This window comes from Streptosporangium sp. NPDC001681, assembly GCF_040298085.1.
Taxonomy (GTDB): domain Bacteria; phylum Actinomycetota; class Actinomycetes; order Streptosporangiales; family Streptosporangiaceae; genus Streptosporangium.
In genome coordinates this window covers 1-43,102 of the sequence record NZ_JBEOZN010000087.1, presented here as the reverse complement: position 1 = coordinate 43,102, position 43,102 = coordinate 1, and the positions used below count along the sequence as shown (strand labels likewise).

Annotated in this window: 37 protein-coding genes; 20 read left to right on the top strand and 17 right to left on the bottom strand. The window is 71.0% G+C overall.

Translation table 11 applies throughout. From position 1 onward, the window contains the following. The first annotated feature begins 298 nt into the window (after positions 1-298). From ABT130_RS31900 to ABT130_RS31885, 4 genes are all read left to right on the top strand, one after another. On the top strand, positions 299-1,612 hold the full coding sequence (locus tag ABT130_RS31900) for a sensor histidine kinase (RefSeq protein WP_350961647.1): 1,314 nt from the start codon (positions 299-301) through the stop codon (positions 1,610-1,612). A 49-nt stretch (positions 1,613-1,661) separates the two neighbouring features. After that, a complete protein-coding gene (locus tag ABT130_RS31895) occupies positions 1,662-2,318 on the top strand; it encodes a response regulator (RefSeq protein WP_350919539.1) in 657 nt (218 codons plus the stop codon). A 285-nt stretch (positions 2,319-2,603) separates the two neighbouring features. Continuing rightward, complete coding sequence (locus ABT130_RS31890) at positions 2,604-3,344, top strand: alpha/beta hydrolase (RefSeq protein WP_350961644.1); 741 nt, start codon at positions 2,604-2,606, stop codon at positions 3,342-3,344. Continuing rightward, on the top strand, positions 3,337-4,521 hold the full coding sequence (locus ABT130_RS31885) for an acyltransferase family protein (RefSeq protein ID WP_350961642.1): 1,185 nt from the start codon (positions 3,337-3,339) through the stop codon (positions 4,519-4,521). Before ABT130_RS31890 ends, ABT130_RS31885 begins: the two co-directional genes overlap by 8 nt. 70 nt (positions 4,522-4,591) lie before the next feature. On the opposite strand, the gene ABT130_RS31880 is transcribed toward ABT130_RS31885, so the two are convergent. Genes ABT130_RS31880 through ABT130_RS31860 form a run of 5 tightly spaced genes read right to left on the bottom strand, consistent with a single transcriptional unit; the run spans position 4,592 to position 9,843 of the window. Beyond that, entirely contained in the window at positions 4,592-5,479 is an 888-nt protein-coding gene (locus tag ABT130_RS31880; protein WP_350961655.1) for an STM4011 family radical SAM protein, read from the bottom strand. Between the two features lie 56 nt (positions 5,480-5,535). Continuing rightward, positions 5,536-6,924 (bottom strand): STM4012 family radical SAM protein, encoded by a 1,389-nt coding sequence (locus tag ABT130_RS31875; RefSeq protein WP_350961639.1) that lies wholly within the window; start codon positions 6,922-6,924, stop codon positions 5,536-5,538. Positions 6,925-6,941: 17 nt separating this feature from the next. Beyond that, entirely contained in the window at positions 6,942-7,757 is an 816-nt protein-coding gene (locus ABT130_RS31870) for an STM4013/SEN3800 family hydrolase (protein ID WP_451934940.1), read from the bottom strand. A gap of 23 nt (positions 7,758-7,780) precedes the next feature. After that, on the bottom strand, positions 7,781-8,896 hold the full coding sequence (locus ABT130_RS31865) for an STM4014 family protein (RefSeq protein WP_350961636.1): 1,116 nt from the start codon (positions 8,894-8,896) through the stop codon (positions 7,781-7,783). After that, entirely contained in the window at positions 8,893-9,843 is a 951-nt protein-coding gene (locus ABT130_RS31860) for an STM4015 family protein (RefSeq protein ID WP_350961633.1), read from the bottom strand. The genes ABT130_RS31865 and ABT130_RS31860 overlap by 4 nt, the downstream gene beginning before the upstream one ends. Before the next feature lie 115 nt (positions 9,844-9,958). On the opposite strand from ABT130_RS31860, the gene ABT130_RS31855 reads away from it, so the two are divergent. After that, positions 9,959-11,386, top strand: a complete 1,428-nt coding sequence (locus tag ABT130_RS31855; protein ID WP_350919554.1) for an MFS transporter — start codon at positions 9,959-9,961, stop codon at positions 11,384-11,386. Positions 11,387-11,392: 6 nt separating this feature from the next. Here the strand turns inward: ABT130_RS31855 and ABT130_RS31850 are convergent, their stop codons facing one another. After that, the gene (locus ABT130_RS31850; protein ID WP_350919557.1) at positions 11,393-12,622 is read right to left on the bottom strand and encodes a cytochrome P450; all 1,230 of its coding nucleotides are present in this window, start codon (positions 12,620-12,622) and stop codon (positions 11,393-11,395) included. 95 nt (positions 12,623-12,717) lie between these two features. Between ABT130_RS31850 and ABT130_RS31845 the strand changes: the two genes are divergently transcribed. Beyond that, positions 12,718-14,127 (top strand): FG-GAP repeat protein, encoded by a 1,410-nt coding sequence (locus tag ABT130_RS31845; RefSeq protein WP_350961630.1) that lies wholly within the window; start codon positions 12,718-12,720, stop codon positions 14,125-14,127. Positions 14,128-14,166: 39 nt separating this feature from the next. Continuing rightward, the gene (locus tag ABT130_RS31840; protein WP_350961627.1) at positions 14,167-15,381 is read left to right on the top strand and encodes an ROK family transcriptional regulator; all 1,215 of its coding nucleotides are present in this window, start codon (positions 14,167-14,169) and stop codon (positions 15,379-15,381) included. 104 nt (positions 15,382-15,485) lie between these two features. Here ABT130_RS31840 and ABT130_RS31835 read toward each other — a convergent pair whose 3' ends face one another. From ABT130_RS31835 to ABT130_RS31820, 4 genes are all read right to left on the bottom strand, one after another. Beyond that, entirely contained in the window at positions 15,486-16,016 is a 531-nt protein-coding gene (locus ABT130_RS31835; protein WP_350961625.1) for a hypothetical protein, read from the bottom strand. A 43-nt stretch (positions 16,017-16,059) separates the two neighbouring features. Next, complete coding sequence (locus ABT130_RS31830) at positions 16,060-17,625, bottom strand: alkaline phosphatase D family protein (protein ID WP_350961622.1); 1,566 nt, start codon at positions 17,623-17,625, stop codon at positions 16,060-16,062. A gap of 225 nt (positions 17,626-17,850) precedes the next feature. Continuing rightward, on the bottom strand, positions 17,851-18,684 hold the full coding sequence (locus ABT130_RS31825; protein WP_350919572.1) for a hypothetical protein: 834 nt from the start codon (positions 18,682-18,684) through the stop codon (positions 17,851-17,853). 444 nt (positions 18,685-19,128) lie between these two features. After that, the gene (locus ABT130_RS31820) at positions 19,129-19,722 is read right to left on the bottom strand and encodes a TetR/AcrR family transcriptional regulator (protein ID WP_350919575.1); all 594 of its coding nucleotides are present in this window, start codon (positions 19,720-19,722) and stop codon (positions 19,129-19,131) included. A 354-nt stretch (positions 19,723-20,076) separates the two neighbouring features. Between ABT130_RS31820 and ABT130_RS31815 the strand changes: the two genes are divergently transcribed. Further along, positions 20,077-22,470, top strand: a complete 2,394-nt coding sequence (locus tag ABT130_RS31815; protein ID WP_350961620.1) for a beta-glucosidase family protein — start codon at positions 20,077-20,079, stop codon at positions 22,468-22,470. A 124-nt stretch (positions 22,471-22,594) separates the two neighbouring features. On the opposite strand, the gene ABT130_RS31810 is transcribed toward ABT130_RS31815, so the two are convergent. Next, positions 22,595-23,665, bottom strand: coding sequence for a LacI family DNA-binding transcriptional regulator (locus ABT130_RS31810; protein WP_350961618.1), 1,071 nt, complete (start codon positions 23,663-23,665; stop codon positions 22,595-22,597). Between the two features lie 160 nt (positions 23,666-23,825). Here ABT130_RS31810 and ABT130_RS31805 point away from each other — a divergent pair, with 160 nt between their 5' ends. The 7 genes from ABT130_RS31805 to ABT130_RS31775 are packed head-to-tail and all read left to right on the top strand — an operon-like array spanning position 23,826 to position 32,124. Beyond that, positions 23,826-25,445: an ABC transporter substrate-binding protein gene (locus ABT130_RS31805; protein WP_350961615.1), complete on the top strand. Its 1,620-nt coding sequence runs from the start codon at positions 23,826-23,828 to the stop codon at positions 25,443-25,445. Between the two features lie 8 nt (positions 25,446-25,453). Next, positions 25,454-26,404 carry an ABC transporter permease gene (locus ABT130_RS31800; protein WP_350961612.1) on the top strand — a complete coding sequence of 317 codons (951 nt, stop codon included), beginning with the start codon at positions 25,454-25,456 and terminating at the stop codon, positions 26,402-26,404. Further along, positions 26,401-27,264, top strand: coding sequence for an ABC transporter permease (locus ABT130_RS31795; protein ID WP_350961609.1), 864 nt, complete (start codon positions 26,401-26,403; stop codon positions 27,262-27,264). The genes ABT130_RS31800 and ABT130_RS31795 overlap by 4 nt, the downstream gene beginning before the upstream one ends. Beyond that, positions 27,264-28,232 carry an ABC transporter ATP-binding protein gene (locus ABT130_RS31790; RefSeq protein ID WP_350961607.1) on the top strand — a complete coding sequence of 323 codons (969 nt, stop codon included), beginning with the start codon at positions 27,264-27,266 and terminating at the stop codon, positions 28,230-28,232. Before ABT130_RS31795 ends, ABT130_RS31790 begins: the two co-directional genes overlap by 1 nt. Beyond that, positions 28,225-29,052 (top strand): ABC transporter ATP-binding protein, encoded by an 828-nt coding sequence (locus ABT130_RS31785; protein WP_350961604.1) that lies wholly within the window; start codon positions 28,225-28,227, stop codon positions 29,050-29,052. Before ABT130_RS31790 ends, ABT130_RS31785 begins: the two co-directional genes overlap by 8 nt. Further along, positions 29,049-30,464, top strand: coding sequence for an amidase (locus ABT130_RS31780; protein WP_350961601.1), 1,416 nt, complete (start codon positions 29,049-29,051; stop codon positions 30,462-30,464). Before ABT130_RS31785 ends, ABT130_RS31780 begins: the two co-directional genes overlap by 4 nt. A 31-nt stretch (positions 30,465-30,495) precedes the next feature. After that, entirely contained in the window at positions 30,496-32,124 is a 1,629-nt protein-coding gene (locus ABT130_RS31775) for an amidohydrolase (RefSeq protein WP_350961598.1), read from the top strand. A 325-nt stretch (positions 32,125-32,449) separates the two neighbouring features. On the opposite strand, the gene ABT130_RS31770 is transcribed toward ABT130_RS31775, so the two are convergent. Further along, positions 32,450-33,142 carry an alpha/beta fold hydrolase gene (locus ABT130_RS31770; RefSeq protein ID WP_350961596.1) on the bottom strand — a complete coding sequence of 231 codons (693 nt, stop codon included), beginning with the start codon at positions 33,140-33,142 and terminating at the stop codon, positions 32,450-32,452. Positions 33,143-33,327: 185 nt separating this feature from the next. On the opposite strand from ABT130_RS31770, the gene ABT130_RS31765 reads away from it, so the two are divergent. After that, on the top strand, positions 33,328-34,332 hold the full coding sequence (locus tag ABT130_RS31765) for a LacI family DNA-binding transcriptional regulator (protein WP_350961593.1): 1,005 nt from the start codon (positions 33,328-33,330) through the stop codon (positions 34,330-34,332). Between the two features lie 43 nt (positions 34,333-34,375). Continuing rightward, positions 34,376-34,882: a carbohydrate-binding module family 20 domain-containing protein gene (locus ABT130_RS31760; protein WP_350961590.1), complete on the top strand. Its 507-nt coding sequence runs from the start codon at positions 34,376-34,378 to the stop codon at positions 34,880-34,882. A gap of 66 nt (positions 34,883-34,948) precedes the next feature. On the opposite strand, the gene ABT130_RS31755 is transcribed toward ABT130_RS31760, so the two are convergent. Both ABT130_RS31755 and ABT130_RS31750 read right to left on the bottom strand, forming a co-directional pair. After that, positions 34,949-36,964 (bottom strand): sensor histidine kinase, encoded by a 2,016-nt coding sequence (locus tag ABT130_RS31755; RefSeq protein ID WP_350961588.1) that lies wholly within the window; start codon positions 36,962-36,964, stop codon positions 34,949-34,951. Between the two features lie 925 nt (positions 36,965-37,889). Further along, positions 37,890-39,932 carry a cellulose binding domain-containing protein gene (locus ABT130_RS31750; RefSeq protein WP_350961586.1) on the bottom strand — a complete coding sequence of 681 codons (2,043 nt, stop codon included), beginning with the start codon at positions 39,930-39,932 and terminating at the stop codon, positions 37,890-37,892. 319 nt (positions 39,933-40,251) lie between these two features. On the opposite strand from ABT130_RS31750, the gene arfB reads away from it, so the two are divergent. Next, on the top strand, positions 40,252-40,674 hold the full coding sequence (gene arfB / locus ABT130_RS31745) for an alternative ribosome rescue aminoacyl-tRNA hydrolase ArfB (RefSeq protein WP_350961584.1): 423 nt from the start codon (positions 40,252-40,254) through the stop codon (positions 40,672-40,674). A 56-nt stretch (positions 40,675-40,730) separates the two neighbouring features. Here the strand turns inward: arfB and ABT130_RS31740 are convergent, their stop codons facing one another. Next, entirely contained in the window at positions 40,731-41,009 is a 279-nt protein-coding gene (locus tag ABT130_RS31740; RefSeq protein ID WP_350961649.1) for an ATP-binding protein, read from the bottom strand. An 82-nt stretch (positions 41,010-41,091) separates the two neighbouring features. Between ABT130_RS31740 and ABT130_RS31735 the strand changes: the two genes are divergently transcribed. Together ABT130_RS31735 and ABT130_RS31730 are read left to right on the top strand one after the other, a co-directional pair. Further along, positions 41,092-41,319, top strand: a complete 228-nt coding sequence (locus ABT130_RS31735) for a DUF397 domain-containing protein (RefSeq protein WP_350919624.1) — start codon at positions 41,092-41,094, stop codon at positions 41,317-41,319. Between the two features lie 174 nt (positions 41,320-41,493). Continuing rightward, positions 41,494-41,937, top strand: coding sequence for an NUDIX hydrolase (locus ABT130_RS31730; protein WP_350919627.1), 444 nt, complete (start codon positions 41,494-41,496; stop codon positions 41,935-41,937). A gap of 36 nt (positions 41,938-41,973) precedes the next feature. Here ABT130_RS31730 and ABT130_RS31725 read toward each other — a convergent pair whose 3' ends face one another. Both ABT130_RS31725 and ABT130_RS31720 read right to left on the bottom strand, forming a co-directional pair. Further along, positions 41,974-42,501: a hypothetical protein gene (locus ABT130_RS31725; protein WP_350919630.1), complete on the bottom strand. Its 528-nt coding sequence runs from the start codon at positions 42,499-42,501 to the stop codon at positions 41,974-41,976. A gap of 82 nt (positions 42,502-42,583) precedes the next feature. Then, on the bottom strand, positions 42,584-43,102 hold a 519-nt coding region (locus ABT130_RS31720; RefSeq protein ID WP_350961581.1), incomplete at its 5' end, for an RNA-guided endonuclease InsQ/TnpB family protein.

Here is a 43,102-nt window from a genome sequence, read left to right as displayed (position 1 = left end):
CAGGAGGAACAGCAGGGTCACGGCCGACGCGGCCAGGGCTGGAGGCCAGCCGTACCGGCGCAGGAGACGGGTTACCGGCCAGGTCAGCGTGGTGACGGCGCGGTGACGCCCGAGGAGGCCGCGGAGATGGTCTCCGGCTTCGTGCTGCGCGGCCTGGGCACGACCTGAGCCCACCGGATGGTGCGGGTTCCGTCACGGTGGACGTCCCGGCCGTGCCCCGCGGCCCGGAGGCGGGTGACACTGAAGATCACCCCCTGGTGGGACGCGGACCACGGCCGCGCCGCCTAGGCTGATCCGGGTGATCCCCAGCTCCGCGCGGCAGGCCCTCGCACGGCACGCGCGGCCGGTACGGGAGGCCGCCGCGCGACTGGCCCATCCCCTCGTCGAGGCGCTGGTGACCGGGGCGGCCGATCCGGCCGGCCGCCTCCGGTCACGCCGCCTCCGCCCCCGCATGCCGAGGGCGCTGGGGCTGCTGCCGTTCCGGACGATCGACCTGGTCCTGCTGGCCGACTTGGCGCTGACCTTCATACTGTTCAAAGCCTGCCTCTCCATGCTCCAGGAGGTGGCGGTCCGGGTGAACTCCCCGCTCGATCCGGACTGGCTCATGCTCACGGCCCTGGCCTTCTCCCTGCCACTCGCGCTCCGTAGCCGGTGGCCACTGGCCGCCTGGCGGGCGGCGGCCGTGCTGATCCCCCTGGGTACGGTCGTCTCACGGCAGTTGATCGACCCCCCGTACAACATGAACACCGCGATCATGTACGCGCTCGTGGTCTACGCGGTCGCGGTCCGCTCGGAGCGGCACATCACCGTGGGCGTGTGGCTCGTCTCGGTCCTCGTCGCCTGGATGATCTACCCCGGTTCGCTGACCGTCGTCACCGGCATTGTCACGGCGACCGTCCTGTTCGGCCACAACGTGCGTGCCCGGCGGCTGGCCATCGGCCTGCTGGCCCAGGAGGAGCAGCGCAGCCGGCAGGCCCTGGCCGGACAGGCCGTGCTGGAGGAGAGGGCCAGGATCGCCAGGGAACTGCACGACGTCGTCGCCCACCACATGTCGGTGATCGCCATCCAGGCGGAGGCCGTTCCGCTGCGGGCGGCCGGAGACGCGGAGCGCCTGGAGGAAGGACTGAGAGAGATCCGCGCGCTGTCGCTCGCGGCCATGACCGAGATGCGCCGCGTACTGGGCGTGCTGAGGGAGGACGACGGGCACGCGGACATCGCGCCGCAGCCGGGCCTCGGCCGCCTGGAGGAACTCGTCGACACCGCGCGCTCCGCAGGGCTCACCGTGACGCTCAAGGTGGGCGGTGACCTGACGGGGCTGCCCACGGCGGTGAGCCTGTCCGCCTACCGGATCGCCCAGGAGTCACTCAGCAACGCCATGCGGCACGCACCCGGTTCGGCCGTCTCGATGAGGATCGCCCGGTACGGCGCCGAGCTGCACGTCCAGGTGACGAACGACGCCGGGCACCGTTCCCCCGGGGAACCCCGGCGCATGGGGCACGGCCTGATCGGGATGCGGGAACGGGTGTCCATGCTCGGCGGAAGCCTGTGGGCCGGGCCGGTCGGGGCGGGCTTCGCGGTCACCGCCATACTGCCGATCACGGGGAACGCTTGACCTCCTGCCCCGGGCCGAAGCCCGGGGTCTCCACGCTCAAGGAGATTCGATGACGATCCGGGTGCTCATAGCCGATGACCAGGGCATGGTACGGACCGGCTTCACCGTTTTCCTGAGCTCGCAGCCGGACATCGAGGTCGTGGGCGAGGCCGCCGACGGGCGCGAGGCCGTGGCCCGGACGGCCGAACTGCGGCCCGACGTCGTGCTGATGGACGTGCGGATGCCGGTCATGGACGGCCTCGCGGCGACGCGGGAGATCATGGAATCCACCGGTCCCACCCCGAGGATCCTGATTCTGACCACGTTCGACCTCGACGACTACGTCTACGAGGCGCTGCGGGCCGGGGCGAGCGGGTTCCTGCTCAAGGACGCCTCGGCGCAGCAGCTGGCCGAGGCGGTACGGGTGCTGGCGGCCGGGGAGGCGCTGCTGGCGCCCTCGGTGACCCGGCGGCTGATCGCGGAGTTCGCCCGCGTCGGCCCGCGCCGCCCGCGTGGGCGCCTGGACGACATCACCGAGCGCGAGACCGAGGTGCTCGCGCTCATCGCGCGGGGCAGGTCCAACCAGGAGATCGCCGAGGAGCTGATCCTGTCGGAGCAGACCGTCAAGACCCACGTGGGCCGGATCCTCACGAAGCTGAACCTGCGCGACCGCGCCCAGGCGATCGTCCACGCCTACGAGACGGGCCTGGTCCGCCCAGGCGAATGAATCCGCGGCGCTTCGGGGCCTCCGGAGTCGTCTTCCCCCCGCCCGCCGGACACCGCACCGGACGACGAACGGTTCGCGTGGAGACGCGACCGGTCACCGGACACTCGCGCCCCGGCCGGGTTCTCACCTCCGGCCTGAGGGTCCTGGTGGCGCCGGCCTCGCTCGCCGGGTGAGCCCGCATCACCCCCGAGAGGGATCGCGAAGACACCTCCCCGGGGTGACGCGATCGACGGGCCGCGGTTCCTAGCCTCCTGTCCAATCCCGCAGGCCGGACAGGAGGCTCGCATGTTCCGCCGCACGCTCGTCGTGGCCGTCGCCACGGCGCTCGCCTACATGACGGTCCCGCCGCCCGTGGGCGACCGGGTGGTCCGGGTCTACGGCGATCTCGCCGCGGCCGAGTACGTCGCGGTCATCGTCCCCGGGGCCGACACCACGGCCGCCACCTTCGACGGCGGCAGGGCCAAGCGGTACAACACGCCGGGGGGAGGGGCGCGGGCGGTGCTGGCCGAGGCCCGGGCGCTGGATCCGGGGGCGAGGCTGGCGGTGGTCGCCTGGCTTGGCTATGACAGCCCGGCGATGCTCAGCCTTCGCGTGATGACCGACGGGGCCGCCGAGCGGGGCGCGGTGGAGTTGCGGCGCTACGTCATCGGAGCCCTGGAAGGCAAGCGGGTCAGCCTGCTGTGCCACAGCTACGGCTCGGTGGTGTGCGCCGGGGCCGTACCCGCCTCCGGCGTCGCCGACACGGCCGTCTTCGGCAGCCCGGGACTGGGCGTCTCCTCGGCTGCCGAGCTGGGCGGCACCCGTCTGTGGGTGGGCAGCGGCGCCCTCGACTGGATGCGCGAGGTGCCCAAACTCCGGATCGGCCCGTTCGGCTTCGGCCCCGATCCCGCCGCCCCGGCCTTCGGCGCCCACCCGTTCGGGACCGAAGCCGCCGGGCACGACGACTATCTCAAGCCGGGCAGCGAGTCGCTGCGCAACCTGACCCTGATCGCCCTCGGCCGAGGCGGCGAGGTGTCCGGTGGCTAGCCTCACGGCCGGGATCGAGGCGGCCACCCCGGTCGGCCGGGACAGGGGGGTGGACGCGCTGCGGGCGCTGGCGATCCTGGGCGTGGTGCTGGGGCACTGGCTGGTGACGGCGTGGGCGCCGGGCCCGGCGGGGGCGGTGTACATGGCCAGCCCGCTCAGCCACCTGCCGGCGTTGACACCGCTGTCCTGGGTGTTCCAGACACTGGCGGTGTTCTTCTTCGTCGGCGGCTACGCGGCGGCGCGCGGCCTCCGCCCGGCGGCCCTCAGGCCGGACTCCGCGGCCCCCACCGCATCGCGCGCTCCAGCGGGGGTTGCCCGCGAGGCGTATCCGGCGGGGGCGTGGGTGCGGGCCAGGATAGGGAGGCTGCTGGGACCGGTGGTACCGCTCGCCCTGGTCTGGACGGGAATCGCAACGGGGATGGCGCTGCGCGGGGCACCGGTGGGGCTGATCAGGTCGATGGTGCTCCCGGCGGTGGGGCCGCTGTGGTTCCTGGCCGTCTTCGCCGCGCTGACCGCGGCCACTCCCCTGCTCCTGCGGGCGCATCCGGCTGTCACGGCCGCCGTGGCGTTCGCGGTGGTGCTCGGGGTGGACCTGGCCAGGTTCTGGCTCGGCGGTCCCGCCTGGCTGGGATGGGCGAACCTGGCGGCCGGCTGGCTGGTGCCGTACGCGCTGGGGATCGCCTGGGCGAACGGCCTGCTCGGCTCGCGCCGGGTGGCGGTGGGTCTGCTGGCCGGTGGGGCGATCGGGGCGGCGCTGCTGGTCACCGGGTTCGGGTATCCGGCGAGCATGGTGGGGGTGACCGGGGCCGCGGTCTCCAATCTGGCGCCGCCCACCCTGGCGGCGGTCTGCTTCGGGCTCGCCCAGGTGGGGGCGGCACTGCTGGCGCGCGCTCCGCTGGCCCGGTTGATGCGGCGTCCCCGGCTGTGGGCGACGGTCGCGCTGGCCAACCTGTCGGCGATGACGCTCTTCCTGTGGCACCAGAGCGCGCCGGCCGTGATCGCCGTCGCCGCCCTGCGCCTCGGCGACGTCCCCGGCCTGCTGGCCGTGCCGGACGAGCCGGTCTGGCTGCTGCACCGGCTGGCCTGGTTTCCGGTGTTCGTGGCGGTTCTCGCACTCGCCTGGCTGCCGGGAGTCATCCGGAGGCGGCTTGATGACAGGGGGGCGGCATCTGCCTGACGAGGCGGCACGGCTCTTGCGCCGCCATTTTTCAGTCGCGGAACATCCTGTGACCGTTCGTCATCCGACCTCAGCGGGCGGGGATGCGTTCCAGGACTCCCCCGGCGAAGACGTCGTAGAGGCCGGTCGCCTCCAGGTGCACGTAGCCGATGTGGCAGTCGCAGATCGCCGCCGGGCACGCCATGGCCTTCGGCCTGAACGTGCCCTCGTAGAGGTTTCCGAGCACGGCCGGGACGAAGTGGCAGCGCCGCACGGTGCCGTCGCCGTCGACGGAGATCACGCTGTCGCCGGTACGGCAGGGCAGGCCGGCGCTCCGGTGCGGTGTCCGGCTGTGCTGGAAGAGCGGATCTATCGCCGTCCAGTCGGCGGCCTCGTCATCGGTGTAGGCGGTGCCCTCCGCCGCGTTCACCCAGACGTAGACCTCCGCGGGCAGGTCGGCCCGGATGCGGCGGGCATGGCCGAGGTGCTCGGGCAGCCCGACCACGCCGACGCTGAAACGGACCCCGCGCGCGACCAGGTCGCGGCAGCGGGCGAGAAAGCGCTCGTGGGTGACCTGGCCGGGATGGTAGGTCGCCCAGAGGGCGAGCGTGTCCAGGTCGGCCTCGGCCAGCCAGCCGGACCGGCAGCTGAGGTTGGTCTGGATGGCGACCCGCCGCACGTGCGGAAGGTGGCTCAGCTCGACCATCGCCCGGCGGTACCACGAGCGGACCAGGCCCTCGCCCCACGGGGTGAACAGCACCGAGACCGGATGCTCCCGTCCCGCCACCCAGGCGGTGAACCGCTCCAGCGCCGCCCGGTCCCGGCTCAGCTGCTCCGGGCTGTCGCGCCGTTTGGCGAACGGGCAGTAGGGGCAGTCGTAGTCGCAGCTCGCCAGCGGCCCCCGGTAGAGGATCGTCAGGTGATCGAGACCCTCGCCGCCGGCGCTCGGATCACTTGATCCACCGGGCCTGCCCGGCAGGAGCGGCAGGTGGCGGATTCCGGAGGCGGGGGCGCCGGGTGAGTCGGCCAAGCCTGTCACCGTTCCTCGTATCGGGCCATCAGCGCGCGGACCCTGCCGGAGAACAGCGCGGGACCGATCGCGTCGGAGCGGGCCAGCCCCTCGGCGGTGAGCCGGAGCCACCCGGGGCGCGCCCCTTCGCCGCCCGGCGGCGGCGCGTCACGCTCCAGCAGGCCCCCAGCCGTCAGGCGCTCCAGCTCCTCGCCGAAGTGGGCCTCGGCCCCGGCTCCGAAGCGGGCACGGTACGCGGCGGGATCGAGCCCGTCGGCCTGGAGCAGCGACTGGATGAGGTGGCGACGGCGCCGGTCCTCCTCGTCCAGCCGGAAACCCACATTGGCGACCGCGAACTCCTCGGAAGCCAGGTGCACGTAGTCGTCGATGATCGCGCGCACCTGGCCGGCGCCGACCGCGTACTCGTGGGAGTAGTGCAGATGAGAGGTGTAGGAGCGGGCACCGCAGCCGAGGCCGACCATGCCGTCGCTCTGGCAGCTGTACTCGGCGGGGCTCGACCGCCCCGGCAGCCGGAACATCCGCATCGAGATCTGCTCGTACCCGGCGGCGAGCAGGTGGTCGCGACCCTGACGGTAGAGGGTGAGCCGGTGGTCGTCCCAGTCGCGGGCGCGACGGCCCAGACCGGTGAGCGGGCGGACGTACAGGGGGTAGAGGTAGATCTCCTCGGGCTTCCAGGCGAGCGCGGCGTCCAGCGAGTAACGCCAGGACGCCTCCGTCTGCCCGTCGATGCCGTAGATCAGGTCGAGGTTGAGCGTCTCGAACCCGGCCTCGCGGATCCGGCCGAGCGCCGTCTCGACCTCCTGCCGCCGCTGCGGCCTGACCGCCGCGCGGGCCTCGGCGTCCACGAAGCTCTGCACGCCGATCGAGACGCGGGTCGTGCCCCGCTCGGCGAGGACCGCGAGCCGGTCGGCCGTCGCGGTCGCCGGGGAGGTCTCCACGGCCATCGGGACGGCCCGCAGGTCGATGCCCATGATCTGCTCGGCGAGGTCGAACATCCTGGTGAGCTCGGCGGCCTTGAGATAGGTCGGCGTGCCGCCACCGACGGCCGCCGCCACGAAGCGGGGGCCGTTCAGGGCGCCCCGTACGGCGCTCGCCTGGCGTTCCAGCGCGCCGAGATAGGCGTCGACGAGCTCCTCGGGGGCGCCGGTGCGGGTGAACAGGTTGCAGAATCCGCAGCGCATCTCGCAGAACGGGATGTGCAGGTAGAGGAAGAGGTGGTCGACGGGCTCCCTGGCCCACACCTCCGCCAGTGGCGGACGTGGATCGAGCGGCCGGTAGGCGGTCTTGTGCGGGTAGGCGTAGACGTACCCCTGATACGGCCCCGCCTCGGGTGAGGCGGCGTCCGGCGGCGGCGGTGCGGGTGCGCCCCGCTCGCCGTCCACCACTTCTGGCATCCGGCCAGGACTCGGAGTCAACGCCACTCCCCCCGCTCCATCGTGAACTCACCGTAGGGCACGGTCCAGACGACCTCGTGACCGATCCGGTGCCCGACGTATCCATCCTCACCGTAGGCGGTGCCGTGATCGGAACAGACGATCGCGAACCCAGGGCGCCGTTCGCTCATCAGCGCGAACAGCCTGCCGATGTGCCGGTCGACGTATTCGAGCGCGGCGGCGTGGCTCCGCCGGCTGTCACCGTGCTCGCGAGTGGCGCCCGGCAGGTGGAACCAGTTCGGCTGGTGCAGGGCCGACACGTTGACGAACAGGAACACCGGACCGTCCACCCCCGTGACCACCCGCTCGGCGCATGCGATCTGCGCTTCGAACGAGGTCCGCGAGGTGACCCCGAACCCCGGCTCCCAGTGGCTCTCGGCGAACATCGCCGGCAGCGCGGACCCGAGCGGGGTCAGCTTGTTGAAGAACCCCACCCCGCCGACGCAGACCGTGTGGTATCCCGCCCCGGCCAGCCCGCCGGGCAGATCGGGCGCATCGAACACCCAGGTGCCCGGGGCCGTGGTCTCGCTCCCGGGGAACGTGGCGGCGAACGGGCGGGGATGCGGTCCCGGCTCGATCGGGGTGGGCAGGAAACCGGCGAGGATCGCGGCGTGCGCGGCGTAGGTGAAGCTTCCCGGACTGTGCCGCCGCTCCCACCGGCCGCCCGGCAGTGCCCTGCTGAGATTCGGCAGCCGACCCGCCGCCAGCAGTTCCTCCGCCACGTCGTACCGAAGCGTGTCGAGCGTTACCAGCAGCAGGTCGTGGCTGCCCACGATCTCGTTCATGTCACGCATCGGCCCCGCCTTCGCCCCCGAGGTCACGGCACCGCCCGGGTCGCGGTTCTCCCCGCCCCCTGCGGCGAGTGCCGGGCGAGGATCGCGCGGACCTGGGCACCGTAGGTGTCGAGGCCCTCCGCGCCGCTACCGGGCAGGCCCTCCAGCCGGGGCAGCAGGTCGCCGAACGCGTTGACCTCGGCCACCGCGAGATCGTGCCAGTCGGCCCCGACCATCAGGTCGACCCCGGCGGCCGGACTCCCGGGAAAGCAGGCCGCCGCCCGCGCGCAGACCTCCAGGGCCCGCTCCCATCCCTCGGCGCCGAGTCCGGCCCTGACCTCGCCGAGGTCGCCGCGCAGACCGCCGAGGTGCAGGTTAGTTATGGGCCCCCGGCTCGTGCGGACGACCGCGTGGGTGGGCGTGCCGTCCACGACGACCACCCTCAGATCTATCGCGCGCCCGCCGAGGCTCGCCTTGGGAAACCATCGCTCGACGTGCAGCCCGTCTCCGGCCAGCGCCTCGACGATCGCCGCCAGGTCGGACTCGTCCTCGTAGCACCTGACCCGCAGGGAGTTGCGCAGCCCCCCGGAGGTCAGCTCCGCCGAGGTCACCGCCCTGACCCGGTCTCCCGACGCGTGCAGGGCGACGACCCCCGAGGCCGACGAGCCATGGGCAGGTTTGACGAACACCCGCCCCCAGCGGGCCTCGCCCATCCGCTCGCGCAACTCGGCATAGCCGCGGATCGGTCCGGGAAGCGCGGGCGGCACCAGCACCCCGGCCGCCGACAGCCTGGCGTGGCAGCGTCGTTTGTCGAACATCACCGAGATGTCCTCGACGTCGGCGAGCAGCACGGCCCCCGGAGCCCGGCCGACGGCCTCGCGAACCCGCGCCGCCCCGGCGACGAACGCGGCGTGCCAGCGGGCCCCACCGCCGACCCGGGACGGCTCGCCGCCTCCGCGCAACAGCTCGTCCGTCTCCGCGTCCTCCCCCGGCGAGTCGATCCGTACCAGCGTCTCCGGCTCGATCCGGATCTCCGCGCCGCGCAGCACGGACGTCCACGGCAGGACCGCGGGCTCGCGCAGTCCCTGCCGGACGCAGGCGTCGGCGAACATGGCCACCCGCCGCTCCCCCGGCGTGCCGACGACGGCGAGCGCGGTCATTCGGAGACCGCGACGTAATACCAGTCGTCGTCGGGCTTCTCCTGTTCGGACAGGTCGAGCTCGACGCCGGAGAACGCCGCCCTGAGGCGCTCGACCATGGCGTCGCTCAGGAAGTGGTGGTGCAGGTCCAGCCGCCTGAGGTGGGCCGGCGACCGGCCGGCGAGCAGCGCCTCGGCGCCCGCGTCGGTGAGCGTGCCCATCGACAGCGCGAGCGACTCCAGCCGGGCCAGCACCGGGGCCGAGACGACGGCCGCCGCGATCTCGTCCTGGATCTCGCTGTCCTGCAGACCGAGATGCCTGAGCGCGGGCAGCCGCTCGCCGGACAGGATGGCCTCCAGGTCCGCCACGGTGGTGTCGCCGCCGTAGTTCTCCGACCCGAGCCAGAGCTCCAGATATTCGAGCGCGGGAAAATCGCTCGCACCGACCGCCCTGGCCACGGCCGGAGGCAGGCCGCCGGTCTCGAACCGGAGGATTTTGAGGTTGTCATGCCGGAGGGGCCGCAGCTTCAGCTCGGTGCCGCCGCGCACCTCCAGTCGCTCCAGCAACGGGAACGCCTCCAGCAGCGGGGTGACGTCGCTCTGCACGATCCAGGAGATCTCGCACTCCTCCGAGGGCATCGCGCCGAAGAAGAGCGATCGCAGCTTGGGAAGGCGCGCCGCGTGCTCGGCCAGCAGCCGGATGGGGCCCGAGGCGTCGACCTCGTAGGCCTCACCCCAGCCACCGACGATGATCGCCCTGACCTCGGTGGTGTCGACGGTCTCGACGAAGCGCGCGAAGTGCTCCTCGAAGGTCTCCTTGGCGTCGTAGACGTGGACCGAGAGACGCCACGCCGCCTCACCCGCCGCGGGCATGGGCGCCCCCGGCGGGCGCAGGCTCACGATGGGCAGGCCCGCGTACTCCCCACGGTAGAGACCGTCGACGTCGTCGTTGAACTCGCTGTAGTCCATCGGAAGCTCCCGTCAGGCGTGACACGACAGAACCTGTCCTACCAGAGATGCACGACACTTTAAGAATCATGTGCGCAGGTCAGAAAGACATGAAAGCTCGGCGATGATGGACGGCATGGACAACGGTCACATCCGTCTCAATTCCGCGGTGGGACGCTGGGTTCTGCTCACCACGGTGCTCGGTTCCGGCATCGCCCTGCTGGACGGCACGGTGGTCAACGTGGCGCTGCCCGCCCTCGGCGCCGATCTCGGCGCCGACATGGCCGGGCTGCAGTGGACCGTCAACGCCTACACCCTCACCCTGGCGGGTCTGATCCTGCTGGGCGGCTCGCTCGGTGACCGGTACGGCAGGCGCAGGATCTTCCTGATCGGCGTCGTCTGGTTCGCCCTCGCCTCCGCCCTGTGCGGCCTGGCGCCCAACGTGCAGACGCTGATCGCGGCCCGCGCGCTGCAGGGCATCGGCGGGGCGCTGCTTACCCCCGGCTCCCTGGCCATCATCCAGTCGTCCTTCGACCGCGAGGACCGTCCCAGGGCGATCGGGGCGTGGTCGGGTCTGGGCGGGGTGGCCTCGGCCATCGGCCCGCTGCTCGGCGGGTGGCTGGTGGAGACGGCCGGCTGGCGCTGGGTGTTCCTGATCAACCTGCCGCTGTCGGCGCTCGTCGTGCTGGTCGCCCTGCGGCATGTCCCGGAGAGCAGGAACGCCGAGGCCGCCGGCCGGTTCGACGTGCTCGGCGCGGCGCTGGCGGCGCTGGCGCTGGCCGGGGTCACCTACGGCCTGATCGGACTGGAGGTCGTCCCGGTCGTGGCAGGCGTGTCGCTGGGCGCCGCGTTCGTCTGGCTGGAGATCAGGCGCTCGCCCAGGGCGCTCGTACCGGTCGAGGTCTTCGCGTCAAGGGTGTTCACCGCGGTCAACGTCGTCACGTTCGTCATGTACGCCGCGATGGGCGTGGTGTTCTTCCTGCTGGTGGTCCAGTTGCAGGTGTCGGCGGGCTTCTCCCCGCTGCTGGCCGGGTCCGCGATGATCCCGGTGACGATCCTGATGCTGCTGCTGTCGTCGCGCGCGGGCGAGCTGGCCAGGCGCGTCGGGCCCCGGCTGCCGATGACGGCCGGCATCCTGGTCTGCGCGGGAGCCCTGCTGCTGATGTCGCGGATCGGCCCCGGCTCGTCGTACGTGGTGGACGTGCTGCCCGTGACGACCCTGTTCGGCCTGGGTCTGTCGGCGGCGGTCGCGCCGCTCACCGCGACCGTGCTGGCCAGCGCCGACGAGCGGCACGCGGGGGTGGCCAGCGGCGTCAACAACGCCGTCGCCAGGACCGGCGGGCTGCTCGCGGTGGCCGCGATCCCCCCGCTGGCCGGGCTGACCGGTGACGCCTTCGACTCCCCCGCGATCTTCACCACCGGATTCCACACGACCATGCTGGTCAGCGCGTCGATGATGGGCCTCGCGGCGCTGCTCACCTTCCTCACCGTCCGGGGGAACGTGCTGATCCGCTCGGAGCCGAAGACCGGCTGCCCGGTGACGGCTCCCCAGCCCGGCAGGTGACCGCCCTCAGAAGGTGAACGCCTGGCTGCGGACGCTGTTGTCGAAGTTGGACACCAGCAGCTCCGGCTCGCCGACCGAGCGGACCTCGGGCAGCCGGGTGAACAGCTCGCGGAACATCGCCCTGATCTCCTGCCTGGCGAGGTTGGCCCCCAGGCAGAAGTGCGGCCCCGGACCGCCGAAGCCCACGTGGGGCTTGGTGTCCCGGGTGATGTCGAACCGGTCGGCGTCCGGGAAGACCGTCTCGTCGCGGTTGGCCGAGCCGTAGAAGAGCACCACCTTGTCTCCCGCCTTCAGCTGCAGGCCGCGCAGGTCGTAGTCCTCGGTGACGGTGCGGCGGAACTGCATGATGGGGGAGACGTAACGGACCATCTCCTCGATGGCGCCGCCGATGTGGGCGTCGAAGTCGTCCACCAGCAGGCGCCGCTGCTCGGGGTTGTCGGTCAGCAGCTTGATACCGTGCGCCATGGTGTTGCGGGCCGTCTCGTTGCCCGCCACGAGCAGGAGCGTGAAGAACGACCCCAGCTCCCTGTCGGTCAGCCTCTCACCGTCGACGTTGGCGGTGACCAGCGCGGAGACCAGGTCGTTGCCCGGTGCCCCCGAGCGCTCCCTGCCCAGGTTGATCACCAGGCGCTGCAGGGCGAGCAGCGCGAGCGTGTTCTGGGCGGCCATCCTGACCGTGTGCGCCAGGCTGGGCCGCACGCCGGAGTAGGCGGTGGAGATGTCGACGTGCTGGTGGACCCTGGCCCGCACGTCGTCGGGGACGCCCATCATGTCGCAGATGACGTGGATGGGCAGTTTGGCGGCCACCTGCGTGACGAAGTCGCCGGGTCCCGAGGCCGTCACGTCGTCGACGATCCGCGCGCACGCGGCGTCGATGTCGCCCTGCAGGTTGCTCAGCATCTTCGGGCTGAACGCGCGGGAGACGATGCGGCGGAGCCGGGCGTGCCGGGGGTCGTCCATGTTGACCATGGACTCGCCGAACACGTGCTTGACCCAGCCGGGCGGCTCGGGGCTGGTCACGCCGGGCTCGCTGGAGAACACCTTGGCGTTGCGGCTGGCCTCCACCACGTCGGCGTGCCTGACCAGCGCGTAGAAACCCTTGCCCGAGCGGAGCAACGGCACCCGCTTCTCCTCGAAGAACACCGGCCGGTCGAGATCCCGAAGCCGCGCGAACGCCTCATGCCGCTCCTTGAGCGGCCGCCGCCAGAATCCCAGGTCGGCCAGGTCGATTTCCATGGTTCCAATCCTGGCATGTTCTTTACCCGTACCGGCCACGTGAATTTCATATCCTTGTGGGCCGCGTGTCCGAATTATCGGAAACCATTACGGCTATGAGAGCCGTGTTTCTCGTCTCCATTGCCTTCACCTCCCTTCTGGTCTCCATCTCCCCCTCCATGGCGAGCGCCTGCTCCGGCGTACCCTCCGACTTCGACGGCGACGGACGGGCCGATCTCGCGGTCGCCGCGCCCTACACCCGCTCCGGCGGCCACGCCCGCGCGGGGGCGGTCACCGTCCTGTACGACATGCGCACCGCCCGGAGGCTGACCCAGGACGACCCCGGCGTGCCCGGCGAGAGCGAGACCGGGGACGCGTTCGGCTCGGCGCTGGCGACCGGTGACTTCGACGGCGACCGCTGCGCCGACCTGGCCGTGGGCGTCTCCGAGAAGAACCGCTCCCGGCCGGGAGCCGACGGCGACGGAGTGGTGCTGCTGTTCCACGGCTCGCCGGACGGCCTGCGGCCCGGCCGGGTGATCGACGCCGGCGATCTGGGCCGCGAGCGCGACTCCGGCCGGTTCGGGGCCGCGCTCGCGGCGGGGGACCTGGACGGAGACGGGGACGACGAGCTGGTGATCGGCGCCCCGGGGCTGGGTGGCGGCGCGGTCGGGGTGTACGGGTTCAGCGGACGCGAGCCGTACATGATCACGCAGCGGACCGGATGGGTGGGACAGCCCGAGAAGGAGACCGACCAGTTCGGCGCGGTGCTCGCCACCGGGGACTTCGACGGCGACGGACGGGCCGAGGTCGCCGTGGGCGCGCCCGCGGACACGGTCCTGAAGAACGGCCAGGGCTCGGTCACCGTGCTCGACGTCCGGCGGCGGAAGGCGACCTTGCTCACCCAGGACAGCCCGGGGATCAGCGGCCGCGCCGAGGCCTGGGACTTCTTCGGCGAGGCCCTGGCATCCGGTGACTTCAACGCCGACGGCCACGCCGACCTGGCGATCGGCGTACCGGGCGAGGGCCTGACCGAGAACCAGCGGGCGATGGACTACGGCGACGGCACGGTGCACGTCGTCTACGGCTCCCGCGCCGGGCTGCGCACCGCGGTCTCGGAAACCTGGTCGCAGCGCTCCCTGAAGGGGGAACCGCGCTACTTCGACCGCTTCGGCGCCGCCCTCGCCGCCGGAGACCTCAACGGTGACGGCGACGACGAGCTGGCGATCGGGGTGCCGGGTGAGAACGCCGTCCAGGTGCTCGCGGGTACCCGCTCCGGCGGGCTCACCAAGAACGACAACCTGCTGATCACCGGCGAGGGCGGCGACTTCGGCGGGGCTCTGGCCATGGTCGCGGGCCGCGGCCTGGTCATCGCCGCCCCGCGCGACGGCAGGCTCACCCTGCTGCGCGGGACCGTGCGGAAGGGCCCCTACCCCGGCATCCGCCCGTCGACGGCGAGGACGCTGGCCACCGCCGCCAAGGGCACCCTATTCGGTTACGCCCTCACAAACTCGTCCTCACCCCGGTAGACGACCGTTTTCTTCGGCTCGCTACCTAAGATGATGGTCATGTTCGACGCACAGCACAGGACCGTCCGCGACCTACGCCGAGGCAACCGGGCGATAGTGCTGCGCGCCCTCTACTTCGAGGGACCCGCCAGCCGCCAGGAGCTCAGTGAGACCATCGGGCTCAGCCCCGCCACCGTGAGCAACGTGACGGGAGATCTGCTGGCGAGCGGGACCATCGTCGAGGCGGGCCTGGCCGACTCCGACGGAGGCAGGCCGCGCGTGTTGCTACGGGTCAACACCACCCACGGCTACGCCATCGGCGTCGACGTCGGCGAGACGCACGTGCACGTCGAACTCTTCGACCTGGACATGAACCGCCAGGCCAAGGCCGAGTACGCGCTCCGCCCGACCCGGCACGACGTCGATCTGGTCGTCCGCCACATCATCGAGGGCATCGACGTGGTCCTGAACGAGAGCGGCGTGCCCGCCGAGCGGGTGCTCGGCGTGGGGGTGGGCGTTCCCGGCGTCGTCGAGACGGGGCCCGACGCCTTGATCCACGCCCCGACCTTCGGATGGGACGCGGTCCCCCTCGGCAGGCTCCTGCGGGCGGGCACCGACCTGCCGCTCTTCGTGGACAACGGCGCCAAGTCGATGGGGCAGGCCGAGCTGTGGTTCGGCGTCGGGCGCAGGGCCAGGCACGCCGTGGTGGTACTGATCGGCTCGGGAGTCGGGGCGAGCATCATCACCGACGGAACCACGTACCTGGGGGCCAACAGCAGCGCCGGCGAGTGGGGCCATACGAAGATCATGGTCGGCGGGCACCGGTGCCGCTGCGGCGGAGAGGGCTGCCTGGAGGCGTACGTGGGGGCCAGGGGCATTCTGGAACGTGCCGGGGTCTGGACGGAGAGCGTCGACGAGCAGGCCGCGCTGGCCGAACTGGTGGCCGGCGGTTCCCCCGTCATCGACGAGACCGTCACCTATCTGGGCATCGGCCTGGCCAACCTGATCAACCTGTTCAACCCTGAGCGGATCATCATCGGCGGCTGGGCCGGCGTGCTGCTCGGTGAGCACCTGCTGACGAGGATCAGGAAGGTCGCCGCGGACAACTGCCTGGCGCAGCCGTACAAGACGGTCTCCATCGGTCTGGGCCGCCTCGGCGTCGACTCCGTCGCGCTGGGCGCGGCCACCCTCGTGATCGAGAACTTCCTGCAGGCCGGCACGACCTCGAAGCCGAACGGCGCTCCCAGGCGTCCCCGGAACCGCGCCGGGATCTGACCGTTCGTTCCGGCTCGTTCCGCAGCAGGACGGGAAGGGCCCGTCCCATGCGGCGGGCCGTGCGGCCGGGACACCGGAGAGCCGGGCCGCACGCCCCCGGGAGGCTAACGGATACGCGTGCTGACCTTGACCGGGCGGGAAATCTCCTTGCGGAGCTTACCGATGTCGGCCTTCGCGTCGGCGGTGACGATCACACCGAACCTGACCGTGGCGACGCCCCGGCGCGAGCCCGCCCAGGCGCGGATCCGCACCGTCGTAGAGTCGCCCTTGTCGAGGGAGGTGATCCAGCAGGAAAGGTCACGGCGCTTGACCGAGCACTTGACGCTGCGCGGCTTGGAGATCACCTTGATCTTGCGGAACCGGTTGGGGAAGTCCCCGATGAGTGCCACGTAGTGCTGGCCACTGGCCTTCCTGTTACTGACCTTGACCGTGTAGACGAGAGATCCACCCCGGCGGACGTGCTTGGGGAAGGAGATCACATACCTGAAGTCGGTGGGCGCCGCGGCGGTGGGTGACACGGCGGGTGCGGTGGGTAGCGCGGACCTGGCGGCCGAGGCGGGGGGCTGGACGAGGAGGGTGCCACCCAGCGCCATGGCGAGAGCCACGGCGCCGAGTCTCGTGGTGAGGGGACTCATAAGCCGCATCATCCAACAACTCTTCAGGAATTCCTCTGGTGCTTTAGGTCAGTACCGCCTGTCCTGCCGGAATGGTGAACCGGGCACCGGTCTTCGCCGGAGCGCCGCGCCTGCTGATGTAGTCGAGCGTGCGGAAGTCGGCGTGCAACTCCTGTGGTGTGACCCGGCAGACGATGTAACCGCGCCGCTGGTCGAGGTAGGAGATGTGCGGGTTCTCGGCGATCGTCGCGGCGACCCGGCTCTCGTCGCGGTAACCGTCGCCGTCGCTGGCGATCGAGGAGGTGACGAGTTCCACCGCGATCCGGGGCGAGTCCGGGTCGTCGAAGTCGAGCCTCAGGTCCGCCGCGTGGTGCATGTGCGCGTCTCCGGTCAGCACCACCGGGTTGGCCGCGCCCGTGTCCCGGAATCCGGTCAGCAGGCGGGTGCGCTCGGCGGCGTAGCCGTCCCAGGAGTCCATGTTGACCTCGGTGCCCGGCCCGACCCTGGAGTCACGCTGGGCCATCAGGATCTGCTGGCCGACCAGGTTCCAGCGGGCGCCGGAGCTCGCGAGACCGTCGAGCAGCCAGCTCCGCTGGTCCTCACCGAGCAGGGTGCGCCCGGTGGCCAGCCTGTCGTCACAGCCGGACCTGAGCCCGTCCTCGCAGGCCTGGTCGTCGCGGAACTGCCGGGTGTCGAGCAGGTGAAAACGGGCCAGCGGCCCCCAGTCCACCCGGCGGTGGACCCGCATCGCCGCCCCGCCGGGCACGCTCGTCCGGCGCAGCGGCATGTTCTCGTAGTACGCCTGGAAGGCGTTGGCCCTGCGCCGGGCGAACGCCGGGTCCCCGGAGCTGGAGACCTCTCCCGCCCAGTTGTTCTCGATCTCATGGTCGTCGAAGGTCACCAGCCACGGCGCGACCGCGTGCGCCGCCTGCAGGTCGGCGTCGCTCTTGTACTGCGCGTGCCGCATCCGGTAGTCGGCCAGCGTGGCGCAGGTGCCCGCGGTGTGCTGCCGTACGCTCCCGGCGAGGGCCGTGTACCCCCGTGGCGCGTACTCGTACATGTAGTCGCCCAGGTGGACGACCAACTCGGGATCCTGCTCGGCCAGCCTCCGGTACGCCGTGTAGAAACCGTGCTCGTAGTGGGCGCAGGCGGCGATGGCGAAGGTCAGCGGGGACGATGAAGACACAGCGGACACTGCGGACACCGCGGACGGGGCGGTGCGGGTGCGGCCGGTCGGCGACAGGTGGCCCTCGGCCCGGAAACGGTAGAAGTACTCCCGGCCTGGCTCCAGGTGGTCCACCTCGACGTGGACGCTGTGCGCCCGCTGCCGGCGCGCGGTCTCGGTGCCCGCGCGGACCACCTTGGCGAACCGCTCGTCGGTGGCGAGCTGCCATTCGACGTCCACGTCCCTGGCCGGCATCCCGCCCCGGCCGTCCGGGCCGAGCGGGTCGAGGGCGAGCCTGGTCCACAGCACGACGCCGTCCGCCGACGGGTCGCCGGAGGCGATGCCGAGCCTGAACGGGTCGCCGGCGAGGGTCCGGGCCGGGCCGTGCCCGGCCCCGGTGAGCAACAGGCCGCCCGCACCGGCGGCGGCGGAAAGAAACACTCTGCGTGACAGCTTCTGCTCCACGCCCCCAGTGCAACCGCCCCACCTTTCCCCGCCATGGCCTGAGCATCAAGGCAGGATGAACAGCCGTTGCACAGGCAAGTGCCTTACCCAGGGTGACTGAACACCGACCGACCGGCGGGCGACATCGAGGCGAAGGGTCGGCTTCCCCGCGGTGGCCGCGCCCGAACCCCGGAGTGACGGTTCAGAAGGCGACGGCCTCTGCGGCGGTGAACCCGAGCGGGCGGGTCACCCCAGGTAGGGCTTGAGGTGGGGGGTGAGGGCGCCGCAACCCAGGTATTTTTCCACGGTGTGGAAGTCGAGCCAGTCGAGGTTGACCAGCGCCTCCTGATCGACGCCGGTGAAGCAGGTCCGCAGCCCCGGCGGGATCGCCGCGATGTCGTCCTTGTCGGCGATGTTCACCCACCGCCTGACCTTGGGAGGCCGGCCGCCCCAGCCGTTGACCGGTGCGGGCACCAGGCGCTCGAAGATCACATTGCGCATGCCGAGCGGGCTGCCCAGAGTGATCAGCAGGTCGACCTCCAGGTCGGGGTTGGCCCAGAGCGTCTCGTAGGTCACCACGCTGCCCAGCGAGTGCGCGATCACCACCCTGGGCCGGTTCCGCCTGATCACCTCGGCCACGGCCGCCCTCGACTTCTCGCGCGCCTCGCTCCCGGCCACCATGTAGGCGGCGACCTCGGGGCAGAAGAACCTGGCGAAGTCGACGGCGTTACCCTGCAACCGGTCCAGCAGCCAGCCGGTCATCCGGTGCAGGGCGCCGGTCAGCCCCTCCCCCACCGAGTCGAGCTGCTTGGCCCAGGCGACGAAGACCTCCTGGGCACCGACGTTCATGCTCCGCACCGCGCGCCTGGAGTCGTCCTTGCTCTCACCCAGCAGGTGGGCGTAGTAGGCGATCTCGGTGATGTAGCGCTCCTTGGCGTGCGGCTTGCCGCCGGTCAGGCCCTTGTGCAGGTAGCGGTCCCACTTGTCGCGCATCGCGACCGCCGCGCCGCTGACCGAGTTACCCGCGTCGCGGTAGTAGCGGTACTTACCGATACCGTGCACCCCGACGATCGTGTCCATCCGCCCCCGCCTTCTGTGTTGGATGCCCGGTTTTCACGGGTGTCGATGGCATACGCCCCGAGCAACTGTGGCGGAAGCGAGCCCCGCGCCACAAGACCACGGCGGCACCGGCGAAAACCGTCAACGGGCTCATGGTCCGTGGATCGCGCATGACGCGTCGCTGTGCGCGGATCGATCCCGCGGGCAGCGGCGGCGGGCGTGGCCGACACCGACTTCGCGGCCGATGTTCTCTACCTGCTGCTTCGCGGCTTCTGTTTCGCCGGCACCGAGGACCCCGGACTGCGGACGGACGAACGGGTCGGTGCGGCCGTCTCCCGGCTGACCGATCGGCCCGGAGTCGCGTCCGGAGAGCACGGGCGGAGCGCCTGTCGCCGCACTCGCCGTATCGACCACTGCGGGGGCGGCGGCCTTCGCGGCGAGCGCGAGCCGAGCCGTATGGGGTGGCTATTCGGAGACCGGGTGGCGGGCTTTCAGGAGGGAGAGGAAGGCGCGGAACAGCCCCGGCATGTCGATCTCGTCGGGGGCGAGCAGCCACTGGAGCTGGAGTCCGTCCATCACCGCGAACATCAGCGGCGCGGCCTGCTCGGGGGTGAGGCCGGCGGGCAACTCGTCGCCGAGTTCGGCGCGGATCACCTCGGCCATCCAGGCGCGGGAGGTTCCGTAGCGCTCCTTGAAGAAATCTCTGGCCGGGTGGTCCTCGATCACGCTCTCCGCGGAGAGCACGGTGAAGGACTGCACGATGCCGCGGCGCTGTGCGTTGTACTCGACCAGCGCGGCCACGGTGTCCAGCGTGATCGCTCCCCCCTCACCGGGCAGCACGAGCACGTCGAGGTTGCGCTCGTCGCGCAACTGCAGAACCTCGGCGAGCAGCCGATCCTTGCTCGGGAAGTAATGCAGCACCCCCTGCTGGCTGAGGCCCACCCGCTCGGCGATCGATGCGATCGACGCCCCCGTGTAGCCGCGTTCGGCGAACACGTCGAGCGCGGCCAGCAGGATCTCCTCCCGCCGGCTCTCGCGTGATCCTCGGCGTCGCACCATGCGTCAACTCCTCTCGTCGCGCCGAGCCTAACGTGATCAATAAGAATAACAATTACATATCATGACCTACCGACTATTCGGTAATTGCGGGCATACTCCCGAGGGAAAGCGCGTACAGCGAGGCTCAAGGAGATCACGTGGCCGGACCCCTCGTCGTCGGCCCAGGGAGGCCCGGCGTTCTCCTGGCCGCCGCACGCGCTGGTTTCGCGCGCCGCCTCGCCCTCGCCGGCCCCGGTTCCCCGGCGACGCTCCGCGCGACCGCCGGAGGAACCGGCCCGCACTCTTCCTCTTCGCCTCGATCCGCGTGATCGTGGGCACAGTTCTGGTCACCCGCATCAAGGAGGTTCGCTGACCGTGTCGGGAATCGAGCACGACGACATCGTGGAACAGGCGCTGAGCAAACTCGACCTGGACACCAAGGCACGCATCCTGGCCGGTCAGGACATGTGGAGCCTGCCTGCGGCGCCCGGCGCCGGCCTCGATGCGATCGTCATGTCGGACGGGCCGATCGGCGTCCGAGGCGCCAGGTGGACGGCCGACGACCCGTCCATCGCCCTGCCGAGCCCGACCGCCCTGGCCGCGACCTGGGATGTGGCGCTGGCCCGCCGCGTCGGCAACCTGCTGGCCCAGGAGGCCCGCCGCAAGGGCGTTCACGTGCTGCTGGCACCGACCGTCAACCTGCACCGCTCCCCCCTCGGCGGCCGGCACTTCGAGTGCTACTCCGAGGACCCGATGCTGAGCGGCGAGATCGCCGCCGCTTACGTCACCGGAGTGCAGGAGGGCGGGGTCGCCGCCATGGTCAAGCACTTCGTGGCCAACGACTTCGAGACCGAGCGGATGACCGCCAACGTCCTGGTCGGCGAGCGCGCCCTGCGCGAGCTCTACCTGGCCCCCTTCGAGCTCGTGGTGAAGAAGGCGGGGCCGTTCGGCGTCATGGCGGCCTACAACAGCGTCAACGGGCCCACCATGACAGAACATGACGAGCTGCAGAACAAGGTCCTGCGCGACGAGTGGGGTTTCGACGGCGTCATCGTCTCCGACTGGACGGCCGCCCGCGACACGATCCGCGCCGCGCTCGGCGGGCTCGACATCGCCATGCCAGGCCCCGGCACCGTGTACGGCCCGGCGCTCGCGGCGGCCGTACGCGCCGGAGAACTGGACGAGGAGGTCGTGGACGAGCACGCACGCCGGGTGCTGATCCTGGCCCGCCGGGTGGGCGCCCTGGAGGGCGCGTCCCGCGCCGAACCCCTTCCGGCCGTCGACGGGGAGGCGCTGGCCCGTGAGGTCGCGGCGGCGTCGTTCACGCTGGTGCGCAACGACGGCGTCCTGCCGTTCGGCCCGGACACGAGCGTGGCCCTCATCGGAGGAGCGGCGAAGGAGGCCCGCGTGATGGGCGGGGGCAGCGCGCAGGTCTTCCCCTCCCATGTCGTGTCACCGTACGACGGGCTCGCGTCCGCGGGGATCCGGATGACCTACGCCCGCGGGGCCGACCCCAGCGGCAGGTTCAACCCGGCGCGCTTCCCGCTGCGCGCGGTCTGCCGGGCGGAGGACAGGCGGGTGCTCGGCGATTTCCCGCTGTCCGAGGGGGTGATCCAGTGGCTCGGCGAGATGCCGGAAGGCGTGGCCTTCCAAGAGCTGCGCAGCGTCGAGATCACCGGCACGTTCACTCCCGCGGTCGGCGGCGTGCACCGGCTCTCGATCGAGGGGGTCGGCCGCTTCCGGCTCGTCGTCGGCGGGCAGGCCCGCTTCGACGGGACGATGGTCCCGGAGGGCGATGACCCGATCGCGTTGTTCATGATGCCGCCGCGCACCGTCGTCGACGTGGAGCTGCGCGCCGGGGAGCCGGTCGACGTCCGCCTCGAGCACCCGCTGCCCCGGTCCGGCCTGCTGTCGTTCCCCTTCGTCGGCGCCACGCTCGGTCATCGAGAGCCGTCGCCCGGTTCGGACGAGCTGATCGAGGAGGCCGTACGGGTCGCCTCGGCGGCGGACGTCGCCGTGGTCGTCGTGGCCACGACCAAGGAGGTGGAGAGCGAGGGCTTCGACCGCACGTCGCTGAAGCTGCCCGGCCGCCAGGACGAGCTGGTGTCCCGGGTGGCCGCCGCCAACCCGCGGACGGTCGTCGTGGTCAACGCCGGCTCCCCTGTGGAGATGCCGTGGCGGGAAGAGGTCGCGGCCATCCTGCTCACCTGGTTCCCCGGCCAGGAGGGGGGCCACGCGCTGGCCGACGTGGTGCTCGGCCGTACGGAGCCGGGCGGCCGCCTGCCGACCACCTGGCCCGGCGTGCTCGAGGAGTGTCCGGTCATCGACGTCACCCCCGTCGACGGTGTGCTGCGGTACGAGGAGGGTGTCTTCGTCGGCTACCGCGCCTGGGAGCGGGCGGGGACGGCTCCCGCCTACGGGTTCGGAGCCGGTCTCGGATACACGACCTGGCACTACGAGTCCGCCGGGTACGCCGACGGGACGCTCACCGTCCGGGTGTGCAACACCGGCGACCGTCCCGGCCGCGAGGTGGTGCAGGTCTACCTGGCACCCGCGGTGCCCGACGAGTCCCGGCCCGCCCGCTGGCTGGTCGGGTTCGCCGTCGCCGAGGCCGGCCCCGGCGAGACCGCCGAGGTGTCCGTCGAGATCCCGCGCCGCGCGGCCGAGGTCTGGAGCGAGCACGGATGGCGCCTGGTCTCCGGGGACTACGTACTCCAGACCGGGCATTCACTCGACGACATCCGCCTCACCACCGCCATAACCCTGTAGGAGACTCCCGCGTACGCGGTGGCGGCCCGCTGGGGCGTTCAGGGCCCCAGCCGTTTCGGCGAGCTCTTCGAGGCCGGGCCCGGCGTCCCACCCCGCGGGTTCCGAGACCGATTCCGCCTGAGCGTCACCCAGGAGTGAGCGGGGACACCGCCGGCCGCCGGCTGGGAAAGACCGAAGACGCGCGGATCTGGAAGTCGGCCGAGAAGAGGCGGCCGTGGTCACCCTCGCGCCCTTCGATGCGGTCGACGAGCAGTTCCACCGCCGCCTGGGCGGTCTCGCCGGGCAGGAAGCTGAGCGTGCTGATCGGCGGGTCGGTGTAGGCGGCCGCCGGATCCTCCGTGGTGCAGACGAGCAGCAGGTCGTCGGGGACGGAGCGGCCGAGCCTGCGGATCGTGTCCAGCAGGAGTGGCGAGCTGACCTCGACCAGGGTGAACAGCGCGTCCGGCGGGACCGGGGCGGCGAGCAGTTCCCGCACGGCGTCGAGCGTGTGTTGCACACCGGGGCCGGGCAGGTAGACGATCCAGGGTTCACGGTCCCGCTCGGCACACCAGTCCTGGTAGGCGCCCACGGACTGCTGGTGGAAGCAGGCTGTGGCCGCGGCCGCGACGACCGCGATCCGTTCGGCACCGGCGTCCTCCAGGTGATCGAGGACCTGGCGTACGGCGCCGTCGTTGTCGAAGTCGACCCATCGGCCGATCTCCTGTACTCCGCTCGTGACCTCCGCCAGGGCCCGGCGATCGGAGACCACGGGGACACCCGCTGCGAGGAAGTCTCCGACCATCGGATCTCCCGCGACCGGGTCGACGACGAACACGCCGTCCAGCGGCATGTCCAGCCAGCAGTCCCCCGGCCCGGAGGTCGGCAACAGGACGACGCCATATCCATGGGACAGAGCCACCCGGGTCGTGGCGATGACGAGTTGCGAGAAGTAGGCCAGATCGGTGTACACCCAGGGTGTCTCGACGTACTCACGTGCCGCGAGGCCGAGCAGCCGGGTGTGCCCCTTGCGTAGGAGCCGTGCCGTGGCGTTCGGGCGGTAGCCGAGAGCTCGCGCCACCCTCTGCACATGCTCGCGGGTGGCCGCGGGAAGCCGACCGGTCCCGTTCAGCGCGTCCGACACGGTCGTCTTGGACACCCCCGCGGCACTGGCCACATCCACGAGGCGAACCCGGACCGTGCGCTCTGACTGGCTCATGGAAACGATCCTGTCATCCTGCCGGGCGCTGCCGCCACCCGTCCAACCATTGCAGAATCGTTCCGCCAACCTCTTGTGCAGGAACGTTCCTTCACGAATACTCACTGCAATCTCAGCCGCACACCGGATCGTTGCGGCCCGTTCAGAAAGAGGTGATCTGATGCGCACCTCCCGTTTGGTCGCGGCGACCGCCCTGCTCGCCCTCGCGGTCAGCGCCTGCGGCGGCGCCACAAGCGCCGGTAAGGACGGCGGCTCCGTCGCTTTCGAGATCACGAAGGACACTCCGGCGGCCAAGGGCGCCGTGGACTCGGTGACCTGGTCGCTGTACGCCGAACCGCAGTCCCTGGACTACGTGTACGCCTTCGACTACCACCCCAACACCGTGCTCGCCAACATATGCGAGCAGCTCATGCGGATCACTCCCGACCTGAAGGTGGAGCCCGGCCTGGCCAGTGCCGCGACCTCACCCGACCCCAAGCGCTGGGTCTACACGATCCGCTCCGGGGTGAAATTCCACGACGGCTCCACGCTCACCGCCGACGACGTCGTCGCCAGCATGCGCCGCCACCTCGATCCCAAGGTCGGCTCGTACTGGGTCTCCGCCTACACGAACGTCGACAAGATCGAGAAGACCGGGCCGATGGAGGTCACGGTCCATCTGAAGCAGCCCGACCAGCTCTTCAACGAGGAGATGGGCACCTCCGCCGGAACCATCGAGAGCGCCGCCTCCCTGGCCAAGGAGGGCTACGGCACCCCGGATGTCGGAGTCAACTGCACCGGCCCCTTCTCACTCGACTCATGGCAGAAGGGCCAGTCGATCAACCTCAAGAAGTTCGACGACTATTGGGACCCGTCGCTCGTACCCAAGGTGAACACGATCAAGAACGTGTTCATCCCGGACCCCGCCGCCCGCGTCAACGCGCTGCTCTCCGGCGAGGTCGACGGCGGTTACCTGCTGCCGCCCCCCGGGTTCCCCAAGCTCCGCACCGCCGACAGCGGCACGCTCTACTTCGGTCCCAACACGACGGCCGTGAACCTGATCCCCACCGACCTCAAGGGCACGCTCGGTGATGTCAAGGTCCGCAAGGCGTTGTCCATGGCGCTCGACCGCGACGGCATCATCAAGGCCGCCGCGGGCGGAGTCGCCACACCGGCGAAGGCGCCCGGCGCCATCGGCGCCTGGGGAATCGCCCCGGAGGCGGCCAAGGAGTACTACGCCAAGCTTCCGCCCCTCACCAGGGATGTCGCCGGGGCGAAGAAGCTGATCGAGGAGGCCGGCGCCTCCGGCAAGAAGATCGTGATCGCGACCAGTACGCTCTCCCCGGAGATCAGCGTCATCGCCAACGCGGTGCAGTCGGCGGGGCAGGCCATCGGCCTGAAGGTCGAACTGAAGGCGGTCGCCCCGGATGCCTACACGGCGCTGTTCTCCGACCCGAAGGCCCGCGAGGGCATCGACCTGGTCATGACGATCTGGTACGACTCCACCCCCGACCCGCTGGAGTTCTACGGGATCCTGGAGACGGGCAACTTCGCCAACTACGGCGGCTACTCCAACCCCGAATACGACGCCCTGGTCGATGAGGCCAACGCCCAGGCCGACCCGGCCACGCGCGCCGCGACGATCGCCAAGCTGCAGGAGATCGCCGTCCGCGATGTGGTCTGGATCCCGCTGTACGAGGTGCCGCACAGCATGTTCCTCAACAAGCGGCTCACTGGCGCGCCGACCAGCATCTCCCAGCTTGTCTTCCCATGGGCCGCTCGTCTGGGTTCGGCCAGTTGAGTTCGACCATGGCGGGCTTTCTCCTTCGCCGGATCACCGGGATCATCGCGACGCTGCTCATCACGTCGTTCCTGGTCTTCGGCTCGGTCCATCTCGCCCCCGGCGACCCGGCGTCCTTCCTCCTGGGAGGGCGCTCGGCGTCACCGACGGCCGTCGCGGCCATCAAAGAGCAGTACCACCTGAACGACCCGTTCCTGATCCAGTACACCAAGTGGATCAGCGGCGTCGTCACCGGTGACTTCGGCAAGTCCGTGCAGTTCCGGCAGGACGTGGGCGGTCTGATCACCGCCCGGCTGCCGACGACGCTGTGGCTCATCGGCTACGCCGGCCTGCTCATCCTGATCGGAGGGCTGGCGTTCGGGGCGCTGGCCGCGCTGCGGCGGGGCATCGTCGACCGGATGGTCCTCATCGGCACGGGCGTCGCCACGGCCACCCCGTCGTTCGTCGCCGCGATCGGGCTGATCTCGCTGTTCTCCGTCCAGCTGGGCTGGTTCCCCGCCTTCGGCAACGGCAGCGGTTTCGGCGACCGGATCAGCCATCTGACGCTCCCGGCGGCGGCGCTCGCCCTGACCTTCGTCGGCCTGCTGGCCCGGGTGACCCGTACCTCGATGCTGGAGGAGCTGGGACGCGAGCACGTCGAGGTGGCCCGCTCACGCGGGGTGCCCGGCTCGGACGTGGTGCGGCGGCACGTGCTGCGCAACGCCCTCGGCCCGATCACCACGGTGGCCGGGACGATCGTGGCCGGCCTGCTGGTCGCCACCTCGATCGTGGAGACCGCCTTCGGCCTGTCCGGGGTCGGCCAGTTGCTGGTCAGCTCCGTCACCGTCAAGGACTTCCCTGTCGTGCAGGCCGTCAGCCTGCTGGTGGTGCTGGCCTTCGTCTCCGCCAACCTCGTCGTCGACCTGGTCCATCCGCTCATCGACCCCCGCCTGTCCCACGCGAAGGGAGGCACGAGATGACCGCCCTGCCCGTCCACCGGCGCAGGCTCCTCGCACCGCTGGCCCGCCTCGCGGGAGGCGACAAGCTCGTCACGACCGCCCTCGCCGTGCTGACCGTGCTGATCATCGCGGCGGTCCTCGCCCCGCTGATCGCTCCGCACGACCCCGACGCCGTCGACCTGTCCGCGACCTTGAGCGGCTCCACCCCCGACCACCTGCTGGGCGCCGACCAGTCCGGCCGCGACGTCCTGTCCCGGCTGATCTTCGGTGCCCGGACGGGACTGCTCGGCCCGCTGGTGGTCGTGGTCGTGTCGACGGTGCTCGGCATGCTGATCGGGGTGACCGCCGCCTGGCACGGCGGAGTCGTCGACTCCGTGCTGTCGCGCGCCATGGAGCTCGTCTTCTCCTTCCCCGCCCTGCTGCTGGCCATCATCCTGGTGGCGGTCTTCGGTGTCGGGCTGACCGCTCCGGTCATCGCGATGAGCGTCGCCTACGCCCCGTACGTCGGCCGGTTGGCACGCAGCGTGGCCCTGCAGGAGAAGGCCCGCCCCTACATCCAGGCGTACCGGGTGCAGGGCTGGTCGGGCTGGGTGATCTGCGTGAAGCATCTGCTTCCCAACATCGCTCCGCTGATCCTCGCCCAGTCCGCGATCAACTTCGGGTACGCGCTCATGGATCTCGCGGCACTCTCCTTCCTCGGCTTCGGTGTGCAGCCGCCCACCGCCGACTGGGGCGCGATGATCAACGAGGGCTCCTCGGCCCTGCTCCAGGGCGCGACGCTCCCCGCCCTCGCCCCCGGCGCCGCCATCGTGATCACGGTGGTCGCGTTCGGCATCGTCGGCGAGTCCATCGCCGATCGCGTCGCCAGGCGGGAGCAGTGATGACCACTCGGCTACTGGAGATCGAGAACCTGACCGTGCGGCTCGCGGCCGGCAAGGCCGCGCGCCCCATCCTCGACGGTGTGTCGCTGCACGTCGAGCGGGGCGAGGCCGTCGGGCTGGTCGGCGAGTCCGGATCGGGCAAGTCCGTCACCTGCCGCTCGGTGCTGGGGTTGCTCCCCGGGGGAGCGCGGGCCGCCGGCAGCCTGCGGGTGGACGGAGCGGACATCCTGACGATGTCCGCCACCCGGCTTCGCGAGCTGCGCCGCCGCGACGCCTCCATGATCTTCCAAGACCCTCGGGCCTCCATCAACCCGCTGCGCAGGATCGGCGACTTCGTCACCGAAGGGATGCGGGCCGGCGGCGTGTCACAGAAAGACGCGCTCAAGCGGGCCGAGGAGTTGCTGGAGTCGGTCGGCATCCGCGAGCCGCGCGCGGCCCTGCGCAGGTACCCGCACGAGTTCTCCGGCGGCATGCTGCAGCGCGTGATGATCGCCGGCGCGCTCGCCGGCGGGCCCCGGCTGCTGCTGGCCGACGAGCCCACCACGGCACTGGACGTCACCACCCAGGCCGAGGTCATCTCGATCCTCACCAGGCTGCGGGCCGAGCGTGACATGGGGATGCTCTTCGTCACCCACGACCTGGAACTGGCCGCGGCGATCTGCGACCGCATCTACGTGATGTACGCGGGACGGATCGTCGAGGCGCAGTCCACCGAAGGGCTCTTCGGCCGCCCCCGCCATCCGTACACCTCGGGACTGCTGGCCGCGACCCCGCGGCTGGGGTCGGACGAGCCGCCGCACGGCGTCCCCGGGCGTCCGGTGTCACTCGCCGAGAGCCCGGCCGGATGTGCCTTCGCGGCCCGCTGCGCCCACGCCCAGCCCGCCTGCACGCAGGAGGAACCCGTCCGGCGGGAGATCGACGGTGCCCAGGTGGCCTGCCTGCGCGCGGAGGAGCTCATCCATGACTGAGTACACACTGGAGGTCGAGAACCTGCGCAAGTCGTTCGGCGACCAGGTGGCCGTCGACGACGTCTCCTTCTCGCTGAAGCCCGGCGGCTCCCTGGCCATCGTGGGCGAGTCGGGATCGGGGAAGACGACGACCGCGCGGATGCTCGTCGGCCTGGAGCGGCCGGACGCCGGCCGGATCCGCGTCGGCGGCCGGGACCGCTCGGATGCGGCCCGCGGCAAGGCGACCCGGCTTGCCCGTGCCCGAGAGCTCCAGATGGTCTTCCAGGACCCCTACCTCTCGCTCGACCCCCGTGTCAGCGTCGCGCAGTGCGTCGAGGAACCGCTGCGCCTGCACTTCGGGATGAGCCCGCGGGAACGGCGGGCCCGCCGCGACGAACTGCTGGAGCGGGTCGGTCTCGGCGAGCGGGAGGCGGACGCGCTCCCCAGACGGCTGTCCGGCGGCCAGCGCCAGCGGGTCGCCATCGCCCGCGCGCTGGCGACCGAGCCGAAGGTGCTGATCCTGGACGAGGCGACCGCCGCACTCGACGTGTCCATCCAGGCCCAGATCCTCGACCTGCTCTCGGAGATCCACCGTGACACCGGCGTCGGATATCTGTTCGTCACCCACAACCTGGCGCTCGTCCGGCACATCGCCGACGACATCCTCGTGCTCTACCAGGGCCGCGTGGTCGAGTACGGCCCGAGCCGGCAGGTGCTGGCCGCCCCCGAGCATCCCTATACCCGCCTGCTACTGCACTCGGTGCCGCGCCCCGGCTGGGACCCCGCCCAGATCGCGGCGGACCGACGTGCCCTCGCGACCGATTCGAAGGAGATCTCATGACGGACCTCGCCTACCTCGCCGCGACCGAGGCCCTGCGGCTGTTCCGGTCCCGCGAGCTGTCCCCCGTCGAGCTGATGACCTCCGTCATCGAGCGCGCCGAGGCCGTCGAGCCCCGGATCAACGCGCTGAGTGAGCGCATGTTCGAGGATGCTCTCCTCCAGGCGAAGGACGCCGAGCGCGCCTACCGCGACGGCTCCCCGCGACCGCTTGAGGGGATTCCCGTCGCCACGAAGGACGAGCAGCCGATCGCCGGACGGATCGCCTCGGACGGATCGCTCGCCTACACCGACCATGTGGCCGAGGTGACCCATCCGGTCATCGAGCGACTGCAGGCCGCCGGCGGCATCGTGCACGCCCGCACCACCACGCCCGAGTTCTGCTGCGCGGGCTTCACGCACTCTCGGCTGTGGGGACTCACCCGCAACCCGTGGAACCTGGACTACTCCCCCGGCGGCTCCTCGGGCGGCTCGGGCGCGGCGCTCGCCTCCGGCACCGCCACCCTCGCGACCGGCTCCGACATCGGCGGCTCGATCCGGCTGCCCGCCGCCAACACCGGCACGGTCGGCTACAAGCCGCCCTACGGCCGGGTGCCCGCGATGCCGCCGTTCAACCTCGACCACTACTGCCACGACGGGCCGATGGCCCGCACGGTCGCCGACTGCGCGCTGCTGCAGAACGTCATCGCCGGCCCGCACCCCCGCGACGTGGTCTCGCTCCGCCCCGCCGTGCGCGTCCCCGAGCGGCTCGGCGACGTGACCGGCCTGCGCATCGCGTACGCGCCGAACCTGGGCGACTGGGAGATCGAGCCGGAGATCGCGGCCAACACCAAGGCGGTGACCGACGCGCTGCGGGAGGCCGGGGCGATCGTCGAGGAGGTCGAGGTCGGGCTGCGCCGGGCCGACGTCTTCCAGGCCGTCTTCATCCACTTCGGCGCCATCTTCGGTCCCATGGTCACCCGGGTCGCGGCCGAGCACGGCGACAAGCTCAACCCCTACGCCCTCGCGTTCGCCGCGACGGCCGAGCAGGCGATGGGAGACAGCGGCGCCTTCCTGACCGGGCTGGAGCTGGAGGCGGCCGTCTACGCGCCGATCGGCGAGCTGCTCGACCGCTACGACGCGCTGCTCTGCCCGACCACGGGAGCACCCGGCCTGCTCGCGGGCGAGGACTACGTCGACACCAAGTTCACCGTGAACGGCGTCGAGCTGGACGACTACCTGGAGTACGCGCTGACTCCGGTCTTCAACATCGCCAGCCGCTGCCCGGTGCTCAACGTCCCGTCCGGCCGCGCGTCCAACGGCATGCCGACCGGGGTGCAGATCGTCGGCCGCAGCTACGACGACGCGACCGTCTTCCAGGTCGGCGCCGCCGTCGAGCGGGTCCGCCCATGGGCCTACCGCCCGGAGTCGCTGTGAACCCCCTGATCTCATCTCAAGGAGAATCCGCATGACCGTCCCCGCCGACCTCGTCCTCCGCGGCGGTCCGGTGCACACGCTCGGACCCGCCGCCCGCACCGCCACGGCGGTCGCCGTCCGCGCCGGCCGGATCATCGCCGTCGGCGAGGACCCTGACGTCCGGCCGTTGATCGGCGCGGCCACCGAGGTCGTCGACCTGGCCGGCCGCGCCCTGCTCCCCGGGTTCCAGGACGCCCACGTGCATCCCGTCCTGGCCGGCCTCACCATGATCCGGTGCGACCTGCACGACGCCGAGGACGCTGATGAGGCCGTCGCCGCCGTCCGCGCCTACGCCGAGGCCGACCCCGAGGCCGAATGGATCAGCGGAGGCGGCTGGTCCATGGAATGGTTTCCGGGCGGAACGCCGAGCCGGCACCTGCTGGACGCGGTGGTCCCCGACCGGCCCGTCCATCTGATCAACCGGGACGGCCACGGGGCCTGGGTCAACACCAGGGCCCTGGAGCTGTGCGGCGTCGACGCCGGCACCCCGGACCCCGTCGACGGGCGCATCGAGCGGGAGGCCGACGGCACCCCGCAGGGAACGCTCCACGAAGGCGCGTCGCACCTGGTGGCCCGGCACGTCCCCGAGCCGACCGCGGACATGATGCTGGCCGCCCTGCGGGCCGGTCAGCGGCGGCTGCACTCCGTCGGCGTGACCGCCTGGCAGGACGCCATGGTCACCCCCGCGGTGCAGCGGGCCTACCTCACCGCGGCCGGGTCCGGGCTGCTCACCGCCCGGGTGATCGGCGCGCTGTGGTGGGACCGCGACGGGGGCGAGGAGCAGATCCCCGAACTGCTCGCGCGCAGAGGCACGACCGGGCGGTTCCGCGCCACCAGCGTCAAGATCATGCAGGACGGGGTCGCGGAGAACTTCACCGCCGCGATGACCTCCTCCTATCTGGACGGCTGCGGATGCGGGACCGGCAATCAGGGGATCAGCTTCGTCGATCCGGAGGCACTGCGCGCGTACGTCACCCGCCTGGACGCCGAAGGCTTCCAGGTCCACGTGCACGCCGTCGGGGACCGCGCGGCCCGCGAGGCCCTGGACGCGTTCGAGGCGGCGCGGGCCGCCAACGGCATGAACGACCTCCGCCACCACATCGCGCACCTGCAGGTCGTGCATCCCGACGACGTGCCGCGCTTCGCCGCTCTTGAGATCACCGCGAACATGCAGCCGCTGTGGGCGGCGCACGAGCCGCAGATGGACGAGCTGACCATTCCGTTCCTCGGCCCGGAACGGGCGGGCTGGCAGTACCCGTTCGGGGAGCTGGCCCGCACGGGCGCTCCGCTCGCGGCGGGCAGCGACTGGCCGGTCAGCAGCCCCGACCCGTTCCTGGGCATCCATGTCGCGGTCAACCGGACGGTCCCCGGCGAGAGCGCCAAGGTGTTCCTGCCGGAACAGCGTCTGAGCCTGACGGCCGCGCTGGCCGCCTACACGATCGGCACGGCGCGGGTGAACCACCTGGACACCCGGACCGGCACGATCGAGAAGGGCAAGCTCGCCGACCTGGTGATCACCGACCGCGACCCCTTCTCGATTCCGGCCACCGAGATCGCCGAGACCACGGTGCTGGCCACCTACGTCGAGGGCGAGCGGGTCCACACCGATCCGGTCTTCTGACGTCGGCGGTCCGGACGCGCGGCGCGGACGGCGGGGCCGCGCACGCGTCACGGCCAGGGGGACAGCTCGCCCAGGACCTCGTCCGCGAGCTTCCGCGCGCTCGTCTCATACCTCCGGGCCAGCGACCGGAAGACCCCTGGACTCGTCGTGCTCCCCGCCCGGCCGAGTTTTCGCGTCCGGCGCGGAGCGGTACGGATCAGCGGACGGACTTGACGGGGAGCACGGCCGGCTCCGCCACGATGGCGACGACGACGAGCGCCGGACAGCCGCTCAGGCCGATGACGGACGCCGCGGCGAGCGGCGCGAGCAGCCGTGTCGGAAAGATCTAGATCCAGCCATCGAGACCGGCCATGAAGTCTTCGAACAGGTGGCGATGGATCGTGTGCTCGGCGCCCTTCACCACGCGCACCTCGAAGCCCTTGGAGATGAGGGCCTCGGCCGCCTCCGGGGAGATCAGCTCACTCGGGTCGGCCTGCTGAACCAGTGACGGCACCACCGGTTCGGGCGTGAAGTCCGAGCCGGCGAACGAGTTCAGCGCCATCGCGGTGGCCGGGTCCCACCTGGCCAGCATCTCAATCTCAAGGGCGCATTCCTCGGCGGACCAGCCGGGATGGACCTGCCGCACCATCTCCACGGTCTGGTCCTTGGCCGCGGCCATCATCGCACCGAAGTCCACTCCGTCGATCCGGGGGATGCGGAACGCCGGATCGGAGTAGATCGCCCTGCCCGGCTTGAGCCGTTCGACCGCGAGCGACAGGGTGAGGCCGCCGAGTGAGTGACCGATGGCCAGTTCGGGTGTGGCCGGGACCGACTCCAGCACGCTTGAGGCGTACAGCTCGGGGGTGTACTCCTCGGCACGGGGGCTTTCGCCATGGCCGGGCAGGTCCACCGCGACGACCCGGTAGCCACGCTCGGCCAGCGCCGGGCCTACCCGCCACCAGCAGCGGGAGTCGGCCATGATGCCGTGGATCAGCACGGCGACCCGGTCGCCGCGGCCCCATTCGCGAGTGTGCAGCATTGGACTCCTTCACAGACGTGATCAACAGGACGGCGGCCGCGCCGACGAGAGATGGCACCCCCGCAGGTCACCCCGCCGCCGGCGGGCTCGCTTATACGTATAAGCAGTTGATAGCATCGCCTTCGCGAGGCGACAAGGGCGCGGCTTCGGTCTTAACGAACTCGCGATGATCCAGAATGGACTCGATGTCCGCCAAGCCACCCACCAGTCTCGACGTCGCCCGTGAGGCAGGGGTCTCTCAGGCGACGGTGTCGTACGTCCTCAACAACCGCGAGGGCGCGCGCATCAGCGACGAGACGCGGGCGCGCGTCCAAGAGGCCGCCGACAGGCTCGGGTACGTGCCGCACGCCGGAGCCCGGACGCTGCGGACCGGGCACAGCGGACTGGTGCTGGTGCCGCTGGCCGACGTCCCGTACGGCCCGCTCGCCGTCGGCCTGATGGAGGAGTTGGACCGCGAGCTCAGCCAGCTCGGATACACCATGATCCAGTACGGCGCGCGCCGCCTGAAAGGCGTGGCCGCCGCCCGCGCCTGGGCCGGGCTACGCCCGGTCGCGGTCCTCGCCCCGGCCGGGCGGCTGACCCGGCAGGCCGTGGACGTACTGCGCTCGGCGGGGATCAGAGCGGTGATCGGCATCGGCGTCGTGGGCTGGTCCTCCGAGATCGTCTCCACCGTGACCATGGACCATGAGGGGATCGGGGCCATGGCCGCCGAACACCTCCTCGCACGCGGCAGTCGCACCCTCACCGCGATCGTCCCGGCCGAGGACGGCCTGCGCGACATGGGCCTGCTCCGGGCGGCCGGCGTGCAGCGGGTGGCCGCCGCCCGCGGCGTGCCGTACACCCGGGTGGATCTGGCCTTCTCCGAGACCGCGACCGCCGCGCGGCTGGACGTGTGGCGGACCGCGGGCATCAACGGCGTGTTCGCCTACAACGACGAGTACGCCATGCTGCTGATGGCGGTGCTCGCCGACAACGGGCTCTCCGTTCCCGGCAACGTGGCGGTCGTGGGCTGCGACGACCTGCCGTTGGCGAAGCTGCTGCGGCCCCGGCTGACCACCGTCCGCCTCGACGTCACCAACGCCCCGGCCGTGCTCGCCCAGACCCTGGACCAGCTCGTCAAGGAGGGCACGACCAGGCGGCCCCGCCTCGCCCTGTGGACCCATGCCCTGGTCGAGCGCGACTCCACCTGAGATCTGGTGATCAGTGGCGACTCGGCACCGGGTGACTGCCGCGTTGACCCCCTTCTCGAACAAGCAGGCGCCCGAGGCGTCGAGTCCGACGGCGACCCCGCGCGCCACGCGGCCCGGCGCGATCGAGGATGGAAGGGCCGTTGCCGCCACCACCACCGGCTGCACCGGCACGAAGATCACGGTCTCCGGCGGCCAGGCCACCGTGACCATCCCCGCCAACAACGCGGTCGCGATCCACGTCAACGCCAAGGCGGACATCACCAAGATCGCGACAACCTTCAACGTCACCGCCGACCTCGAATCCGGGCAGACCCTGCACGTCGTCGGGAACATCCCGGCCCTCGGCGGCGGCAGCACCGCGAACTCGGTCGCGCTGACCGCCAACGGCGACGGTACCTACAAGACCATCGCCGAACTGCCCGCCTCCACCGCGGTCTCCTACAAGTACCTGATCAAGAACGGTGCGACCGTGGTGGAACAGGAGGCCGCCAACCGGACCTTCACCACCCCGGCCAACGGCACCCACACCAGCAACGACACCTGGAAGTAGCCCTCCGTCAGACCGACGGCGGCCGGACCTTCACGGACCGGCCGCCGTCGGCGTCGACACCACGGATCACCCGTGGCCTGCCGGCCTGGCAGCGGAGCATCCGGGAAGCGGGAGCATGGCCTCCACCTGCGTCCCCGGCCCGGCGTCGGTGCCGATCGCGAGGGCCTGGGTGATCAGACAGGTGCCGCTCAGCTCGGCGGCGCGCTCGCGCATCGAGGCGAAGCCGACGCCGGAACGCCGGTGCCCGGGCAGCCCCTTGCCGTCGTCGCACACCCGCACGACCAGCGCGTGCTCCGAGCGGGCCAGCGTGACGGTGGCCCAGGTGGCGTCGGCGTGCTTGCGCACGTTGGTCAGCGCCTCCTGCGCGATCCGGTACGCCGCCACCTCCACCGCCGCCGGCAGGTCGCGGGTCTCACCCTCCACCTCGACCTGGACGGGCGGCCCCGGCTCCGCGGCGAGCGCGCGCACCGCCCCGAGCAGGCCCAGGTCGTCCAGGCTGGGCGGGCGCAGGCCGTAGACCAGCTCGTGAACCTCCTGGCTGACCGCCTCCATACTGCTGCGCAAGTCCCGCAGCATCCGGTCGGCCGAGGACGGCACCTCGCGCAGGCGCAGCCGGGCCATGTTCAGTGACATCGACATGTTGGTGAGCGCCTGGCCGAGGCCGTCATGCAGGTCACGGCGGAGCCTGCGCCGCTCCTCCTCGCGTGCGCTCAGGATGCGCTCCCGGGAACGCTGCAGGTCGGCCACCATCAGCACGGCGTGCGCGACGTCCGCAACGTAAAGGGTCGCCACCCCGATCAGCCGCTCGGTGTAGGCGGCGGAGAAGCGGCGCGGTCCGGGCGGCCCGATCAGCATCCGGCCGACCGGCTCGCCATGCCACACCAGCGGCACGACGCGCGGGTCCGGCCCGGCCACGCCCAGCTCCACCCGCATGCCCGCCGTACCGACCTCGACGGCGACGCCGGTAACGCCGAGACCGTCGTGCGCCACCGCCGTGACGGCGGCCAGCGCGTTTACCGGCTCGGTCTCGGCGACCTCGCGCGCCAGCCTCCTGGCCAGTTCTTCGGGCCGGCCGTGCTTGCCGTACAGCATCACGTCAGTGAGGCGGCGCAGGCGCGTGCGCAGCGGCTGGAAGAACGCGCCTGCCACCAGCGCGGCGGTCAGTCCCGCCACCTGGTCGTAGCCCGACACCAGCAGCGCGGCCAGGGCGCCGGTGCCGAAGTACACCGCACCGACCGCAACGATCAGGCCGACCGCGATGACGGTCCGGCTGATGACGGTGTCGATGCCATACAGGCGGTATCGCAGCACCGCGAACGCGATCGCCACCGGAATCAGCCCGGTCCAGATCGTCACCGGCAGCCAGTAGTCCTCGCCGAGCAGCAGGAACAGCGTATAGACGACGAACGCGATCAGCGGCCAGGCGATCTGCCTGCGCGCCGTCGAGGCCGCGTGCCGCAGCCGTACCAGCAGAGAGAGCACAGCAAGCACCACACAGGCGTTGATCAGCAGAGCCAGTGAGCGCACCAACACCGTGTGGTAGGGAGCCAGGGCCTCGATCGCCAGCGGATTCGGAATGACCTCCGGCCAGCGGTACGTGCTCGCGGGCGGCGTCGGCCGCACGATGTTGCGCACGCCGTCGATGACGGTCGCAGCCACACCGGCGATCGCCACCGGCAGCCAGCGGCGGGAGGGCAGGCGGTCGTCCGGTGAGAGCAGCGGCATGAGGATCCCCAGCGCGCAACCCCCGACCGTCCAGCCCGCGACGGCCAGGATGCGCAGCCACCCCGCGCTCTCCAGATCGCCGGCCGACGCCTGCATGAACTGCAGCCCGGTCATCATCACATTGACCGCGCAGGCGAGGCCGCCGACACACATCAGCCAGGCCAGCTTCAGGCGGGGACGGTACGCGATCAGGAACGCGCCGATCAGCGGGAACGTCAGGCCCGCGCCGTGGTCAGGCGCCGCGGGCGGCCACGGCGCCCACTCCTTCGGCACCGATAACTGGATCGCGGTGCCGGCCACGGTCAGCGACACCGACAGCACGGCCAGCACGGCGGATACCCCCCGCGCCCACGCCACCCACCGGGCATCCATGCGGCCCGCGCCCGGCTCACCGCCCTCGCCTGGGCACGCGCTCGCAGCCACGTTCCCGTTCGCGGACGCCAACGCCCGGCTCGCAGCGGCGTCCCCGCCTGCCTTCACTGCTGGCGTCTCCTCCCCCTGGAAACCTCAGCGCCCGTAGCCGGCGGATCGACCAGGCCGGACTCGTAGACGATCACCACGAGCCGCGGGTGAGATCTCAAACGATCATTGGGAGGGTACGCCCCCTTCCCTGCCGATCCACTCTCTCAGGCATCTCCTCCCACCGCGCCACCTCACCCGCGCGGTGGAGCGGGCCCGCGTCAAGCTCGAGCATTCCGCACTCGCGACGGCGTTCTGCGGGCCGACCTTCACGATCACCGATCTTTAGGAGGTGTACGAGGCGGTACGGGGGATCCGGCACGATCCCAGGAACTTCTATCGCAAGGTCCAGGAGACCGATGGATTCATCGTCGCGGCCGGTTCCGCGCGGAAGTCCGCGACCGGCCCGACTGTTCAAGGCCGGCCCGCGCAAGGTTCTACATCCATCGGTGGTCCGGCCCACCCGGTCGTCGACACAGAATGAGCAGTGAAGTGAGCCGCCACCCGCCGACGGCCGACCTCGCGGAGGCGCTCGCCGACTTTCGCACCCGGCTCCAGCGAGCGCGCGGCCGGTCACCTGGACGAGGACACCCATGCGGCTCGGCAGGGTCCTCCAGGAATACTCACATGCCGCCTGAGCTGCACGGGCGAGGTTTTCGGCCACGGTGCCACGTCACCAAGGGAGGAGCAGGCGCGACACCGCTCCTGGCCGGGACGGCTCGGCCGGTCACTCCCCCGTGCTCCCGGCCGAGCCGTTCTGATCCGTTCTCGCCACACCGTGAGCGTGTCAGGGGCCGTCCGCGCGGGACGGCCCCTGAGGGTGTCACCGCGTCGTGCAGACGGTTCCGTTGAGGGTGAAGACGGCGGGGAGGACGTTCGGGCCGCTGTAGTTGCCGACGAAGCCGATCGTGGTCGACGCGCCGGTGGGCAGCGAGCCGTTGCCGGGCTCGTTGACGACCTTGACGTTCGAGCCGTTCTGCGTCCAGACGGCGCTCCAGCCGCTGCCCAGGCTCTGCCACGTCCTGGGCCAGCTGAAGTTCAGGGTCCAGCCGTTGATCGGCGCGCCGTTGTTGGTGATGTCGATGGCGCCGACATAGCCGTTGCCCCAGTCGGACTGGTCACTCAGCCGGACCGCGCAGGAACTGGAGGCGGGCGTGCCGGTCGTGAACGTGAGGGGCGAGGACGCCGGCGAGACACCGCCGCCGCTGTCCCGCGCGATCACGTTGACCGTGTAGCGCGTGCCCGGCTTGAGGTTGCCGACGGTGAAGGAATTGCCGGCGGTCTCACCGAGCTGCTCGCCGACCGCTCCGTTGTGGCGGTGGACCTCGTACTTCACGATCGGACGCGTCCCGGCGGAGGCGGCCGGCCAGGAGATCACGGCGGTCTTGTCCGTCACGTTCGAGACCGTCGGCTGCCCCGGCGCGCCCGGCAGCCCGGTCTGGGCCGAGGCGGGGCGCACCACGATCGTGGTCAGCGACAGCGGCGGCAGCGTCCGGCTGGTCGCGCTCCCCGAGGTCGAGCCGGCGAGGTCGGTGGCGCCGTTGGTGTGGGTCAGCACGGCCGGCGCCCCGGAGGCCGGGCTGAAGCCGGAATAGTCGATCGTGACGGGGAGCGACGTGTCGGACGAGGTATTGATCAACAGGACCGCCAGATCGCCGTTGGGACGGCGGACGGCATGCGCGCTGACCTTCGCCTGATCGCTGGCGGCCCCGACGAACCGATCGCCGGCCCGGGCGAACGCGCTCACCATCCGCAGCGCGTAGTACGGCGCGAAGGGCGTGTTCACCGCCGGCTCGCACACGCTGCCGTCGGAGGTGCACGTCCCGCTCGACAGCAGGCCGAAATCGCCGTAGTCGGTCTGTCCCTCGACCTGGGTGACCTTGCCGATGCCGTTGTGGGTGTTCCACCAGTCGACGGTGAACACGCCGCCTGCGAGGAGCGTCGCGTAGGCGTCGGCGGCGGCGAGCGCACCGGGCTGGGTGTTCGTGCCGTTGCTGCTGGTCCCGGTGTTGAACTCGGTCATCGAGATGCCGATCCGCTCCGACCCGGGTCCCGCGTACTCGGTGATCTGCCGGCGGGTGAGATGGATCATGTCGGGGACCTGGCCGGCCCTGTCGAAGGCGCCGGGGTACCAGTGCAGGATCACAAAGTCGATCTTCGGTCCGGCGATCGACAGGACCACCTTGTTCCAGGTTCCCTCGTCGCCACCGGCGACCAGCCCGTCCGGCCAGTTGGCGGGCGTGGTCAGGACCGCGCCGATCTTGATGTCCGGGTCGACCGCCTTCATCGCATCGGCGTACGCGACGACGTGGCGGGCGTACTCGGCCGGGCTCTTGTCGGCGTGCTCGTCGGCCTCCCAGGGGTCGCCGTAGTGACCGTTGCCGTAGTTCTCGTTGCCGATCTCCCAGTACTTGACGCCGTAGGACTTGGTGACGTTGGCGTAGCGGACCCAGGCGGCGGCCTCGGCGGCGGTGCCGGTGCCGTAGTTGGCGGTCACCATCGCCTGCGCCCCGGTGCGCCGCACACCGCGCATGAAGGTGTCGAAGTCGGTGTTGGGAGCCACGTAGCCGCCGGGAGCGGTGTGGTCGGCCCAGTGGTAGATGTCGGAGTAGGAGCCGCCGGGATAGCGCAGCAGCTTCACGCCCGCGTCCTTGAGCCGGTCCGCGGTCTCGTCGGTGCCCAACTGGCTGTCCCAGATCGCATGGTTGGCGCCGATACCGGTTTCGGGGACGGTGGCGAGTGCGGCACGTGCGTTGACGGTCACCGTGACCGGGGTGACGTCGTCGGCGGCGTACGCGGTGGGAACGTTCAGCGCGGCCAGCGTCAGCAGGACAGCGGACGCGACCCGTAACGGGACTTTGGGCATCGGCACACCTCAGTCATAGGTAGCGGAATCCAGTCGACGCCCCCTCCTGACCAGGGAGGCACCATGATCTTGTGGGCTGGCGCCACGCGCGTCAACCGCCGGTGAAAGTTTCAGTCGGTGCGGCTGTCATGGTGATCGCCGACCCAGTGCGGCCTGCGGTTTCTCCGATCCGGGAGCAGCCTCAAGAGACGGAAGATCAACCGTGTACCGCTTCAAAGCTCATCGCACATCGAGAAACGGGGCATAAAACCAGTTGATCCATGCTTGTCACTCCTCGGTACCCTGAGAACACACCCCCCGTGAGAAGGAAGTCACCGCCATGCCCGGTCCGCTCCAGATCAGCGGTTCGGTCTCGGTCCCCGAGGCCGAGCTCGGCTGGCGGTTCTCCCGTTCCTCGGGCCCCGGCGGCCAGGGGGTCAACACCACCGACAGCCGGGTCGAGCTCAGCTTCGACCTGGCCGCCACCGGTGCGTTCGGAGACGTCCTCAAGGCCCGTGCCCTCGAACGCCTCGCCTCCCGCCTGGTGAACGGCGTGATCACCATCGCCGCCTCGGAGTTCCGCTCCCAGCTGCGCAACCGCGAGGCCGCCGAGATGCGCCTGGCCCAGTTGCTCCGCGAGGCGATCGCCCCGCCCCCCAAGAAGCGCCGCCCGACCAAACCGAGCAGGGGCGCGATCGAACGGCGGATCACCGCCAAGAAACAACGCTCCGACCTCAAACGCCTGCGCAGGGACCACCACTAGACAGACCGCGAGAACAGGTCTGGATGCCTGCTGAGTGGCCCCGGAGGATCATGGGGTCACCGGCAGGCCAGTTGGAACCAGACGACCCGCCCGGCGGGGGTCTCGTACCAGCCCCAGGCCGAGGAGAGTTGCTGGACGAGCCAGAGACCGCGTCCGCCGCCGCTGTCGGGGTCGGTGTCCGGGCAGACCTGAGGCCGCTGTCCGGCGGTTGATCCGGCGTCGATGACGTCGATGTGGAGCGTTCCATTGTGGCGGGCGACGGCAATGGTGACCCGGCCACCGGGGGTACGGCCGGAGTCGGGGTCACATCCCCGGACCTCACTCGCCTGCTCGATCTATATGAACTCGACGAGGGCACGCGGCCTGCCCTGCACGCGCTGGCGCGAACAGCGCGCATGAAGGGGTGGTGGGACGCCTATGCAAGCTCGCTACCGAGCGACTACGCCACTTACATCCAGCTCGAAGCGGAGGCGGCATTCATCCGACACCCCCCAGGCCGGAGCCGAGACCGCCCCGGACGCCGACCGGCTCGTCCTGGTCCGTGACTCCAAGGACCCCGAAGGTCCGGTGCTGTCCTTCACCCCGTCCGAGTGGGATTTCTTCCTCGGGATGATCAAGGGCGGGGAACTCGCCGATCTGGGCTGACCGTCATGGCGGCACCCTCTCTGCCGGGCTTCGGCGAGACATGGGACGAATCAAAGGCTCAGGACGCCGAAACCTCTCTCCCAAAGGTGAACGGCCGCCCATGCCGTACGGAAATCCCGCCTCCCCGGGGCCCGGATGCGGATCGCGTCACCGGGTCGGTGACACAATGGGCCCATGTCTGACGTGCCGAGTGTTCGCGCCGTCCTCCTCGACGACGACCGGCTGGTGGTATTCCGGCGTACGGTCCCCGGTAAGGAGCTCTACTGGTCCGTCCCCGGCGGCCATGTCGAGCCCGAGGACGCCTCGCTGGAGCACACCCTGCACCGCGAGGTCATGGAGGAGCTGGGCGCCGTGGTCTCCGGCGTCACCCCGCTGACCACCCTGGAATGCGTGCGCGACGAGGGGATCAAGACCCAGCACGTCTACGGCTGCCGCCTGGTCTCGATGGATCTCGCCCTGCGCTGCGGCCCGGAGTTCGACGATCCCGCCCGTGGCCACTACGAGGTGGTGCGGCTCCCGCTCGATCCGGCCGAGATCTCCGCCATCAACCTCGTCCCCCCGGAGCTCGGCACCTACCTCGCGGGCACCGTCACCCTGCTGCCCGGCCTGATCTCCTGACCTTCCTGCCCGCCGAGGTCACCGCGGAGGAACGCCTTACCGGCTCGCGCCGGGCGAGGCGGTGGCACCGCAGCAGGCCGGCCTGCGGACATAGAGGCCGATCCACGAATACCCAAAATCATCGGTGGATCTCAGCACGAAATCACGGTTGCCCATGAGGGCGAGATAGCGCTCGTCCTCCTCCACGAAGGCGCTGTTCTGGCGCCTCCTGCCGCCGGTGACCACCCAGACCCGCTCGACGCCGTCCAGGGCGGTCGTGAACTGCGCGGCGGTTCTCGGCGCGGTCTGGCCGGGAGCGTAGGTGAGATCGCGCAGGTTCCGGTACGCGTCCCCGTACACGGCGGCGAACAGGCGCCAGTTCTCCTTCACATACAGCACGGCGTCGCCGGGGCGCTGCTCGGCCAGCAGCGTGGCCGCCATGCTCCGCAGATCGTCGGGGCGCGTGTCCGGCTCGCGGATCGTCAGGTGCGCCGGGACGGTCAACGCCGCGACGAGGACCAGTCCGGCCCAGGCCGACGCCCGGGGCCGCAGGGCGTCCAGGCCCGCCCCCACGAGCAGCACCATGGCGGGAACGGCGAAGAGCAGGTATCTCGGACTTTGAACTCCTCCCCGGCCTGGGGCCGGAGACTCTCCCGTCGCGTCGCGGTTAAGCGGCGCGCGGGGGTTGACGCTTCGCGGACCGGGTAACCCCGAGGTCTCCACGTCCTGACACCGGCGTTCCGACGGCGTTCTTGATATTGATCGCGGCGTTGGTGTCGGCATGCCCGACCCAACCGCACGCGGAGTTGGCGCAGGCGTACCTTATCCCGTCCCGGGCCGCCGGGTCGCGGTGGCCGCACCGGTGACAGGTCTGCGAGGTCCCCCACGCGGGAACCTTCACCACCTGACCACCCCGCTCGGAGGTCTTGTACTCCAGCAAGGTGACCGTCCGGCCCCATGCCTGCCCGGCGATCGAGCGGTTCAGCCCGGCCTTCTGCGCGACGTTCACGCCGGGGGCCTCGACCGTACCCCTGGCCGAACGGACCATGTTCGCAATCTTCAACTCTTCCACCACGACCACGCCGAAGGTGGCGGCGAGTTCGGTGGTGGTCTGGTGCTGCCAGTCGACGGCTCGGCGCTTGGCTCTCGCGCGCAGCCGGGCGATCTGGTCGTAGGTGCGGGCCAG

Coding starts and splice junctions, on each gene's coding strand:
- ABT130_RS31895 (WP_350919539.1), top strand. CDS start 1,662: ATGACGATCCGGGTGCTCATAGCCGATGACCAGGGCATGGTACGGACC.
- ABT130_RS31890 (WP_350961644.1), top strand. CDS start 2,604: ATGTTCCGCCGCACGCTCGTCGTGGCCGTCGCCACGGCGCTCGCCTAC.
- ABT130_RS31875 (WP_350961639.1), bottom strand. CDS start 6,924: ATGCCAGAAGTGGTGGACGGCGAGCGGGGCGCACCCGCACCGCCGCCG.
- ABT130_RS31870 (WP_451934940.1), bottom strand. CDS start 7,757: ATGCGTGACATGAACGAGATCGTGGGCAGCCACGACCTGCTGCTGGTA.
- ABT130_RS31865 (WP_350961636.1), bottom strand. CDS start 8,896: ATGACCGCGCTCGCCGTCGTCGGCACGCCGGGGGAGCGGCGGGTGGCC.
- ABT130_RS31860 (WP_350961633.1), bottom strand. CDS start 9,843: ATGGACTACAGCGAGTTCAACGACGACGTCGACGGTCTCTACCGTGGG.
- ABT130_RS31855 (WP_350919554.1), top strand. CDS start 9,959: ATGGACAACGGTCACATCCGTCTCAATTCCGCGGTGGGACGCTGGGTT.
- ABT130_RS31850 (WP_350919557.1), bottom strand. CDS start 12,622: ATGGAAATCGACCTGGCCGACCTGGGATTCTGGCGGCGGCCGCTCAAG.
- ABT130_RS31845 (WP_350961630.1), top strand. CDS start 12,718: ATGAGAGCCGTGTTTCTCGTCTCCATTGCCTTCACCTCCCTTCTGGTC.
- ABT130_RS31840 (WP_350961627.1), top strand. CDS start 14,167: ATGTTCGACGCACAGCACAGGACCGTCCGCGACCTACGCCGAGGCAAC.
- ABT130_RS31835 (WP_350961625.1), bottom strand. CDS start 16,016: ATGAGTCCCCTCACCACGAGACTCGGCGCCGTGGCTCTCGCCATGGCG.
- ABT130_RS31825 (WP_350919572.1), bottom strand. CDS start 18,684: ATGGACACGATCGTCGGGGTGCACGGTATCGGTAAGTACCGCTACTAC.
- ABT130_RS31820 (WP_350919575.1), bottom strand. CDS start 19,722: ATGGTGCGACGCCGAGGATCACGCGAGAGCCGGCGGGAGGAGATCCTG.
- ABT130_RS31810 (WP_350961618.1), bottom strand. CDS start 23,665: ATGAGCCAGTCAGAGCGCACGGTCCGGGTTCGCCTCGTGGATGTGGCC.
- ABT130_RS31805 (WP_350961615.1), top strand. CDS start 23,826: ATGCGCACCTCCCGTTTGGTCGCGGCGACCGCCCTGCTCGCCCTCGCG.
- ABT130_RS31800 (WP_350961612.1), top strand. CDS start 25,454: ATGGCGGGCTTTCTCCTTCGCCGGATCACCGGGATCATCGCGACGCTG.
- ABT130_RS31795 (WP_350961609.1), top strand. CDS start 26,401: ATGACCGCCCTGCCCGTCCACCGGCGCAGGCTCCTCGCACCGCTGGCC.
- ABT130_RS31790 (WP_350961607.1), top strand. CDS start 27,264: ATGACCACTCGGCTACTGGAGATCGAGAACCTGACCGTGCGGCTCGCG.
- ABT130_RS31785 (WP_350961604.1), top strand. CDS start 28,225: ATGACTGAGTACACACTGGAGGTCGAGAACCTGCGCAAGTCGTTCGGC.
- ABT130_RS31780 (WP_350961601.1), top strand. CDS start 29,049: ATGACGGACCTCGCCTACCTCGCCGCGACCGAGGCCCTGCGGCTGTTC.
- ABT130_RS31775 (WP_350961598.1), top strand. CDS start 30,496: ATGACCGTCCCCGCCGACCTCGTCCTCCGCGGCGGTCCGGTGCACACG.
- ABT130_RS31770 (WP_350961596.1), bottom strand. CDS start 33,142: ATGCTGCACACTCGCGAATGGGGCCGCGGCGACCGGGTCGCCGTGCTG.
- ABT130_RS31765 (WP_350961593.1), top strand. CDS start 33,328: ATGTCCGCCAAGCCACCCACCAGTCTCGACGTCGCCCGTGAGGCAGGG.
- ABT130_RS31750 (WP_350961586.1), bottom strand. CDS start 39,932: ATGCCCAAAGTCCCGTTACGGGTCGCGTCCGCTGTCCTGCTGACGCTG.
- arfB (WP_350961584.1), top strand. CDS start 40,252: ATGCCCGGTCCGCTCCAGATCAGCGGTTCGGTCTCGGTCCCCGAGGCC.
- ABT130_RS31735 (WP_350919624.1), top strand. CDS start 41,092: ATGCAAGCTCGCTACCGAGCGACTACGCCACTTACATCCAGCTCGAAG.
- ABT130_RS31730 (WP_350919627.1), top strand. CDS start 41,494: ATGTCTGACGTGCCGAGTGTTCGCGCCGTCCTCCTCGACGACGACCGG.
- ABT130_RS31725 (WP_350919630.1), bottom strand. CDS start 42,501: ATGGTGCTGCTCGTGGGGGCGGGCCTGGACGCCCTGCGGCCCCGGGCG.